The organism is Parabacteroides faecalis (genome assembly GCF_022809355.1).
GTDB classification, from domain to species: domain Bacteria; phylum Bacteroidota; class Bacteroidia; order Bacteroidales; family Tannerellaceae; genus Parabacteroides; species Parabacteroides faecalis.
This window is the reverse complement of the sequence record NZ_JAKZMM010000012.1, coordinates 57,672-100,552: the sequence shown is the minus strand read 5'-3', so window position 1 is coordinate 100,552 and position 42,881 is coordinate 57,672. Positions and strand designations below refer to the sequence as shown.

The window sequence follows — 42,881 nt, the reverse complement described above, 5'->3', positions numbered from 1 at the left end:
TAGAGAATATTTCCATTACTTCTTTGATTTTTATTATTATTATTATCCCTTTGACTCTCTAAAGATAAATACTTTTTAAAAGGTCTGGAAGTTTGTAATGCGTCAGCCCTGTAATGGGATTCTGATTCAGAAGATACGAAACAGGAGTTGCAAACCTGACTGAAAATAGGAGAGAATTGAATGGGAGAGGCATAAAAAAAAGCAAGGCATAGAACCTTTCTCACGAGAGACTCTAGCCTTGCACGGGCGTTTTACATGAAAAACATAAATGATATCAAGAATTATGTCCGGATGTCTGCTTTACTGAAGTGATGATTTTCTGTTCATTGGTATCAAAATCTACCACCATTGTATCACCACCTGTAACAGACGACCGGATGATCAGTTCCGCCATCTCGTCTTCCAAATACTTTTGGATAGCTCTTTTCAGCGGACGGGCACCGAACTGTACATCGTATCCTTTCGAGGCTACAAAGTCTTTGGCTGCATCGGTGATCTCGAGGGAATAACCCAAATCTTTCACACGCTTATACAAACCTTTCAGTTCGATATCAATAATTTTATAAATAGCTTCTTTATCTAATTGATCAAACATAATGATGTCGTCAATACGGTTCAGGAATTCAGGAGCAAAGGCTTTGTTCAAGGCCTTCTGGATCACACCTCTTGAGAAGTCTTTATCCACTTCGCCTGCCATTTGCGTATTGAAACCCACTCCACGTCCGAAGTCCTTCAACTGACGTGTACCGATATTCGACGTCATAATCAGAATTGTATTCTTGAAATCGATCCGACGGCCCAAACTATCCGTCAGACGTCCTTCGTCGAGTACTTGCAACAACAGATTGAATACATCCGGATGTGCCTTTTCTATTTCGTCGAGCAAGACAACCGAATACGGCTTCCGGCGAACTTTTTCCGTTAATTGTCCACCTTCTTCATAGCCGACGTATCCCGGAGGCGCTCCAATCAGACGAGACACGGCAAACTTCTCCAGATATTCGCTCATATCAATCCGGATCAATGCATCCGCCGAATCAAACAGATATTCTGCAAGCTTCTTAGCCAAATGCGTTTTACCTACGCCAGTCGGTCCGAGGAACATAAACGTGCCAATCGGCTTGTTCGGATCCTTCAGTCCGACACGGTTACGCTGGATAGCCTTGACAATCTTATGCACAGCATCGTCTTGTCCGACAACCTTACTTTTTAGAATGTCGCTCATTTCCAGCAATCGGGCATTCTCTGCCTTCGCGATTCGTTGAACCGGCACACCCGACATCATAGCAATCACTTCTGCTACTTTGTCTTCATCTACCGTTTCCCGATGCTCTTGCATTTCCTTTTCCCATTTAGCCTTGGCCGATTCCAATTCCATTAAGTATTGTCTTTCTTTATCGCGGAAACTAGCTGCCAACTCAAAGTTCTGCGATTTCACCGCTGCCAACTTTTCATTCTTCGTTGCCTCTATCTTGGCTTCCAGCTCTTCAATACTTTTCGGAACGATAATATTAGAAATATGTACGCGCGAACCCGCTTCGTCTAAAGCATCAATGGCTTTATCCGGGAAATTCCGGTCGCTGATATAACGTTCTGTCAATTTGACACACGCTTCTAAAGCTTCCGGTGTATAATAAACATTGTGATGTTCTTCGTACCGGTCTTTGATATTGTTCAGAATCTGTAATGTCTCTTCTGCCGTTGTCGGATCCACAATCACTTTCTGGAAACGACGTTCCAGTGCACCGTCTTTCTCGATGTTCTTACGATACTCGTCCAATGTAGTGGCACCAATGCACTGAATTTCACCGCGAGCCAAAGCAGGTTTCAACATATTGGCCGCATCCATCGAACCGGCAGCCGAACCGGCGCCGACAATCGTATGAATCTCATCAATAAACAAAATGATATTCGGATTCTTGGAAAGTTCGTTTAAGATCGCCTTGATACGTTCCTCAAATTGTCCGCGATACTTCGTGCCTGCCACAATAGATGCCATATCCAGGCTAATCACTCGTTTATCAAACAAAATACGAGAAACCTTCCGTTGTACGATACGCATGGCCAAACCTTCTACGATGGCAGATTTACCTACGCCCGGTTCTCCAATCAATACCGGATTATTCTTCTTGCGACGGCTTAAAATCTGTGCCAGTCGTTCGATTTCTTTTTCCCGGCCTACAATCGGATCCAAACGGTTTTCGGCAGCAGCCCGTGTCATATCGGTACCGAAATTATCCAATACCGGTGTATCATTGGGCGATTTTGACGGAGCAGCACCCGCATTTCCCGAAGAAGAGGAGCGAGGATTGTCCCGACGAGAGAAGTTGTCATCTTCATCTTCTTCATCATCGTCTGTATATCCGTCTTCAATTTCCATTAATTCTTCATCTTCAGGTTCATGGTCTGCATGCCTATAATTAGGTTCAGATTCTTCCCGCAACTTTTCAAAGAGAGAAGAATAAGAAATTCCGGCATCCATCAGGATACGGGCAGCAACATTATATTCTTCACGGATAATAGCCAGCAACAAATGCTCGGTATCCGTTTGGTCTTTATGTAAATTACGCGCTTCTGCATCGCTCATCCGCAATACCCGTTCAGTAGTTTTGCTAACGGTTATTTCCTGGGTTGAGTAATCAGAATCGACGGTATTTTTGATTTCCTGTTCAATCAGCCGTTTGATCGTAAACGGATCAACATGAAAATCCTCCAGCAATTGATAAGCTTTTCCTGAACCGTCGCGAATAATGCCCAGCATCAAGTGCTCCGGACCGATATAAGTATTCTGTAAGCGGCCGGCTTCCTCGCGACTGTATTCAATAACGTCAATCAATCTTTCTGAATATTTATTTTTCATCCTTATAATATATATAGGTGTATAATAAGAAATCTCATTCCTTTCAGCAGATCTTATTCCTTAAAATCCACATCAGGATTCGTGAATCCTTCCATCTATAATTGCAAGATGCAAAGATAAACTTTCTTGCGTAAACTTTATCTTTTGTAGCCTTAAAATTTATCCACAATTTGTTTTTAATAGTTTTATCAAATACTGTGCCACCATTCTTTAAATAGATTTAGAATGGGTTAAAATATAATTTTTAAGCCGATTTTCTTTCGTAATCGACAGAAAAGCCTTACTTTAGTGCACTTTTTAATAGATTTAAAATCTAGTGTAATTAATATAAAACTAAATGGTTGATCAAGACAGAATTATAAAGATTAACATTGAGGAAGAAATGAAGTCGGCCTACATAGACTATTCTATGTCGGTGATCGTTTCACGTGCTCTTCCTGATGTACGAGATGGTTTCAAGCCTGTTCATCGCCGTATATTATATGGTATGAACATGATTGGAAACACATCCGACAAAAAACATCTGAAATCTGCAAGAATTGTTGGTGAAGTTTTAGGTAAATACCATCCGCATGGCGATAGTTCCGTTTACGGCGCGCTGGTTCGTATGGCTCAATGGTGGTCCATGCGATATACATTGGTAGATGGCCAGGGAAACTTCGGCTCAATGGACAATGATAGTCCGGCTGCCATGCGTTATACAGAGGCACGCCTCAGCAAACTGGCTGAAGAAATGCTTCGTGATATAGATAAAGATACAGTCGATTTCCAACTGAACTTCGACGACTCTTTAAAGGAACCGACCGTATTGCCAACCCGCATTCCGAATTTGCTGGTGAATGGAGCTTCGGGTATTGCAGTCGGTATGGCTACCAATATGCCGACACACAATTTGTCTGAAGTATTAGACGGTTGTATGGCATATATCGATTCTCGTGGAGAAATAGAGATAGAAGACCTGATGCAATATATTAAAGCACCAGATTTCCCAACGGGAGCTACAATTTATGGTTACGACGGAGTAAAGGAAGCCTTCATGACCGGACGTGGTCGAATCGTTTTACGCGGTAAGGCTGAAATCGAAGTCGAAAACAACCATGAACAAATTATCATTACTGAAATTCCGTATCAGGTTATCAAATCAGATTTGGTAAAGAGTATTGCTGATTTGGTAAATGAAAAACGTATTGATGGCATTTCGGATGTAACAGATGAGTCAAGCCGCGCCGGTTTACGTATCGTTGTTGATGTAAAACGTGATGCGAATGCTCAGGTCGTTCTGAACAAATTATATAAAATGACGGCTTTGCAGTCTTCGTTTAGTGTCAACAATATCGCCTTGGTAAACGGACGTCCGCGTTTGTTGAATCTGAAGGATCTGATCAAAGCGTTTGTTGACCATCGTCATGAAGTCGTAATCCGTCGTACACGGTATGATTTGGCGAAAGCAGAAGAACGTGCCCACATCCTGGAAGGCTTGATCATTGCTTCCGATAATATTGATGAAGTAATCGCAATCATCAAATCGTCAACCAGTCCGCAAGAAGCTATTGAACGATTGATGGAACGCTTCTCTTTATCTGATCGTCAAGCTAGAGCTATCGTTGAAATGCGTTTACGTCAGCTGACAGGACTGGAACAAGACAAACTGCGTGCTGAATACGAAGAACTGGAAAAACAAATTGCCTACTTGAAAGAGATCCTTGAAAACGATGATCTTTGTATGAAGATTATCAAAGATGAATTGCAGGAAATCAAAGACAAGTATGGAGATGAACGTAAGACCGATATCATCTATGCTTCGGAAGATCTGAATCCGGAAGATTTCTATGCTGATGATGAGATGATCATTACTATTTCTCACATGGGTTATATTAAGCGTACTCCGCTGGCAGATTTCAAGGCTCAGGGACGAGGAGGAATAGGAGTGAAGGGTTCGGAAACACGCGATGAAGACTTCATTGAATATATTTATCCGGCATCTATGCATGCAACGATGATGTTCTTCACCTCTAAGGGCCGTTGTTTCTGGTTGCCGGTTTATCAGATTCCGGAAGGAACAAAGAATGCTAAAGGCCGTGCGATCCAGAATCTGTTGAATATTGAGGCAGACGATAAGGTACAAGCCTTTATCCGGGTTAAGAAACTGACTACCGATACAGAGTTTGTCAATTCGCATTATCTGTTATTCTGTACGAAGAAAGGTATTATCAAGAAAACTTGTCTGGAAGCCTATTCTCGTCCACGCCAGAATGGTGTTAATGCCATTACCTTGCGTGAAGATGACGGCTTGATTCAGGTTTGTATGACAAATGGAGATCGGGAAGTATTGATTGCCAACAGAAATGGTCGTGCAATCCGCTTCCATGAAAGTGCCGTTCGTGAGATGGGACGTACTGCTTCAGGTGTTCGAGGTATGACTCTCGATGAAGATGGTATGGATGAAGTAGTCGGTATGGTATGCATCAAAGACAAAGAAAAAGAAACGACATTGGTTGTTTCCGAACAAGGATACGGCAAACGTTCACACATTGATGACTACCGAATCACAAATCGAGGAGGAAAAGGTGTAAAAACTTTGAATATTACAGAGAAAACTGGTAAATTAGTGGCCTTCTTGAACGTGACGGATGAAAATGACTTGATGATCATCAACAAGTCAGGTATTACCATCCGGACGAAAGTATCAGATTTGAGTATTATTGGTCGTGCAACGCAAGGAGTACGCCTAATTAATTTAGGAAAACGAAATGATGAAATCGCTTCTGTTTGTAAAGTATTGACTGATTCGGAAGAACAGGCAGCGGCAGATAAAGCGAGCGGAGAGGCGAGAGAACAGGCTCAGGAAGCAACTAACGAAGAGAATGTAATTCAGCCGACTGATGACAATCAATCTGATGAATAATCATTAAAAACCGATAGATAAACAAATAGAATATTTATTTAAAACTTTTATTTACAATGAAAAAAGTATTATTGACAGCAGCACTTTGTATGGCGTTTTCAGCTTCGTTTGCACAAAAGAAAGCTGTAAGTGAAGCACAGAGTTTAGCAAAGGGTACAACCCCGAATTTTGAAGAAGCCAGATCAGTGATCAAAGGCGCTCTGGAAAATGCAGAAACAAAAGATCAAGCTAAAACTTGGTATGTAGCCGGTTTTATCGAAGATCAGCAGTTCAGCACAGAAAGAACAAAGCAAATGTTAGGCCAGCAGCCGAATGAAGTTGTAATGTATGACGCTTTGGCTAAGATTCTGCCGTATTTTGAAAAGGCTTATGAATTAGATCAGCAGCCGAATGAAAAGGGTAAGATCAAACCGAAGTTCACAAAAGATATTAAGAGTGTTTTGAGTGCTAACCATGTATATTATATCAATGGTGGTGCTTATTATTTCGATCAGAAAGATTATCAGAAAGCATACGACTTCTTCCAGCAGTATCTGGAAATCTCTGATCATCCTATGTTCAAAGATACTCCGACAGCTGCTCGCGACTCTAACTTCATGACTGTTCAGTTCTATGCAGCCGTTGCAGCTACTCAGTTGAAAGATTCTCAGAAAGCTATTGCAGCTCTGGAACGTGCTAAGAATACAGACTATCGTCAGAATGATGTTTATCAGTATCTGTGCTACGAATACGAACAAGCTAAAGATACTGTTAACTTGGAAAAAACCTTGAAAGAAGGTATGGAAAAATTCCCTGATGAAAAGTATTATATGCTGAGCTTGATCAATAACTACATCTATTCAAACAGAAACGAACAAGCTATTGAATACTTGAATTCTGCAATTCAAAAAGAACCGAACAATGCACAGTTGTATGATGTAATGGGTCGTGTTTATGAAACAGGCGTAAAAGATTATGCTAAAGCAGAAGAATACTTCAAGAAAGCTGTAGAATTGGATGGTGAAAATCCAGATATCTTGGCCAACTTGGGTCGTGTATATTACAACCAGGGTGTAAACAAATTGGGTGAAGCTAACTCAATTACTGATAGCCAGAAATATCAGGAAGAATCAGCTAAAGCTAAAGCTTTGTTCGAACAAGCAATGCCGTATTTCGAAAAAGCACATCAGATGAAACCTGATGAAAGAGATTATATGACAGCTTTACGTGGTATCTATTATAACCTGAACATGGGTGACAAGTTCGATGCAATCGAAGCTGAAATGAACAAATAATATTTCTGTAATTCAATAAACATATTAAGCCTGCTCTTCTTTTAAAGAGCGGGCTTTTTCTTTTTATCAATCTTGATCATGAAATAAATAATATCATCCGTATTTTAATCAATTTCTAATTTGTATTAAGTCTTTTCTAATCACCTTTATACCAGTTCTATAAACCACATCATCTATTTTTGTCGAACTTAAAATGAATAAGAGAGCATGAAAAGGATGATGACTTTATCACTGTTTGCTTCACTTTGTATATCAATTTATGCACAAGATGGAAAGCAACAGCTTGTAACGCTTCGGGATGCCGAACAATGCCTGATGACAAACAACTTACAATTATTGGCAGAACACTACGAAATCAACAAAGCCGATGCCGCTATCATTCAGGCAAAATTATTTGATAATCCTGTAATTTCATTTGAGCAGAATGTATATAACCGGATAAACGGAAGGTATTTCGACTTTGGGAAAAATGGACAATCGGCTGTTGAATTAGAACAATTGATTTATATTGCTGGTCAGCATAATAATCGTATAAAACTGGAAAAAGCCAATAAAGAAAAGGCTCAATATCAATTTGAGGAAATAGCAAGAACACTGCGTAGTGAACTCAAACAGGATTTTATCCATTTATTCTATGCTATCCAATCACAACAGGTATATGACGCTGAGATCAATTCTCTTGAAAAGATTATTGAAACCGCAAGTCGTCAACAAGAGCACGGCCATATTTCTCTCTTAGAACAGACACGTTTGGAAGCATTATTGCTTTCACTTCAGAATGAACGAAACGAATTGGCTAACCAGATAATTCATCTGCAAGTAACTGTTAAACTTTTAATGGGAATACCAGCAGACCAGCTTCTGGAACCCATCTTGAACGAATCCATTTTACCATCCATTGACCTGACAAGCATTCCTTTTTCTGACTTATTGGAATATACGCAGGCCAGAGGCGACATTAAACTAGCAAAAGCCCAGACATTAACTTCAGAAGCCTATATGAGACTTCAAAAATCACTCGCTTTTCCCGAAGTAAGTATTAAAGGGATATATGACAAAGCAGGAAACTTTATTAATAACTACTGGGCAATCGGTATCAATGTTTCTATTCCTATTTTCAATCGAAACCAAGGAAATATTAAAGCAGCTCAATACGCCATTAAACAATCCAAGAAACAAGAAGAGCTATCTCAAAGATTGGCAGAAAATGAGTTATTTACGGCTTATGCACGTCTTGATAAAGCTATCCAGCTATATCAAAAAACAAACTGGAATCTTGCCGATAATCTTTTAGAAATAATAGATGGTGTAAATCACAATTTTCTAAAAAGAAATATCAGTCTGTTGGAGTTTATTGATTACTATAATAGCTATAAAGAAATCTACTTACAATTAAATCAGATTAAACAAGATTTATTTTTGGCAATTGAGGACATCAATATCGTTACAGATCACAATGTGTTTGTTTATTAATTTCCATTCTCAACACAGAACAAGATAAATATAGAATTATGAAATATCAGAAATTATGGGTATGTTTATTCGTTTTGCCCTTTGTATTTTCATGTACAAAAAATAAGAAAGAAGAAGATGAAAGTAGCCCTGAGCTATTCTGTCTGACAGATAGCTTAATGCAAGTAGTTAGTTTAGATACGGTTTCGTGTCAGTCTCTTAAACGGGAGCTTTTATTAAACGGACGTGTTGATTTTGATATGGACAAAGTCACTCCAGTCTATTCTATGCTTAGTGGTGATGTAATGACCGTTCATGCAGAAATAGGAGATTATGTAGAAAAAGGGAGTGTGCTGGCATCTATACGAAGCCAAGAAATTGCTAATCTTACTAAGGAACGTCAGGCAGCAGAACAACAAAAACGGATAGCTGAAAGGAACTATCAGGCTGCCGAAGAGATGTTCTCTTCTGGTATGATATCCGAACGTGATAGGATGGAAGCAAGCCGATCATTATCGGACGCAGAAGCTGAACTGCAACGAATCCACAAATTATATGATTTGTATCCGACAGATCAAGATACTTACTATTTACTTAAAGCTCCCGTATCCGGTTTTATTACCGAAAGGAATATTAACGTCAACCGTTCCATCCGTCCGGATCAAGAAGAGAAATTATTCACAATTGCAGGGCTGGAAAAAGTATGGATCACAGCAGATGTTTATGAAAGTGACATTAATAAAGTCAAGGAAAAACAACCGGTCCGGATTACTACTTTAGCCTATAAGGGTATGGAATTTAATGGAGAAATAGATTGTATAAATCATGTATTAGATCAAGAAAGCAAAACGATGCGTATCAGAATCAAGCTTGACAATCCACAAATCCTTTTAAAACCGGGTATGTTTGCCAATGTGTATGTCACGCAACAAGAGGACAAGTTAGAACTGCCTTGTATTCCTGCTTCTTCTGTTATCTTTGAGAATGGCCATCAATATGTAGTTACCGTTTCAAATCAAGGATTATTACAAAAACAGGAAATTAGTATCTATAAACAGGATCAAACAAACTGTTTCGTGGAAAAGGGACTCAAACAAGGAGACATCTTGGTTAATCACAATTCATTATTAGTTTATAATGCCCTAAAATAATTATATTATGCATTCTTTCATTGACAATATAGTCACCTTCTCTCTGAAGAATAAATTCTTTATATTCTTTTGTACCGGTTTGAGTATTCTTATTGGAATAGCCTGTTTCACCCGTACACCTGTTGATGCTTTCCCGGACGTAACAAACACCAAAGTAACCATTATTACTCAATGGCCGGGGAGAAGTGCAGAAGAGGTAGAAAAATTCATAACGATTCCTATTGAAATCGCTATGAACTCTATGCAGAAGAAAACGGATATTCGCAGCTCAACCTTATTTGGTCTATCTGTAGTCAATGTGATGTTTGATGATCATGTAGATGATTTCTTTGCACGCCAACAAGTATATAATCTCTTAAATGATGCAGACTTGCCGGAAGGAATAACACCAGAAGTACAGCCATTATACGGACCAACAGGGGAAATTTTCCGATATACTCTGCAGAGTGACAAACAGACTGTAAGAGAATTAAAAACTTTACAAGACTGGATGATAGACCGAAAGCTGAGAGCTGTCCCAGGAGTGGCAGATATTGTCAGCTTTGGAGGAGAAGTAAAAACGTTTGAAGTCAGTATTAATCCTAATCAGCTGATGAGTTATGGAATTTCTACTCTAGAATTATATGAAGCCATTTCCAACAGTAATCTGAATGTAGGAGGTGATATTATTACAAAAAGTTCACAGGCCTATGTTGTCCGTGGAATCGGATTAATAAACGATATTAAAGAAATCGAGAATATCGTTGTAAAGAACATTGGCGGAACACCAATCCTTGTAAAACATCTGGCAACAGTAAAAGAATCTAATCTACCTCGTTTAGGCCAGGTCGGTTGTATGGACAAAGATGACGTAGTAGAAGGAATTGTCATCATGCGAAAGGGGGAAAATCCAGAGCTGGTCATTAATGCTTTGAAAGATAAAATCAGAGAAATACAATCGGAACTGCCGGAAGATGTCCGTATAGTTCCTTTCTATGACCGGGAAGACCTGGTACATCTCGCTATACATACTGTTACGAAAAATCTGACGGAAGGGCTTGTGTTTGTCATCTTCGTCATTTTGATCTTTATGGCAGACTGGAGAACAACGGTTATTGTAGCAGTTATTATCCCACTGGCATTGTTGTTTGCATTTATCTGTCTGTATATAATGGGGATGAGTGCCAACCTTCTATCAATGGGAGCTATCGACTTTGGTATTATTGTCGATGGGGCTGTAGTTATGACCGAAGGACTTTTCGTCATGTTGGATAAGAAAGCAAAAGAAGTTGGTATGCCAGCTTTTAACTTAATGAGTAAGATGGGTATCATCAGAAAGACAGCCAAAAGACAGGCTAAATCTGTTTTTTTCTCCAAAATGATTATCATCACGGCTCTCTTTCCCATCTTTTCTTTCCAAAAAGTAGAGGGGAAAATGTTTAGTCCGTTGGCATATACTTTAGGGTTTGCTTTATTAGGAGCGCTTCTTTTCACACTTACTTTAGTTCCTGTCTTGTCGTCTATCTTATTAAAGAAAAATGTGAGTGAAAAACATAATCCATTTTTAAATGCAGTTAATCGATATGCATCCAGTATGTTTGATTATTGCCATCGGTTTAAGAAACGAGTCATTGTTTCATCCACAATCATCGCTGTAGCTGGGTTATGGAGCTTTACTTGGCTAGGGACAGAGTTTCTTCCTCAATTAAACGAGGGTTCAATTTATATCCGGGCCACATTACCTCAAAGTATTTCTTTACAGGAATCTGTTAAACTAGCCAATGAAATAAGGGGGAAATTACTTTCGTATGCTGAAGTTAGAAAAGTCTTGTCACAGACAGGTCGTCCGAATGATGGAACTGATGCAACCGGATTTTATAATATTGAATTTCATGTGGATATTTATCCCGAAAAAGAGTGGAAAAGTAAACTGACTAAAAATGAACTGATCGAAAAGTTACAGAACGATATGGAAATATATCCGGGAATAGACTTTAATTTTTCCCAACCGATAACCGACAATGTGGAGGAAGCAGCCAGTGGAGTGAAAGGCTCTATTGCAGTTAAAGTATTTGGTAAAGATCTATACGAATCTGAACAAACAGCTGATAAAATATACAATGTACTGAAAACTGTTGATGGGATTGAAGATTTGGGTGTTATCAGAAATATTGGTCAGCCAGAACTGAGAATTGAACTAAACGAATCCAATTTAGCCAGATACGGTGTCGCTAAAGAAGATATCCAGTCAATCATTGAAATGGCAATAGGAGGGAAGAGCGCTTCTTTATTATATGAAGATGAACGGAAATTCCATATCATGGTTCGTTATGCGGAAGAATTCAGAAGAAATGAGGAAGAAATCGGTAAAATTTTAGTTCCGGCTAAAGATGGAGCCATGATTCCAATCCAAGAACTGGCCGATATCAAAACAATCACCGGACCGCTGATTATATACAGAGATAATCATACCCGTTTTTGTGCTGTGAAATTCTCTGTCAGAGGCCGAGATATGGGAAGTGCAGTAAAAGAAGCACAACAAAAAGTAGCCCGACAGGTATCCTTGCCGGAAGGTTATACCTTAAGATGGACAGGTGATTTTGAAAATCAGCAACGAGCTAGTAAACGGTTGGCACAGGTTGTTCCTATCAGTATAGCGATTATATTTATCATTCTGTTTGTTCTATTCGGTAATTCAAGAGATGCCGGCTTGGTTTTATTAAATGTTCCTTACGCTGCAGTAGGTGGAATAGGAGCTTTATTGATTACAGGATTTAATTTCTCCATTTCTGCCGGTATTGGTTTCATTGCACTTTTCGGTATTTGTATTCAAAACGGCGTCATCATTGTTTCTGATATCAAACAAAACTTATGGAATGGATTGAAACTGGAAGAGTCAATTCACCAAAGTGTGAAAGTCAGGGTTCGCTCTGTTTTAATGACTGCCATGATGGCAACTATCGGTTTGATGCCTGCTGCCGTAAGTACTGGTATCGGATCAGAAAGTCAACGCCCGTTGGCTATTGTTATCATAGGAGGTTTGGTAACAGCCACATTTTTTACCTTATTTATATTTCCATTGATGATTGAATCCGTTTACCGAATCGTTTTATTCGATAAAAATGGGAAATTAAAACAAAGAAAATTGTGAAGATGATTGATATGATTTAATTTTGTATAAATTCAATGTGAGCAATATGGCTAAAATTCTAGTTGCAGAAGATGAGATTAATATCGCCTCTTTCATTAAAAGAGGATTGGAAGAGTTTGGTTATACCGTTTTTATTGCCGGTAATGGGGAAGAAGCATGGGACTTAATCCGGCAGGAATCATTTGATCTATTAATGCTTGACATTATCATGCCTCAGATGGACGGTCTGCAACTTTGCCAGCAATTTCGTCAGATATTCGGATATACAACACCTGTACTTATGGTGACGGCTTTAGGTACAACCGAAGATATTGTTTCCGGTCTAGATGCTGGGGCCGACGACTATATCACCAAACCATTCAGTTTTGCTGAATTGCAGGCACGATTAAGGGCTCTTTTACGTAGGAAAGAAGCACATCCTTCTGCAGCCATTTTAGAGTGCGCTGATTTACAATTAAACACAGCCTCAAGGAGAGCCTACCGGAATGGACTGACAATAGACTTAACGGTGAAAGAATGTAGGTTGTTGGAATTCTTTATGCATAATCAAGGAGCCGCATTAAGTCGAATGCAACTCTTACGTGAAGTCTGGGAAAAGAACTTTGATACCAATACAAACATTGTAGATGTATATGTCAATTACCTTCGCTCTAAAATAGATAAAGGGTTTGATAAGAAATTGATCCATACAGTTGTAGGTGTAGGTTATATGATGGAAGCATGAAGACAGGCAACAAAATAGTATGGGTATATACATGGCTTATCGTAGGATTAGTTGTGTTTGTGGCAGTATTGTTCTATATCCTTACTGCAAGGTCTATTAATAAGGTATATGAATCTTATCTGGCAGAGCGAGCTATCGCTACAGCTGAAAAGTATTGGGAACGAGATGAATTAGATGATGCAAGCTATGATCTGGTACAAAAACGGTATGACCAAGCATTGCCTATTGCCAAAGAGTTAATACTGAACGCTGACTCAGTCATTAAAGTTCGGAAATCGTTATCACGCTATTTGTCAGACGATGAAATTACTGAATTATATACAAAACATATTGTACACTTTGAAGGGAAGGACCATCAATATGGAGTTGCTCTTTATTATCCTGATAATGAAGGAAATTTCATCGTTCTAATACGATCTAATAATCGATACGGAGCAGATATTATTTCTTATATGGGCTGGATGCTGTTGGCGGCTTTTGGAATCACAGCTATTTTAGTTTATGGTGTAGGGAAATTATATGCAGGACGATTAGTCAATCAAATTGACGATGCGTATCAAAACGAAAAATCCTTCATCAGTAATGCTTCCCACGAATTAAACAATCCGTTGACAGCTATTCAAGGGGAATGCGAAATCATGCTTTTAAGAGAACGGACTTCACAAGAATATATTTCTGCGTTAGAGCGTATTAAGTCAGAAAGTCAGCGAATGATAATTTTAATGAAACACTTACTATTTCTTTCTCGTGGAGATAAGGAGATAATAAATAGTGCTATTGAGCCCATTAATTTACAATCATTTATAAAAAACTTTGCTGTTCATCCTGTTAACTTCAGGGCAGAAGGCCCTGAAGTTGTTATAAAAGCTAATCCATATTTATTGGGTATTGCTATTCAGAATATTGTAAATAATGCTTGTAAATATTCGAAAGGAAAGGACGTATTAGTACGCGTCAAAGAATACAATGTATATATTGAAGATCAAGGAATTGGTATTTCTGCGGATGATATAAAACGTATTTTTCAACCGTTTTACAGAGGAAAAAATGCCAGAGGATTTGAGGGTCAAGGTATCGGCTTGACATTATCAATCAGAATATTAGAATCTTTTGGAGCTAAGATTAGAATTAATTCCGAAATGAATAAAGGAACTCAAGTGCATATATGTTTTCTGCCATTATCAAATTTTGCAATGCAAATTTGAAATAATCTCATGCATGTATTTAATAATGACATACAGTAGAAATAGGGTTTGTATATTTCATATTTCTATTTAACATAATCATAATTATAAATCAATAGGGATTTATCAACAGAAATAGGTATATATGAAACTAAAACCAATATGAATCAAAAACGATTCTCGTTGGTTTCGTTTTTGAATCTCGTATATTTTATCGCGAAATCTTTAAATCGCAGTTTTTATAGACATATGAATCTTGTCATAGCCAAGAAAATTTGGCAGTAGATTTATATATCATCTGAAGAAATGTCAGATAATATTCATTTTTGTCTTTGTTAATAACTTTGGTATTCTATTTGTAGATTAATAGATGATTTGTATGATTAAATTGAATGCAAAGAATAAGTTTGATAATAATAAAAAAATATCAATATGAACAAGAATGGTAATATCGGGGTTACAAGCGAAAATATCTTCCCGATCATCAAAAAGTTTCTATACAGCGATCACGAAATTTTCTTGCGTGAATTGGTTTCAAATGCAGTAGATGCTACGCAGAAATTAAAAACATTGTCATCTGTCGGCGAGTTCAAAGGTGAAATGGGCGATTTGACAGTCCGGGTTAAATTTGACGATCAGACTATCACAATCTCCGACCGTGGTATTGGTATGACAGCTGAAGAAATTGATAAATACATCAATCAGATAGCATTTTCTGGAGCTGAAGAATTCGTTGAGAAATATAAGAATGATGCGGCTGCAATTATCGGCCATTTTGGTTTGGGATTTTACTCTTCTTTCATGGTTTCAAAGAAAGTTGAAATTGTAACCAAATCATATAAGGAAGGTGCACAAGCTGTAAAATGGAGTTGCGACGGTACTCCTACTTATACCTTGGAAGAAACCGAAAAAGCAGATCGAGGAACAGATATTATCTTGTATATTGATGATGAAAACAAAGATTTTCTAAATCAGCAGAAGATTGCCGGATTACTGACAAAATATTGCCGTTTCTTGCCTGTTCCAATTGCTTTCGGCAAAAAACAAGAATGGAAAGACGGCAAATATGTGGATACCGACGAAGATAACATCGTGAATGATACAACTCCGGCTTGGGTTCGTAAACCAGCTGAGTTGAAAGATGAAGACTACAAAAAGTTTTATCAGGATTTATACCCTATGTCAGACGAACCGCTTTTCTGGATTCACTTAAATGTGGATTATCCGTTTAATCTGACTGGTATTTTATACTTCCCACGTATCAAGAGTAATATCGACTTACATCGGAACAAAATCCAATTGTATTGCAACCAGGTATTCGTCACAGATTCTGTAGAAGGAATCGTACCTGAATTCCTTACATTGCTTCATGGTGTGATCGATTCGCCGGATATTCCATTGAACGTTTCACGTTCTTATCTGCAAAGTGACCAGAATGTGAAGAAGATTTCTAGTCATATTACAAAAAAGGTAGCTGACCGTTTGGAAGAAATCTTTAAGGCTGACCGGAAACAGTTCGAAGAGAAATGGGATTATCTGAAGCTATTCATTCAGTATGGTATGTTGACGGATGAGAAATTCTATGACCGTGCAGCGAAGTTTGCATTACTGAAAGATATTGATGATAAATACTTTACACTTGATGAGTATAAGACTTTGATCAAAGATAATCAAACAGATAAAGATGGTACACTGGTTTATTTGTACACAACCAATAAAAATGAACAATACAGTTATATCCAAGCTGCCAAAGACAAAGGATATAGTGTATTGGTAATGAATGGACAGTTGGATGTTCATGCTATCGGCCAGTTGGAACAAAAATTGGATAAAGTTCGTTTCGTTCGTGTTGATAGCGATACGATCGATCGTTTGATTCCGAAAGAAGAAGTTGGAAAAGTTTCATTGGAAGAAGAACAACGGGAAGCTTTGCAGGAAATCTTCAAGAGCCAATTGCCAAAACTGGAAAAGACAGAATTTATGGTGACTCTGGAAGCTATGGGTTCAAATTCGAATCCGGTTGTTTTGACACAAGGCGAATATATGCGTCGTATGCGTGAAATGTCGGCTATGCAACCAGGAATGGCTTTCTATGGAGAAATGCCTGACAGCTATAATCTGGTTATCAACACGGATCATGCTCTAGTCAAAGATATTCTGGAGAACGAAGAGTCTGCTTGCAATGAAAAACTGCAACCTATTTTAGCTGATATGAAAGGCTGGAAAGCTCGTCAATCAGACTTACGTGAAACACAGAACAGCAAGAAAGAAGAAGAAATTACTGAAGCTGAAAAAGAAGACATGACGAATACCAATAAAAAGATTGCAGAGTTGCGTGTGGAATGCAATAAAATCATTGCTGAATACGCAGCTGGCAACAAGAAAGTCAGTCAGTTAATCGATTTGGCTCTCTTAAGCAACGGTTTGCTGAAAGGTGAAGCTTTGAGTAATTTCATCAAACGTAGTGTTGACTTGATCCACTAATCAATAAAATGGTGTATATAGTTTATTAAGGCAAAAAGGAAGAGATTGTCTGGAATCCTCTACTGAGATTCTGGATGATCTCTTTTTTATTAATATCATTTGATCACAAGTATGGAACAAGAAATCCAATTAAATGAACATAACAAACAAGAATATCCTCCCATGCATACAGCAGAACATATTCTGAATCAAACCATGGTAAGGATGTTTGGTTGCCCACGCTCGAAGAATGCTCATATCGAACGGAAAAAAAGTAAATGTGATTACGAATTGACAGATGCCCCTACTCCTGAGCAAATGCAAGAAATAGAACGTCGGGTTAACGAGGTTATTGACCAACACCTGCCGGTGACCATAGAATTTATGCCGAAAGAAGAAGCGGCTTCTATTGTCGACTTGAGTAAGCTTCCCGAAGATGCCAGCAACACACTACGTATTGTCCATATCGGAGATTATGATACGTGTGCATGTATCGGTGTGCATGTACAAAATACCTCAGAAATAGGACATTTCAAGTTATTGACCTACGACTATACAGAAGGGCGTTTACGCCTGCGATTCAAACTCATTGAATAAAAAATGCCTGTCAATAGCGAAATAAGAATATTTTTATGTAAGTTTGCAAGTACAAATGACCATATTTTTTAAATAGACAATATTATGACAATTGATCAGTTTAAATTTGCCGGAAAGAAGGCAATTGTTCGCGTGGACTTTAATGTACCTCTCGACGAAAATGGTAAAATTACAGATGATACCCGTATTCGTGGTGCGCTGCCTACATTGAAAAAGATTTTGGCAGACGGTGGTAGCTTAATCATTATGTCTCACATGGGCAAACCAAAAGGAAAGGTAAACGCCAAGTATTCTTTGAGTCAGATTGTAGATGCAGTATCAGCTCATCTGGGTGTTCCTGTACAATTCGCTCCGGACTGCGCAAAAGCTGGTGAAGCTGCTGCAGCATTGAAACCGGGTGAAGTTCTTTTGTTGGAAAACTTACGTTTCTATCCGGAAGAAGAAGGCAAGCCTGTAGGTATCGAAAAAGAAGATCCTGCTTACGAAGATGCTAAGAAAGCAATGAAGGCTTCTCAGAAAGAATTTGCCAAGACTTTGGCTTCTTACGCTGACTGCTACGTAAACGATGCATTCGGTACAGCACACCGTAAACATGCTTCTACAGCTGTTATCGCTGATTATTTCGATGCAGACCACAAGATGTTGGGTTACCTGATGGAAAAAGAAGTACAGGCTGTTGACAATGTATTAAGTAATATCAAACGTCCGTTTACAGCTATCATGGGTGGTTCAAAAGTATCTACTAAGATCGGTATCATCGAAAACTTGATGGATAAGGTAGATAACCTGATCTTGTGTGGTGGTATGACTTATACATTTGCTAAGGCTCAAGGCGGAAAGATTGGTATGTCTATCTGCGAAGACGATAAATTGGATTTGGCATTAGACATCATCGCAAAAGCAAAAGCAAAAGGTGTAAACTTGGTTTTGGGTACAGACTGTGTTGCTGCTGATGCATTTTCTAACGATGCCAATACACAAATCTGTCCGGCTAACGATGTTCCTGAAGGTTGGGAAGGTTTGGATGCTGGTCCTGAAACTCGTAAAGCATTTGCAGATGCAATCAAGGGTGCTAAGACAATCCTTTGGAACGGTCCTGCAGGTGTATTCGAATTCGATAACTTCACTGCTGGTTCTCGTGCTATTGCTGAAGCTATTGCTGAAGCAACTGCTAACGGAGCTTTCTCTTTGATTGGTGGTGGTGATTCTGTTGCTTGTATCAACAAATTCGGTATGGCAGACAAAGTTTCTTACATCTCTACAGGTGGTGGTGCTTTGTTGGAAGCTATCGAAGGTAAGATTTTACCGGGTATCGCAGCTATCAAAGGTGAGTAATTTTTCAATTACACATACATAAAGGAGGAAAATGGGGAAATCTGTTTTCCTCCCTTTTGTTATTATCAAATTAGTATTCATTTATACCGAAAGACACATGATGAAACACTTAATTTCAGCCTTATTCCTTTCCTGTAATTTAGCTTGTTTGGCCGCGCAAGAAATTACGATTATCCCTAAACCAGTTGAAATGCATCAAGGAAAAGGTTATTTCCAATTAAACCCACAAACAATCATAACATATCAAACAACTCTTCGCCCCCAAGCAGAATATTTGCAAGAAGTTATTGCTGCATCTACGGGCTGGGATCTAAAAATAACCGAGGGGAAACCCGTTTCTGGTAGTATCCATTTAGCTCAAAATACATCTTCCGGACAAGCAGAAGCTTATAATCTCGTTGTAAAGCCTGAATGTATTCACATTGAAGGTACAGATGCGGGAGGTGTTTTTTATGGAATTCAGACCCTATTACAACTATTTCCCAGTGAAATATATAGTGCTACCCGACAAAAAAATGTACAATGGGAAGCGCCAGCCATAACGATTTCGGATGCTCCTTCGCATCCTTGGCGTGGTATGATGCTTGATGTAGCCCGGTATTTCTATGATAAAGATTTTGTCAAGAAATACATCGACATGATGGCTATGTATAAAATGAACAAGCTGCAATTCCATTTAATAGATGATTCTGGTTGGCGTTTGGAAATCAAAAAATATCCAAAGTTGACAGAAATAGGTGCTTGGGCAGGTAAAGATCAGAATCGGTTGGGTGGATATTATACACAAGAAGATATCAAAGAAATAATTGCTTATGCAAAAGTACGGAATGTAGAGATCATTCCTGAAATAGAATTTCCGGCCCACATGCTTTCTGCGGTTGCAGCCTATCCCTGGTTGAGTTGTAAAGGTGAGCCCCGTGAAGTTCCAAGCCAACATTTCATCAGTCGCGATCTGCTTTGCGTCGGGAAAGAATCTTCTTATCAGTTCTTGCAAGATGTATTGGATGAGACTGTAAACCTGTTTCCTTCTCATTATATTAATATAGGTGGAGATGAAGCAGTTTATGATAATTGGGAAACATGCCCAAAATGTCAGCAGGTAATGAAGGATAATGGATTGACTAAAGCTTCAGACCTTCAAGGATATTTGACAAATCAAGTCTTACACATGATGAAGGAAAAAGATCGGACTGTCATTGGATGGGAAGAGATTATTCAGCGTGGTAAACTTGATGATCAAGTAGTAGCATTGTTCTGGCATAATGAAAAAGATACCATTCAAGCCGTAGAACACAATCATTTGGCAATTCTTACGCCGGCAACACATGCCTACTTGGATTTTCCGGAAAGTAAAACTCCTGGAGAAGTCAAGGCTGCCACTTGGATGCCTCCGATTTCCGTAGAAAAAAGTTATTCTCTAAATGCAAAAGACTACGCACCGGGTTCACATGTTTTGGGTGTACAAGGCTGTTTCTGGTCTGACCAGTTTATTCATGGAACGATTCTACAAGAGATTACCCCACTCAACGAAAACCGGTCTGAAAATTATGCTGAATACTTAACTTTTCCACGTCTGTTAGCTTTGGCTGAAGTTGGTTGGACAAAACAAAATCTACGGGAATACAATGATTTTGCACAGCGTCTAAAGTACCACTATGCACGTCTGGATCAGAAAGGATGTAATTATCGTGTTCCGGAACCGACTATTGTTTCTATGAAAGAGTCGGATAACGGTGACATAACATTTACTTTGACAGAGAGTGTTGCTGGGGCTCCAATTCGTTACACAACGGATGGAAATTATCCGACAATCCATTCTCCACTTTATACATCACCTGTAAAAGTTGAAAGTAAAAATGATTTTCGGGCAATGACCGTGGTTTCCAATCGGCATTATTCATTGCCGATCTATTTTGCCAATGATTATTCCCAATATAAAGAGTTTGGGCAGTTTACAGATGAATGGAGACCAACCGTCGTTTTAGCCAACCAAATTGCTCCTTGGAAAATAGATGCGACCGGAAAAATAGCAGGAAACGGAACCTATGAAGTGACATTCATCCAAACAAGTGGAGATAATAACCTGCAGATCCAAAGCATGAAAGTGCTCAAACGAGATGAACTTTTGGATAATCAGGAACAAGCACAAACCGTAACACGGGAGAAAAAGGTGACATTCCGTTTCCAGATTAATTCATTTGAGGCAGGAACACCTTTCTATCTAGAACCTCAAATGGCTGGACAAGGGGGAAATGATACCAAAGGTCTTGTATTTATCCGTAAAATTACAGAGTAATACTTTGTTTAAACCTCGTTATCAGGAGTTTTTTGAAGAAAATCCTAACATGAGGAAATAAGGAGATCACCAAAAACAGAAAAACTGAGCTTCTGAAATATGTAGAAACTCAGTTTTTTTGTTTTCTAAGAGTTTGAAGTATTTCGTAAAGAGTTACATTCGCACTAGCAGCTCTTTCTTGAAGAGTTAAATTTTAGACTTCTAATGCTCCAATAATTTCTTTTACGGAACGGAAACCATGGCGATCACAATAGTCATTAATTCCATCTATTACTTTAATAGAGACTGTCGGATCTACAAAGTTATAGGTACCGATTTGAATGGCTGTTGCTCCAGCTAACATAAATTCTACCGCATCCTTCCAATTGGAAATACCACCCAAACCTATGATCGGAATGTTCAAAACTTTAGCAGTCTGCCATACCATTCGCAGGGCAACGGGCTTCACACAAGGACCCGAAAGCCCACCAGTTATTGTAGATAAAACGGGTTTTCGTTTCTCTGCATTGATAGCCATACCCATCATCGTATTGATCATAGAAACAGCATCTGCACCTTCTGCTTCCACAGCCCGGGCGATCTCTGTTATATCCGTTACATTCGGAGAAAGTTTTACAATAAGGGTCTTCGGATAAACTTTGCGAACTGCACGGACGACCTCTGCTGCTCCATGAGCTGTCACTCCAAAAGCCATACCTCCCTGCTTGACATTCGGACAAGAAATATTCAGCTCAATCGCTGGAATCCGATCCAGTTCAGCTATTTTTTCGGCACATTCTACGTAAGTTTCAACCGAAGAACCGCTCACATTCACAATCATATTCGTATCAATATCCTTGATTTCGGGATAGATGTGATCGGCAAAATATTGTGCACCTTTATTCTGTAGTCCGACAGCATTAAGCATTCCCGACGGGGTTTCTGCCATTCTCGGATACAGATTACCCTCACGAGGTTGTATAGTTGTTCCTTTTACAAAAATACCTCCTAAACGGGAAATATCAATAAAATCAGCATATTCAATGCCATATCCAAACGTTCCCGATGCAGTCATTACCGGATTCTTCAACTGCAAATTTCCAATATTTACACTTAGTTCAGCCATGATAATTTCTCGATATTAAAAACAGGTCCTTCTGTACATACACACACATGGTGTTCATCTTTAGTCTTCTCTACACAACAAAGACAAGCACCAATACCACAAGCCATTGTGTTCTCTAAAGAGACTTCACAAGCAATAGATTCCCCTGCTGCATATTTAGCAACTGCCATCATCATAGGCTTAGGTCCACAGGTATAAATCTGGTCAAAATGAACGGATTTCAATATAGAATGATTAGTGACATAGCCTTTTTCACCCATCGAACCATCTTCGGTTGTGACATATACCTGTCCATATTGCTCAAACAAGTCCAGCTGAAGCAAATCATTCTTAGAACGGGCACCCAACAAGAATGTGGGTTCATATCCCATCTCTTTCAGACGAGCTCCCAAATATAACATCGGGGCTGTACCGACACCACCACCTATTAAAAGTAACTTCTTCGATTCTCCAGGATTAGGCATAGAAAATCCATTTCCCAATGGCAGTACAATGTTAATTAAATCACCGGTTTTTGCTTCAGCTAATTTACGAGTTCCATCACCCACCAACTGAATCAGTAGCCATAATTCATTCGTCTGTTTATCAACAAAATTAACTGAAATCGGACGTCTAAGAAAAGTTGTAGCAGAATTAGGCACACGCACTTGGACGAACTGACCAGGATTCATATCTGGCAATGGAAGATCTGCAGTAAGCTTTAGCAGACAATAATTATGATGAAGCCGACAATTGTCCGTCACCTTCATATCAAGCATACATTTCTTCATATATAAATGATTACAAAGTTTTCATGCAAAGATACGAAAGAAACCCATATAATTACAGGATTCACCTATGTGAAGAATAATTATTCAGACTCCTGTTTTTCCGGAACAAACGTATCGTATGTATTGTCCGAATAAAAAACCATGATTTTACTCACTGTTTTGGAAGACTTTTCTACCGAAACAGCCCATGCTTTTTCTGAATTTTCTAATTCTTTTCGAGATTCTTGAAAAGGAAGCTCCTGATGACCCTCTGGTACTACTTGTATCTGAGGGGGATTTTTAGCGATATTATCTGCAGGCTCCATAGCAGGAGTATTATCGCGAAGCATTTCGCCTTTTCCTAACAATAACCAATCCGGATTAATTTGCGGATAACGATGTAAAATCTTCGTCATCACATCCAGACTAGGATTATTCCTTCCTGAAATTATATGTGACATAGCCGCACGCTGAATTCCTATCGCACTTGCAAACTGTGCTTGCCCCATACGTTCGCATTCCATGATTTTTATAATCCGCTCTTTCATATTTGTAGCTTCAGATTCTATATTATCTGCCATTTTGACCTATTTTTTAATTCAAAACGTACTATTTTTTATATGATACAAAGATAAACAATTCTTGTAAACAAACAAATATATATTTATAAATTTATACATATACATTTCTATCATAAATAATACAATTGTATTCAGTATCACTTGTATCCATTTATATACAGATTAAAGTGATTATATAGGAATATTAGATAATAATTTGGTATATAGAGTATTATATTACATAAAACAGCTATAAATATAGAATTGTATCCATAGAATTACACTATCATCCCCATATATTTTATGTATTACTCTAGCTATATTTTGTATAATACTGGATTCTTATTTATTACTTCATACAAATAAGACTCCTACTTCTCTCCTACTTTTCTTTTGTAAACATATAGTATTGTAAACAAAAATATTATTTTATACACGACATATTCAGTGAATAAATATATTATTGTATACTTATTTTGCTCTTTATCTATATTATACATTTGTATATCGTTCCAATTTTGTGTATTATTGTAGAATAACTCTTCCTTTAAAGAAATACACAACTGACAAAATGACATTGCTTATTCAATAATGATTATGTAAAAGATAAATCTTCGAAGCAGAATATTCTTAACCCCTGAATTTGGACGATATTTCCGACCAATAGTAGAGTTTATTTCAAATATTCAAATTTTGAAGGGGATAAAATCGGGATAACAAGTAGAAAATCAAAAGAAAAGGACTATTTTTCTGTTCGTTTGAAATTGAAGAAAACAGAAAAATAGTCCTTATCTGTAAAATAATCTGATCAGAGAATTCTCTTTTAGTGTAAAATTTTGTAGAGAAGAAATTTCATGATTTCACCATCGCTAGCCGATGAATTTGCAACACCTTTTGATTGTGCGTCGGCCGATCTTATGTCAGCAATAATATTGAAAACTTTCATGGCCGAATAATTCTTCAGCCCGAAAGTGTAATCTTTCAGTTGAAAATTGGCTCGTAATCCCAATGCCGTCATCAGCCCGCTTTCCGATCTATCTTTGGTATAATAGCAAATCAGCAGATTTGAGAAATAGTTAAATAATACAGCAAGGGTCACTTGTATCGGATTGTTTTTAGGATTGTCACTGAAGTATTGAATAATCCGATTAGCCTTTAATACATCTTTCGTTGAAACAGCACGCAGAAGCTCGAAGTTATTGTATTCTTTGCTGATTCCTACATGTTGTTCTACTAATTCTGGGGTGGCGCGATTTAAGCCTTTTTCCGCCAAAATAATTCCCAGCTTATCTAATTCCTTATCCAATCGATTTAAATCGTTTCCAAGGCAATCAGAAAGCATTTGGGAGGCTTTTGGATCAATTGCAATAGATCGTGCCTGAAGAATACTTGTGATAAAGGCAGGCATTTTATATTCCGGAATTTTCTTTGACTCAAATAAAAGTCCGTTACTCTCTACTGCCGAAGCCAGCGCTTTCCGTCTGTCGAGTGTTTTATATTTATAATTAATCACCAAGACTGTAGATGCCAAAGGCTTCTTTACATAAGTTGCCAGTAATTCTATGTCGCGCATCTGCTGAGCCTCACGGACAACGATCAACTGGTATTCCGACATCATCGGGAATCTTCGTGCAGCATTAATGACTGAGACTGCATCCGTCTCAGCACCATAAAGCAATAGCTGATTGAAATCCTTTTCCGACTCATCCAGCACAGTAGCCATCAACAAATCCGTCAGCTTGTCTATGAAAAATGGTTCTTCACCCATGAGGACATAAACAGGACTGAAGCGTCTGCTTTTTATAGCACGGCATATTTCATCAAACGTATATTCTTTTTTTGCCATACAAGTTTACCAGCTGAAAAGGATGTGTTGAATAGTTTTCTTCTCGTCGATAATCTGCTTCAAAGACTCCATGCCTAAATGAACATGTTCTTCTACAAAGAGGCGGGTTACTTCTTTATCACTTTCTTCTGTCTTAATTCCATTTTCCTCCATAGGCTTATCTGATATCATAAGTAAAGCACCTGTCGGAATTTTGTTTGCAAAACCGGCTGTCAACAGTGTTGCAGTTTCCATATCAATCCCTGTTGCATGCGTTTTTTTCAAGTAATCTTTAAACTCCGAATCATACTCCCATACCCTTCGATTTGTCGTATAAACCGTACCAGTCCAATAATCCCGACCGTGATCTCGAATGGCTGAAGAAATGGCACGTAACATGGAAAATGCAGGAAGAGAAGGAACTTCGGGCGGCAAATATTCATTGGATGTACCTTCTCCGCGAATAGCAGCAATCGGAAGCAAATAGTCTCCTAAATTATTTACTTTTTTCAAGCCTCCACATTTTCCCAAGAACAAAACAGCATCTGGCTTTATGGCCGAAAGCAAGTCCATAATCGTTGCAGCATTCGAACTTCCCATTCCAAAATTTATGATTGTTATCCCATCTGCGGCCGCATTAGGCATAGAACCTTTTAATCCTAAAATAGGAACATGATAATATTCGGCAAAGATCTCTACATACTTGGTAAAATTGGTCAGCAAGATATGTTTTGTAAAATCTTCCAGTTTTCTCTCCGTATAACGGGGTAACCAATTTTCCACAATTTCCTGTTTCGTCTTCATATCAGCTTTCTCCTTTTAGATTCATGCACTTTCTCTTTTTCACAAAAACAAATGTACAATAAAAATAGAAATCTGATCAATCAAACAGTCAGTAAATATGGTTCATTCCGATTTATTCTTTACATTTGTGTGTATTTAACGGATTTATATGGACAAATTAGCATTACCCGAATTTCAGGTTCGCCTCTCAGAAAAAGACGGGAAAACATTTATTTTTGACAAGGTACGGAAAAAGCATGTAGCACTAACACCCGAAGAATGGGTACGGCAGCACTTCGTGAATTATTTAATAACAGCAAAGCATTACCCCATTGAAACAATCTCAAACGAAGTTGCGATTAAGCTCCATAACACATCCAAGCGTTGTGACACGGTTATTTTTAATACAATGCTCGAGCCATTTATCATCGCAGAATACAAAGCTCCACACATCGAAATAACAGAAGAAGTCTTTCAACAAATTCTCCGTTATAATATGTCACTGCATGCCCGGTATTTGATCGTCAGCAACGGACTAAAACATATCTGTTGTCAAATTGATTATACTCAACAAACATACAAATTTCTTAAAGAAATCCCGACATACGAAGAAGCTATAAAATAAATCAATTTGAATCATTATTTTTCCAACAAAACAAAACTCTCGAGAATTCAATCCGATTCTCGTATGAATCAAAATGGATTCTCGAGAGAATCAAATAAGAAATCTTATATATCAGAAAAAGCAGATCATGAGGATACAAAAAAAGCCAGACATCCAATCAGAGACATCTGGCTTTAAATAAAAAATTTCTTTTATCACCACCCACTAATAAGGCTTATTGTCACTCCACACTCATTGCTCTTTCTTTATTAGAGGAAGCAAGAAAGCTAATCGAATCAGTCGGGTATTGTCCTAAAGCCTCTTTATCAAGATTCATAGAACTATCCAATCCAAACTGATAATCACGTTCTCTTTTTTCATCTTGATCGAAGAATAAAGAGTAAATCAGAATTATTGCAAAAAAAGATAATATCAATGGTTTCATAAGCTATTCTATTTATAATTCTTTATTAGCTTAGATGTAATATAAACGTAAAATGCTGCACGATTATTGTACTTTTATTCAAAAAACGGTTAAATTTAGAGAGTAGCCTATGTCATAAGATAAAAAAGGATGTGGTCTTTGATGATCACATCCTCTTTTAATAAGTTCTGAATCTGTTTACTTATCTGATTAACCACCAAAGTTATCAAAATGCAACATCTCCATCGGAACACCCAGACTGTCAAGCATATTTTCTACAGCTTTTGACATCGGGCCAGGACCACACATGTAGTATTCAATATCTTCAGGAGCTTCATGATCTTTCAGATATGTATTGTAAATTACCTGATGAACGAAACCGGCTGTGTACTTAACGCCAGCTGCATCAGCGGCAGGATCCGGACGGTCAAGCGCCAAGTGGAAAGTAAAGTTCGGGAATTCCTTTTCCAGATCCAAGAAATCCTGCAAATAGAAGACTTCATTCAAAGCACGAGCTCCGTAGAAGTAAGACATCTTACGGTCTGTTGTTTTCAAAGTCTTCATCATATGCATGATCTGAGCACGCAACGGAGCCATACCAGCACCACCACCAATCCACATCATCTCACGCTTAGAATCAAAGATAGGATGGAAATCACCATAAGGACCACTCATCGTAACCTTATCACCCGGCTTCAGCGTAAAGATATAAGAAGAAGCTATACCTGGCATTACATCCTGGAAACCTACCTGAGGTTTCGGTTTGAAAGGAGGTGTTGCAATACGAACCGTCAACATGATACGGTCTCCTTCTGCAGGATAGTTAGCCATAGAATAAGCACGGATTGTAGGTTCATCATTTTTACATTTCAAACCAAACAAGCCGAACTTCTGCCAAGCTGGCAAATATTCATCTCCAATTAAGCTCTTATCAATATCTTTGTCATAGTCCATTGAGTATGCCGGAATCTTAATCTGAGCATAAGATCCAGGAATAAAGTCCATATGCTCGCCCTTAGGCAACTGAACAATAAACTCTTTGATAAAAGTAGCTACATTCTTATTAGAAATAACTTCGCATTCCCATTCCTTAACACCTAATACTTCTTCAGGAACTTTTACCTGCATATCTTCCTTTACCTTACACTGGCAAGCCAAGCGCCAATGTTCTTTCTGCTGTTTGCGAGAGAAAAAGCCTTTTTCAGTAGGCAGAATTTCACCGCCACCTTCAAGTACTTGTGCACGGCACTGGCCACATTTACCACCACCACCACAGGCTGAAGACAGAAAGACACCGCCACTCTGCAAAGCTCCTAACAGAGTTCCTCCAATAGGTGTTTCAATTTCTTTTTCTCCATTTACCTTCAGCTTAACATTTCCTGAAGGAACCAATTTTGCTTTAGCGTACAACAAAGCACCTACCAGTATCATTGTAACAATAAGGAAAACAACTGCACTGGCAATGATTGTAAGTCCGCCCGACATTAATAAAATCATATCTTAATTTATCTTTAATGCGTTAATACTTAAATCTTCAAACCTGAGAAGCACATAAATGCCATACCCATCAAACCAGTAATGATAAAGGTAATACCTAAACCTTTCAATGGTTTTGGAACATCTGAATAAGCAAGTTTCTCGCGAATGGCAGCCATACCCACAATAGCAAGCATCCATCCAATACCTGAACCTAAACCATAGATTGTTGCAACACCCACATTCGGGAATGCCTTTTGCTGCATAAACAAAGAGCCTCCTAAAATAGCACAGTTTACAGCGATCAACGGCAAGAAGATACCCAGAGAAGAATAAAGAGCCGGAGCAAATTTTTCAACGACCATTTCAACCAACTGAGTAAAAGATGCAATAATTGCGATAAAGAGGATGAATGCCAAGAAGCTCAAATTTACATCAGCAAACTGAGGCCCTAACCAAGACAAAGCTCCTTCCTTCAGTACATAATTCTCAAGCATATAATTGATCGGCAGTGTACATACCAACACGAATGTAACTGCGATACCTAATCCCATGGCAGTCTTTACGTTCTTTGATACAGCCAAGAATGAACACATACCCAGATAGTATGCGAAAATCATGTTGTCAACAAAGATCGAGCGGACAAACGTACTTAATAATTCTTCCATTCTTTTCTTAATTTATAATGGTTATCATTAGTTTTCCTGGAGTTCCTTGTTACGAGAACGATGAACCCAAATTATCACAGCTATAACAATCAATGCCATCGGAGGCAAGATCATCAATCCGTTATTGACATAACCGAAATCATAGAATGCCTGCGGAATAACCTGCAATCCGAAAAGTGTTCCTGAACCCAGTAATTCGCGGAAGAAACCTACAATAACAAGAATAACGGCATATCCCAAACCATTACCAATACCATCCAAGAATGATTCCCAAGGTCCATTACCCAATGCGAAGGCTTCCAAACGTCCCATCAAGATACAGTTAGTAATGATCAAACCAACAAATACAGACAATTGCTTATTTACATCATAAGCAAAAGCTTTCAATACTTCACTGGCAATTGTTACCAAAGCAGCAACAACGACTAACTGAACAATAATACGAATCCGGTTCGGGATTGTATTTCTCAACAATGAAATGATTACGTTGGCAAAAGCAACTACTGCAGTAACAGAAATACCCATTACCAATGCAGGTTCTAACTTTGAAGTTACACCTAAAGCAGAACAAATACCCAACATCTGAATAATAACCGGGTTATTTATGCTTAACGGGCCAACTAAAACTTCTTTATTCTTTTTAGATAATAATCCCATTTTCTTCTTACTCTTTTGAAGTTAAAAATTTCTCATAGCCTTTCAGACTATCGAAAAGCATTTTGCTTACGCCTTGGCTGGTAATTGTACCACCTGAAATTCCATCAACGTAATCTTGTCCTTCGGCAGTCTTTCCATGTTTAACGACAGCAATTGATTTGAATGTACTATCTTTAAATATCTGTTTTCCGGCAAACTGACCGCTAAATGCTGGTTTAGTAATTTCAGCACCCAAACCCGGAGTTTCACCTTGGTGGCTGAAGTCCGCACCGTAAACAGTATTCTTGTCGTCATTTACTGAAAGGTATCCCCACAGAGGTCCCCACAATCCTGCACCGTGTAATGCCATAATATACTTTGTCTGGCCATCCACATTGGCAACAAATACAGGGTAAGCATCAGCAACTTCACCAACAAAAGCATCACCCTCTACCTTTTCACCATTAGCATTTACCAAGAAAGCCTCTTTGATCAATTCATTATATTTTGCTTCAGCTTCATTGGCTTTAACAGAGACATTAATTGAACGTAATATCTGCTGGCGCTTGTCATTATCTTCATTTTTCTTTTGATAAGAACGTAATGACTGAGAAGTAAAGGCCAAAACAACTGCTACCAATACAACCATTACGGCAGCATAAACTATTGTATATACATTACTGTCTCTATCCAAACCTTTCTTTGCATTATCCTTTACTTCTTCAAATTCGGAAGCAGGAGCCTGACAAACAGGACATGTAGCCGGAGCCTTATCTCCTTCGTGGACATAGCCACACACTTTACATCTGAATTTCTTTGTAGCCATATTCCTTTTCTTATTTATTCAATTTAACACGGTTAATACGACGGTTAATGTTTGCTTCAACTACATAGTAGTCGATCAGCGGAGCAAATACGTTCATCAACAGAATTGCCAACATCATACCTTCAGGATAACCAGGGTTCAATACGCGAATGATTATTGCCATCGCACCAACCAATAAACCATAAATATATTTACCAGTTTCAGTACGAGCAGAAGTTACCGGGTCTGTTGCCATGAATACTGCACCAAATGCAAATCCTCCAAGGAACAAGTGATCAACCGGAGATACAGTCATTACAACAGTTGTTCCGATCATGTTGAAGATTGCTGTCATAGCAGCACCACCTACAAATACAGAGAACATTGTTTTCCAGCTGGCAATACCTGTTACTAACAAAATAACCGCACCAATCAAAATAGCGATTACTGAAGTTTCACCTATTGATCCCGGTATCAATCCAACGAAGTAATCCCATGTTGAAATCTGATTTCCCAACACATCGACTACATGGAAATTACCGATCATTTCTTTTCCTGCGATAGCAATCTGTCCCAGAGGTGTTGCTCCTGAGAAACCATCTACTACCTGTCCGGCTCCAAGTCCGAAAGTATCAGATGTACGAACGAATACTTGATCACCAGACATAGCTGCCGGATATGCAAAGAACAAGAAAGCACGAGTTACCAATGCTACATTAAATACATTGTAACCGGTACCACCAAATACTTCTTTCGCAAAAATCACAGCAAAAGCTGTAGCGACTGCAATCATCCACAGCGGAGTATCAACCGGAACAATCATCGGGATCAAAATACCTGATACCAGGAATCCTTCCTGAATTTCTTCCTTCTTCCACTGGGCTACCATAAATTCAATACCCAAACCTACTACATAAGAAACGATAATCTTAGGCAGGACAGCCAGGAAACCAAAAATAAATGTCATCCAGAAACCCGGATCTGAACCAACAGCCAGGTTATGCTGATAACCTACGTTATACATACCAAAAAGCAAAGCAGGCAACAAAGCAATGATCACAACGGTCATTGTACGCTTTGAATCGATGCTGTCGTGAATATGCACGCCTGTCTTGGACGTCGTATTCGGAACGAACAAAAATGTTTCGAATCCATCAAATACAGAACGGAACATCGCCAGCTTTCCGCCTTCCTCGAAGTTAGGCTTAATCTTGTCGAGATAATTCCTTAACGCTTTCAATGTTTTATGATTTTAATGTTATTAATTCATTTCTTTATACAGCAAGTTCAAGCCGTTTCTAACGATCTGCTGCAATTCAATCTTGGATGTGTCAACGAACTCACACAATGCAAAATCTTCCGGAGCCACTTCATAAATACCCAAATTCTCCATCTTATCGATATCGAATGTGATGATTGCTTTCAGCAAATATTCCGGCATGATATCCATCGGGAATACTTTATCGTATTCGTTTGACATGATCATGGCACGCTTACCACCCTTAATACGGGCATCGATTACATATTCTTTGCCTTTACCAACCAACCATGTAAAGTATGAGTGACTTGTACTATATTTACCAAAACCAGGAGTTCCCCAACCTAAGAATTCATGTACATCATCACCTTCCGGGATAACAGTAACCTGGCAATCATAAGCGCCTAAATAGCTGTCCATAGAAACTTTTGTTCCTGTCAGCACATTACCGCTGATCAGACGAAGATGTTCACCAGCCTTTACTTTATCACCCAAAATACTTTCAATCGTACAACCGGCGATAACCTTTACATAACCCTGCTGAGTTGTTTCAGAACCTGTAACAGCTACCAGACGAGTGAAATCAGCAACGCCCTTGTTGAAAAGACGTCCCATTAAAATAACGTCTGTTGCATTAACGGTCCATACTACTTCTCCTTTGTTAACCGGCTTGATGTGGTTAATCTGTACGCCAACATTTCCTGCAGGATGCGGACCTTCAAATTCAACTGTTTCAACGCCTGTTACTTTTACGACAGAACCTTTCTTTACTCCCACATAAACTTTACCGTTTGTCAATTTTGACAATGCAGTAAGACCTGCCTGTAAATCTGCTTCCTGTCCTTTTACCAAGAAGTCAAAGTTAGGGGCTAAGGGTGCAGAATTGAATGCAGTAACGAAGATATCCCGTGGAGAATCACTCGGAGAAGCAACGATATCGTACGGACGTTGTTTGATAAACGGCCACATACCTGCGTTCAAAAGTGTTTCTTTCACCTCCTCTGCTTTCAGAGATGCCACATTCTTCTTGCCGAAATCCTCGTACTCAATCTGAGCGTCTGGTGTTACCACAATGCTTAACACTTTACGCTTCTCACCACGGTTTACGGCAGCTACTTCACCACTCACTGGTGAAACGAACTTGATTTCGGGGCGGTTCTTATCAACCATTAATGCAGAACCAGCTTTGACCTTATCGCCCGGGCGAACCAATACTTTCGGAAGAATGCCAGTGTAATAATCCGGAACGATTGCATAAGATGCACTCTTTCCAGCATTTAGCATTGTTTCCGAAGCCTTGCCCTTCAGATTAATGTCTAAACCCTTTTTAATCGTAATCACATTTGCCATGATATAACTAAAATTGTTTAATGTAATTTTCTGCAAAAGTAACCATTTTTTCAGGTTTTTCAGCAGTTATTTCCAAATTATTACTGAAAAAATTCTGTATTAAAAATAGATTTCTCAAGATGAATGATTTATTTCTGTTTCTTCTACCTCACAGGAGGTAAAAAACATTTCTTGTTGAGATTTTTCTTTGGAGAATGTGAAATAAGTACAGACAGCTTCCGTACATATTTCCTTGGCCGAATTATAGATAGTAGCCTTTACGAGTATAATATTACGTTTCTGCTCTTGAATGGATGCTCTTATTTCTAGAAATGTATCATTGGTTGAGATAGACTTACGATAACGTGTTTCCATTTTAGATGTCACTCCGGTTGTCTGTAATTTACGGACAATCACCCAAGCACATATTTCATCCAATAAAACGGCTTGGATTCCTCCATGCAAAGTATCTAACCAACCTTGATATTCCGGCTTCGGTTTCCAAAAACTGACGATTTCATCACCGTCTTCATAAAATTCCATTTTTACTCCCATCGGATTTTCAGGAGAACATCCGAAGCAATAGTAGCCTTTCAAACCTTTCCAGGGGTTGATTATTTTCTTCATAAGCACTCGTTTTTGGCATCAACTGAAATTCAGTGTAAAAATAATAACTTTTTTAATGAAGCCTACTATAACTGTCTATTTTTAACGCAAAAAAGAAGAGACATATTTCTTGTTTTCGGTTTCGGCGAAATATTTATTCAAAACTCACGAGAATCAATCTTGAATCCCGTGAGTTTTGCATCCGATTCTAACGAGAATCAAATTGGAAAATGTACCATCCGATCAGTTGCTCATCTTCCATCAGTATTTCTTGAATACGTATCGTTTTCCTTCGCTTGATAATACCAGCTGTGTATTGCTCACTTTCTCCACCGTAAAATCGCGAGTGGCTTCTGTCCAATCAGTATAAGGTAAAAACTCCTGAACCGGACGAGGATCTGATAATAACTGCAATGTCAACTGATCCCCTTCATAAAAGTTATATCCATACGAATAACGATAGTTGTCCGAACTCCGGTCATAAATCTGATATTGGAACAAAGTTGTCTGAAAGTTATACCATACCGTGTCAACAGTCGCTACATTTCCTTCAGATTCAATCTGATTCAACTGCCACTTCCCTTCCAGATTTGTCGTCATCGTATCGCAAGCACCCAACCCGAGTAAAGCACTTATCGCTATTATCAAGCTTTTCTTCATATTAATTAAATAACTCCTTTTGTACTAGGCAAATTATAATGATAGATATCCCGCCGAACCGCCATTTTGATAGACCGGGCCAATGCCTTGAAAATACCTTCTATCTTGTGATGTTCGTTGGTACCTTCCGCTTTGATGTTTAGGTTCATCCGTGCCGCATCACTCAGACTCTTAAAGAAATGCAGAAACATTTCGGTCGGCATATCTCCTATTTTTTCCCGATGAAATTCAGCATCCCATACCAGCCAGGGACGACCGCCGAAATCCAAAGCCACACTACATAAACAATCATCCATCGGCAATGTATAACCATAACGCTCGATACCTCGTTTGTCTCCGAGTGCTTTTGCCAAAGCTTCACCTAAAGCTATCGCTGTATCTTCAATGGTATGATGTTCATCTACGTTTAAATCGCCTTTCACTTGGACCGTCAAATCCATTCCGGAATGTTTTCCTATCTGGTCTAGCATATGATCGAAAAAGCCTAATCCGGTAGAAATCGACGTTTTTCCCTTTCCATCGAGGTTCAAAGATACAAAAATATCTGTTTCTTTGGTTACCCGTTTGACTTCTGCACATCTTTCGCCCGCAAAAAGGAACTCGGCTATCCGATCCCAATCATTCGTAACAAGCACTGGCTGAATATCTTCATGTCCTGCCAGAATTTCTGCGGTGGAATCGTCATTTTCATGCAGCCAGATACCTTTTGCTCCCAAATTACGGGCTAATTCCATATCCGTCAGCCGATCTCCAATCACATAACTGTTTGCCAAATCATATTCATCCGACAAATATTTCCCCAACATACCGGTCCGAGGTTTCCGGTTCGGTGAATTTTCTTCCGGAAACGAGCGATCAATCAAGATGTCATCAAAAACCACGCCTTCACCGGCCAACGTTTTCAACATCAAATTATGTACCGGCCAAAATGTATCTTCTGGGAAAGAAGATGTTCCCAATCCGTCCTGGTTGGTTACCATCACAAACTCAAAATCCAGTTGTTTCCGGATGAAGAACAAATTCCGCATCACTTTGGGATAGAATTCCAGCTTTTCGAAACTATCCAGCTGGTAATCAACAGGTGGTTCAATAACCAACGTACCATCCCGATCGATAAAAAGGGCTCTTTTCTTCATCTTATATGGATTTAAGGGCATTCAATAAAGCAGTATTCTCATCTTCTGTTCCAACCGTAATACGAAGACAACCCGCACAAAGCGCTACCTTATTCCGGTTTCGAACGATAATACCTTGTTCTACCAACTTTTGATAAACCTGATCGGCATTACCAACATCTGTCAGAATAAAGTTTGCATCCGTCGGATAAATCTTCTTCACCAACGGTATGGCTGATAACTCCTGCTGCATCCGTGTACGTTCGGAAAGGATCAAAGTAAGTTGCGACTTCATCGCTTCCTGATTATCCAGAATCTCCCAAGCCTTCTCTTGAGTCAACTGATTGACATTATAGGGATACTTGATTTTATTCAATACCGAAATAATCTCAGCAGACGCAAAAGCCATACCTAAACGGATTCCGGCAGCGCCCCATGCTTTGGATAAGGTCTGAAACACAACCAGATTGGGGTATTTACTTAAATCTTTAGTAAAAGAAGGAGAAGAAGAGAAATCAATGTAGGCTTCGTCTATCACCACAATGCCTTCGAACGTATCTAATAGCTGATAGATATCTTTCCGATTCAGACTATTACCCGTCGGATTATTGGGAGAGCACAGATAAATTGCTTTCACCGTATCATCAATCTCTGAGAGAAAAGCAGGCATGTCGATTTGGAAATCCGGAGTTAATTTCACTTTTCTACAAGCCACATGATTGATTTCTGCTGCAACCTGGTACATACCATAAGTAGGATCCAGGGTAAGGATTGCATCTTTTCCCGGCTCACAAAAAGCACGCATGATTAAATCAATCGGCTCATCGCTACCGTTTCCTAACAGAATACATTCCTTGGGAACACCTTTTATGGCCGAAACCTTTTCTTTTAACCGCCATTGCATCGGGTCCGGATAGCGGTTATACGGAGCATTGTACGGATTTTCGTTGGCATCCAAAAAGACAGATGCTGTTCCATGAAACTCATCCCGGGCGGATGAATAGGGTTTCATCTCCCGAATATTTGGGCGAACCCAAGCATTTACGTCAAATGTTTTATTTGTATTCATAAGGCATTCAATCTAACGGTTACTGCATTACGGTGAGCTTCCAGTTCCTCATTGGCTGCCATCGTACGGATGGTATCTCCCAATTGGCGGATTCCATCCGCACTGATTTCCTGAAATGTCATCTTCTTGATAAAGCTATCCAAATTTACGCCACTATAAGCATGGGCATATCCATTGGTCGGCAACGTATGATTCGTACCCGAAGCGTAATCGCCTGCACTTTCCGGCGTATAAGGTCCCATAAATACACTTCCCGCATTCCGGATCTTTTCGGCGATTTCACCGTAATCGCGGGTTTGAATAATCAGATGTTCCGGGGCATAATAATTGGTAAAGTCAATCACTTCCTGCGTATTCTTCAATACAATGATACGACTGTGTGCCAAAGCCTTCTCGGTAATTTCCAGACGAGGCAAACGTTTCAACTGTTCTTCGATAGCTTTTACGACAGGTTCTACAATTGCTTCGGTTGTTGTTACCAAAATAGCCTGACTGTCAACTCCATGTTCGGCTTGTGAGAGAAAATCGGCCGCAATAAAGTCAGGATTAGCGAATTCATCGGCAATTACTTCTACTTCCGAAGGACCGGCGGGCATATCGATTGCCACTTCTTTCAGGCTAACCCATTGTTTGGCAGCTGTTACATACTGGTTTCCGGGACCGAATATCTTATACACCTTCGGTATGGATTCCGTCCCGTATGCCATTGCTGCAATGGCCTGGCTACCTCCGACTTTACAAATCTTGTTCACACCGGAAACTTTAGCTGCAAACAGAATGGCCGGATGTATCTTTCCCGTTTTAGAAGGCGGTGTACATAAAACGATCTCCTTGCAACCGGCAATCTGAGCCGGAACTGCCAGCATCAATACGGTAGAAAACAACGGAGCCGTTCCGCCGGGAACATATAAACCAACCTTCTCGATTGGAACAGCTTTTTGCCAACAGACAACACCCGGAGCGGTCTGGATCTTTTTCCCTTCAAAGCGCTGGGAAGCGTGGAAGGTTTCTATATTCTCTTTTGCTGTCCGAATGGCTTGTTTCAAGTCTTCAGAAACCAGACTTTCAGCTTCAGCTATTTCTTCTTCTGATACTAAGAGGTCGGTCAAATCGACTTTATCGAATTGCTTTTCATACTTGCGGATAGCCGCATCACCATTTATGCGGACATCATCCAGTACCTGACGAACGGTGTCAAACAACGTACTGACATCCATCGTCGCACGTTTGGAAATATTTTTCCATTCGGTGTATTCAGGGTATTTTATTATTTCCATACCTATACCTATTATAATATCATTTTCTCGATTGGCAATACCAAGATTCCTTCTGCACCCAAGGATTTCAGTTTCCCAATGATTTCCCAGAAATGTTTCTCAGCTATCACCGACTGAACCGAAACCCATTCGCCGTTTGCCAAAGGTGTTACGGTCGGGCTCTTCATTCCTGGCAATACTTCGATGATTTCGTCTAATTTATCTTTCGGAGCATTCAAAAGTACATATTTTTTTCCTTCTGCCATCTGGATGGCTTCGAAGCGGAACAATAGTTCATTCAGGATTTCCCGTTTCTCGTCGGTCAGGTCTTTATTTCCGATCAACAAGGCTTCGCTTTGCATGACAACTTCAACTTCTTTCAGCTGGTTACTTACCAACGTACTGCCGGAGCTGACAATATCGAAGATTGCATCAGCCAATCCAATGCCCGGAGCAATTTCTACCGATCCGGTAATTACGTGAGTGTTGGCTTTGATTCCTTTCTCCTGCAGGAAAGTCTTCAGGATTCCCGGATAAGAAGTTGCAATCGTTTTACCTTCAAACCAGGTAACTCCATTATAATCTTCGTCTTTGGGAATCGCCAAAGAGAGACGGCACTTACTGAATCCCAAACGTTTGATCAGTTCGGCTTCCGATCCCTTTTCCACATATTCGTTTTCACCGACAATACCGACATCGGCCGTTCCGTTGGCAACCGATTGTGGAATATCATCATCCCGCAAGAAAAGGACTTCAACCGGGAAATCCTTTGCCGAAAGAAGCAATGTTCTTTTGGCTTTGTTCAGTTTGATACCGGCTTCTTCCAGAAGCATCATTGTCTCGTCATACAAGCGTCCTTTCGACTGTACTGCAATTCGTAACATACATTTCCTATTTTAATTGTTATTATTGACTGAACTACGATAAAAAGAAAAAGGCCTACCGAAATCCGGTAAGCCTTCGCCTTTATCTTCTCAAGTATTTACATACCATCAAAACTCACCGAACTATTGCCCGTTGTTGCCATAATGGTGATGATGATGTAAATTACCTGTTCTCATTTTAATTCGCTTTTTATTACGCTTGCAAAGTTACAATAAATATTGAATCTGCAAATATTTCTTACAATTTTATTCTCAAAACCGAGTAATAATTGCGTTTTACTGCTTTCCAAACTCCCTGAGAAAAGTTTTCCGAACAAATTCTTCCTAGTAAGGAAAAGAAATCTCCGACTTACTTCTTCGTATATTCCCGATAAAACTCGGCCACCGATTCGATTCCCTTTAAGAAATAATCAAGGCGGCAGCTCTCATTGGGAGAATGGATAGCATTCTGTTCCAAACCAAATCCCATCAGAACGGTCTTAACGCCCAAAACCTGTTCGAACGTAGAAATAATAGGAATACTTCCGCCCCGACGTACGGCCAAAGGCTTCTTCCCGAAAGCAATACCCACAGCTTTCTCGGCTGCCCGGTAAGCCGGCATATCAATCGGACAAACATATCCTTCTCCGCCATGCTTCGGCGTTACTTTTACTTTTACATAGTCGGGTGCTACCTTATTTATATAGTCCTCAAACAACTTTGAAATCTTCTCGTGTTGCTGGTGAGGAACCAAACGGCAGGAAACTTTGGCATAAGCTTTCGACGGAAGAACTGTTTTGCTTCCTTCTTCGATATAACCGCCCCAGATTCCGCAAACATCGAACGAAGGCCGGCAACTGTTCCGTTCCAGTGTCGAATATCCTTTTTCACCGAAGAGGGCGTTTACGTCAATCGCCTGTTTGTACTTGGTTTCATCAAACGGAACTTGTGCAATCATATCCCGTTCCTCTTGCGATAATTCTTCTACATCGTCATAAAAGCCCGGAATGGTAATACGACCGTCCGCATCGGTGATATCTGCAATTATCTTACACAAGACATTGATCGGATTGGCTACTGCACCACCGAAATGACCGGAATGCAGATCGCGGTTCGGTCCGGTTACTTCCAATTCCCAATATGCCAGTCCTCTCAGACCCGTCGTTAAGGAAGGAACTTCGGCACTTACCATGCTGGTATCCGAGACCAGGATGATATCTGACTTCAGGAGTTCTTTGTGTTCCTGGCAGAAAGCTTCCAGACTAGGCGAACCGATTTCTTCTTCTCCTTCGAAGATAAACTTGACATTACAGTTCAGCAGTCCTTCCTGTAAGGCTGTCTCAAAGCCTTTCACCTGAATCATACCTTGTCCTTTGTCATCGTCCGCACCTCTAGCCCAGATACGGCCGTCACGGATTTCCGGTTCAAACGGATTACTTTTCCACAATTCGAGCGGTTCGGCAGGCATCACATCATAATGCGCATAAACCAATACCGTCGGAGCCGTTGGCGAAATAATCTTTTCCGCATACACAATGGGATTTCCGGTGGTCGGCATCACGACTGCTTTATCTGCTCCTGATAATAACAGGACTTCAGTCCACCGCTGGGCACAAGCCAACATATCCGCTTTATGCTCTTGTTTTGCACTGATTGACGGGATTCGGATCAAGGAAAACAATTCCTCCAGAAACCGATCCTGATTGCTTTCAATATATGATTTAACCGACATCGTATTTAAAATGAAGTTAAGTTTCTAATCTGTTCCATTCCCTGATTAAAATCGGAGATGATTTCTTTCATGACATCTGCCACGGATAATTCTTCGCGGAAAAGAGAAGCGATCTGCCCTATTTCAAGCTCTCCTTCTTCCAGATTTCCTTCGAAGATACCTTTCTTGGCACGTCCTTTACCCAATAATTCCCGCAATTCTTCTACCGTGGCTCCACGCGATTCAGCTTCTTCCACAGCCGTCGTAAAGGTACCTTTTACTAATCGTGTCGGAGAAACCTTCTTCAACAAGAGTTTGGTATCACCTTCATTCAGCGACAAGCACAATTGCTTGAAGGCTTCGTGGGCAGAGCTTTCGGTTGTCAAGGCAAATCTCGTACCAATCTGTACTCCTTCTGCTCCTAAAGCAAAGGCAGCCAGCATCCCGGCTCCTGTTCCGATACCACCGGCAGCAATCAAGGGTAAGCTTGTCTTTCGGCGTACATGCGGAATCAGACACATGGTTGTCGTCTCTTCCCTTCCATTATGACCTCCGGCCTCAAAGCCTTCGGCTACAATCGCATCTACGCCTGCCTCTTCACACTTCCCGGCGAACTTGGAACTGCTCACCACATGTACAACTGTAAACCCATGTTCTTTCAGGAATTTCGTCCAGGTCTTCGGGTTTCCAGCCGAAGTAAATACAATTTTGACACCTTCATCCACGAGGATCTGCATGATCTTTTCGATTTCCGGATACATCAGCGGAACATTTACGCCAAAAGGCTTATCTGTAGCTGCCTGACATTTCCGGATATGTTCCTGCAATACTTCCGGATGCATCGAGCCTGCGCCCAATAAACCCAAACCACCGGCATTACTAACGGCCGAAGCCAGTCGCCAGCCGCTACACCAAACCATTCCTCCCTGGATAACAGGATATTTTATCTTAAACAGATTACAAATTCGATTTTCCATACAATTCTTATATAGTTATAGCTGTTGCTTCCTGATTGTTAATCAAAACATACCAATGGCATTTACCAGCATATTAACGGCAAATGTCAAGGCGATGGATGCATATAGTATTTTAATATTGATCTTCTTGAACAGCTGATAATACACAGTTGCCAGCATTATACATGTCAGTCCAATTAAAGCGCCTGATCGGATATTGATATCGATTGCCGGAACAGGAAGCCAAGGTTGAGGGAAACACATCAAAAGCAGACCTGCCAGCACCGAAGTTGCCAGAAATGCGGCAAACAAACGTGTACACCACATGCGATATTCGGTAATATGGATAGCATATTGTGCCAGGAAGATCGTGATGAACGGATAAACCGGCAACAAATAACTGGCCCGTTTGACCGGCATCAAGGCATAAGCCAGCAATAAAACAATCATGGCAATCAGACTGAATAACTTGACTCCCGTACAATCTACTTTCTTCTTCTCCATTTTGACACCGAAGAGCGAAAAGAAGAAAAAGACAATCCATGGTAAGAAGCCTAACGCCAACAACGGAATGATGTAAAAGAAATTATGAGTATGAGCTTCCAGACTCCAGAAGTAACTGAACTCTGTTTGCATGACATCCAGTAACAGATCCATTCCACCCTGCTTCCAGATACTCACATACCAGAGTACGGGTAAAAACAAAGAAGAGACTGCCACATAAAACATGGCTTTCAGAGACGTTAAAACCGGCTGTTTGCGCGTCACCAGCAGATATACGGTAAATGTAACGACCGGAAGAATCATTCCCATCAAGCCTTTCGTCAGGATCGCTCCGCTTAACAAGGCCGATATTTCAACCGGTATTCCCTTCAATTCATAGTTTTCTTCCCAACGATACAACTGTGTCAAGGCCACGAATATAAAGGTTGCAAACAACAAATCGCCTGAGCTGGCAGCCGAAAGGTTCTGCATACCTGCACAGGTAATCAGAAATAATGTTGAGATAAATGCTTCATGGAATTTCACTCTCCGTCCGAAGAAGATCAACG

General features: G+C 39.5%; 34 protein-coding genes (1 of these 34 only partly in view). 12 read left to right on the top strand and 22 right to left on the bottom strand.

Going from position 1 to position 42,881, the window contains the following annotated elements:
• Positions 1–274 precede the first annotated feature (274 nt).
• Positions 275–2,860 carry an ATP-dependent Clp protease ATP-binding subunit gene (locus MUN53_RS06655; protein WP_243324136.1) on the bottom strand — a complete coding sequence of 862 codons (2,586 nt, stop codon included), beginning with the start codon at positions 2,858–2,860 and terminating at the stop codon, positions 275–277.
• 337 nt (positions 2,861–3,197) lie between these two features.
• Here MUN53_RS06655 and gyrA point away from each other — a divergent pair, with 337 nt between their 5' ends.
• The 11 genes from gyrA (at position 3,198) to MUN53_RS06600 (ending at position 21,371) form a co-directional block, all read left to right on the top strand.
• Positions 3,198–5,765, top strand: a complete 2,568-nt coding sequence (gene gyrA, locus MUN53_RS06650) for a DNA gyrase subunit A (protein WP_022455643.1) — start codon at positions 3,198–3,200, stop codon at positions 5,763–5,765.
• A 56-nt stretch (positions 5,766–5,821) separates the two neighbouring features.
• Positions 5,822–7,039: a tetratricopeptide repeat protein gene (locus MUN53_RS06645; protein ID WP_243324133.1), complete on the top strand. Its 1,218-nt coding sequence runs from the start codon at positions 5,822–5,824 to the stop codon at positions 7,037–7,039.
• 207 nt (positions 7,040–7,246) lie between these two features.
• Positions 7,247–8,512, top strand: coding sequence for a TolC family protein (locus tag MUN53_RS06640; protein ID WP_243324131.1), 1,266 nt, complete (start codon positions 7,247–7,249; stop codon positions 8,510–8,512).
• A 38-nt stretch (positions 8,513–8,550) separates the two neighbouring features.
• Positions 8,551–9,642 (top strand): efflux RND transporter periplasmic adaptor subunit, encoded by a 1,092-nt coding sequence (locus MUN53_RS06635; protein WP_243324130.1) that lies wholly within the window; start codon positions 8,551–8,553, stop codon positions 9,640–9,642.
• 7 nt (positions 9,643–9,649) lie between these two features.
• Entirely contained in the window at positions 9,650–12,772 is a 3,123-nt protein-coding gene (locus MUN53_RS06630) for an efflux RND transporter permease subunit (RefSeq protein WP_243324128.1), read from the top strand.
• A 46-nt stretch (positions 12,773–12,818) separates the two neighbouring features.
• Positions 12,819–13,496 (top strand): response regulator transcription factor, encoded by a 678-nt coding sequence (locus tag MUN53_RS06625; protein WP_243324126.1) that lies wholly within the window; start codon positions 12,819–12,821, stop codon positions 13,494–13,496.
• Positions 13,493–14,701 carry a sensor histidine kinase gene (locus MUN53_RS06620; RefSeq protein WP_243324124.1) on the top strand — a complete coding sequence of 403 codons (1,209 nt, stop codon included), beginning with the start codon at positions 13,493–13,495 and terminating at the stop codon, positions 14,699–14,701. Before MUN53_RS06625 ends, MUN53_RS06620 begins: the two co-directional genes overlap by 4 nt.
• Positions 14,702–15,112: 411 nt before the next feature.
• Positions 15,113–17,164 carry a molecular chaperone HtpG gene (gene htpG, locus MUN53_RS06615; protein WP_243324123.1) on the top strand — a complete coding sequence of 684 codons (2,052 nt, stop codon included), beginning with the start codon at positions 15,113–15,115 and terminating at the stop codon, positions 17,162–17,164.
• Between the two features lie 111 nt (positions 17,165–17,275).
• Positions 17,276–17,740, top strand: coding sequence for an alanyl-tRNA editing protein (locus MUN53_RS06610; protein ID WP_243324122.1), 465 nt, complete (start codon positions 17,276–17,278; stop codon positions 17,738–17,740).
• A gap of 84 nt (positions 17,741–17,824) precedes the next feature.
• The gene (locus MUN53_RS06605; RefSeq protein ID WP_022455648.1) at positions 17,825–19,075 is read left to right on the top strand and encodes a phosphoglycerate kinase; all 1,251 of its coding nucleotides are present in this window, start codon (positions 17,825–17,827) and stop codon (positions 19,073–19,075) included.
• 97 nt (positions 19,076–19,172) lie between these two features.
• A complete protein-coding gene (locus MUN53_RS06600; protein ID WP_243324121.1) occupies positions 19,173–21,371 on the top strand; it encodes a beta-N-acetylhexosaminidase in 2,199 nt (732 codons plus the stop codon).
• Between the two features lie 193 nt (positions 21,372–21,564).
• Here the strand turns inward: MUN53_RS06600 and MUN53_RS06595 are convergent, their stop codons facing one another.
• From MUN53_RS06595 to MUN53_RS06575, 5 genes are all read right to left on the bottom strand, one after another.
• Positions 21,565–22,476 (bottom strand): dihydroorotate dehydrogenase, encoded by a 912-nt coding sequence (locus MUN53_RS06595; protein WP_243324106.1) that lies wholly within the window; start codon positions 22,474–22,476, stop codon positions 21,565–21,567.
• Positions 22,464–23,246 (bottom strand): dihydroorotate dehydrogenase electron transfer subunit, encoded by a 783-nt coding sequence (locus tag MUN53_RS06590; RefSeq protein WP_243324103.1) that lies wholly within the window; start codon positions 23,244–23,246, stop codon positions 22,464–22,466. The genes MUN53_RS06595 and MUN53_RS06590 overlap by 13 nt, the downstream gene beginning before the upstream one ends.
• A gap of 80 nt (positions 23,247–23,326) precedes the next feature.
• On the bottom strand, positions 23,327–23,806 hold the full coding sequence (locus MUN53_RS06585) for a helix-turn-helix transcriptional regulator (protein ID WP_243324099.1): 480 nt from the start codon (positions 23,804–23,806) through the stop codon (positions 23,327–23,329).
• Positions 23,807–24,608: 802 nt separating this feature from the next.
• Positions 24,609–25,631 carry a DNA polymerase III subunit delta gene (gene holA, locus MUN53_RS06580; protein ID WP_243324097.1) on the bottom strand — a complete coding sequence of 341 codons (1,023 nt, stop codon included), beginning with the start codon at positions 25,629–25,631 and terminating at the stop codon, positions 24,609–24,611.
• Positions 25,632–25,637: 6 nt separating this feature from the next.
• Positions 25,638–26,414 carry an AMP nucleosidase gene (locus tag MUN53_RS06575; protein ID WP_022455655.1) on the bottom strand — a complete coding sequence of 259 codons (777 nt, stop codon included), beginning with the start codon at positions 26,412–26,414 and terminating at the stop codon, positions 25,638–25,640.
• 148 nt (positions 26,415–26,562) lie between these two features.
• Here MUN53_RS06575 and MUN53_RS06570 point away from each other — a divergent pair, with 148 nt between their 5' ends.
• Positions 26,563–27,018: a type I restriction enzyme HsdR N-terminal domain-containing protein gene (locus tag MUN53_RS06570; RefSeq protein ID WP_022455656.1), complete on the top strand. Its 456-nt coding sequence runs from the start codon at positions 26,563–26,565 to the stop codon at positions 27,016–27,018.
• Positions 27,019–27,238: 220 nt separating this feature from the next.
• On the opposite strand, the gene MUN53_RS06565 is transcribed toward MUN53_RS06570, so the two are convergent.
• From MUN53_RS06565 to MUN53_RS06490, 16 genes are all read right to left on the bottom strand, one after another.
• Entirely contained in the window at positions 27,239–27,442 is a 204-nt protein-coding gene (locus MUN53_RS06565; protein ID WP_243324095.1) for a hypothetical protein, read from the bottom strand.
• Between the two features lie 189 nt (positions 27,443–27,631).
• Positions 27,632–28,918, bottom strand: a complete 1,287-nt coding sequence (nqrF, locus tag MUN53_RS06560) for an NADH:ubiquinone reductase (Na(+)-transporting) subunit F (protein WP_394803047.1) — start codon at positions 28,916–28,918, stop codon at positions 27,632–27,634.
• Between the two features lie 29 nt (positions 28,919–28,947).
• Positions 28,948–29,565: an NADH:ubiquinone reductase (Na(+)-transporting) subunit E gene (nqrE, locus tag MUN53_RS06555; RefSeq protein ID WP_243324092.1), complete on the bottom strand. Its 618-nt coding sequence runs from the start codon at positions 29,563–29,565 to the stop codon at positions 28,948–28,950.
• Positions 29,566–29,592: 27 nt separating this feature from the next.
• Complete coding sequence (locus tag MUN53_RS06550; RefSeq protein ID WP_243324091.1) at positions 29,593–30,222, bottom strand: NADH:ubiquinone reductase (Na(+)-transporting) subunit D; 630 nt, start codon at positions 30,220–30,222, stop codon at positions 29,593–29,595.
• 7 nt (positions 30,223–30,229) lie between these two features.
• A complete protein-coding gene (nqrC, locus tag MUN53_RS06545; protein ID WP_243324090.1) occupies positions 30,230–31,027 on the bottom strand; it encodes an NADH:ubiquinone reductase (Na(+)-transporting) subunit C in 798 nt (265 codons plus the stop codon).
• 10 nt (positions 31,028–31,037) lie between these two features.
• The gene (locus tag MUN53_RS06540) at positions 31,038–32,246 is read right to left on the bottom strand and encodes an NADH:ubiquinone reductase (Na(+)-transporting) subunit B (protein WP_243324089.1); all 1,209 of its coding nucleotides are present in this window, start codon (positions 32,244–32,246) and stop codon (positions 31,038–31,040) included.
• 21 nt (positions 32,247–32,267) lie between these two features.
• Positions 32,268–33,614 carry a Na(+)-translocating NADH-quinone reductase subunit A gene (locus MUN53_RS06535; RefSeq protein WP_243324087.1) on the bottom strand — a complete coding sequence of 449 codons (1,347 nt, stop codon included), beginning with the start codon at positions 33,612–33,614 and terminating at the stop codon, positions 32,268–32,270.
• 114 nt (positions 33,615–33,728) lie between these two features.
• The gene (locus MUN53_RS06530; protein WP_243324085.1) at positions 33,729–34,220 is read right to left on the bottom strand and encodes a PaaI family thioesterase; all 492 of its coding nucleotides are present in this window, start codon (positions 34,218–34,220) and stop codon (positions 33,729–33,731) included.
• Between the two features lie 240 nt (positions 34,221–34,460).
• Entirely contained in the window at positions 34,461–34,859 is a 399-nt protein-coding gene (locus MUN53_RS06525) for a lipocalin-like domain-containing protein (RefSeq protein WP_243324083.1), read from the bottom strand.
• Positions 34,860–34,864: 5 nt separating this feature from the next.
• Positions 34,865–35,995 carry a bifunctional histidinol-phosphatase/imidazoleglycerol-phosphate dehydratase HisB gene (gene hisB, locus MUN53_RS06520; RefSeq protein WP_243324082.1) on the bottom strand — a complete coding sequence of 377 codons (1,131 nt, stop codon included), beginning with the start codon at positions 35,993–35,995 and terminating at the stop codon, positions 34,865–34,867.
• A 1-nt stretch (position 35,996) separates the two neighbouring features.
• The gene (gene hisC / locus MUN53_RS06515) at positions 35,997–37,043 is read right to left on the bottom strand and encodes a histidinol-phosphate transaminase (RefSeq protein ID WP_243324079.1); all 1,047 of its coding nucleotides are present in this window, start codon (positions 37,041–37,043) and stop codon (positions 35,997–35,999) included.
• Positions 37,040–38,320, bottom strand: coding sequence for a histidinol dehydrogenase (gene hisD, locus MUN53_RS06510; protein WP_022455667.1), 1,281 nt, complete (start codon positions 38,318–38,320; stop codon positions 37,040–37,042). Before hisD ends, hisC begins: the two co-directional genes overlap by 4 nt.
• Positions 38,321–38,331: 11 nt before the next feature.
• Positions 38,332–39,183 (bottom strand): ATP phosphoribosyltransferase, encoded by an 852-nt coding sequence (hisG, locus tag MUN53_RS06505; RefSeq protein WP_022455668.1) that lies wholly within the window; start codon positions 39,181–39,183, stop codon positions 38,332–38,334.
• Between the two features lie 349 nt (positions 39,184–39,532).
• Entirely contained in the window at positions 39,533–40,894 is a 1,362-nt protein-coding gene (locus MUN53_RS06500) for a dipeptidase (RefSeq protein ID WP_243324077.1), read from the bottom strand.
• Between the two features lie 5 nt (positions 40,895–40,899).
• Positions 40,900–41,850 (bottom strand): NAD(P)H-dependent flavin oxidoreductase, encoded by a 951-nt coding sequence (locus MUN53_RS06495; RefSeq protein ID WP_243324075.1) that lies wholly within the window; start codon positions 41,848–41,850, stop codon positions 40,900–40,902.
• A gap of 42 nt (positions 41,851–41,892) precedes the next feature.
• Positions 41,893–42,881 carry the 3' portion of an ArnT family glycosyltransferase gene (locus tag MUN53_RS06490; RefSeq protein WP_022455672.1) on the bottom strand. 319 nt of this gene lie beyond the right edge of the window, so only the last 989 of its 1,308 coding nucleotides appear in the window; the start codon falls outside the window, past its right edge; its stop codon occupies positions 41,893–41,895.

Bases quoted from the DNA above. Each gene is read 5' to 3' on its own strand.
- MUN53_RS06655 (WP_243324136.1), bottom strand. From the start codon at position 2,860: ATGAAAAATAAATATTCAGAAAGATTGATTGACGTTATTGAATACAGT.
- gyrA (WP_022455643.1), top strand. From the start codon at position 3,198: ATGGTTGATCAAGACAGAATTATAAAGATTAACATTGAGGAAGAAATG.
- MUN53_RS06645 (WP_243324133.1), top strand. From the start codon at position 5,822: ATGAAAAAAGTATTATTGACAGCAGCACTTTGTATGGCGTTTTCAGCT.
- MUN53_RS06640 (WP_243324131.1), top strand. From the start codon at position 7,247: ATGAAAAGGATGATGACTTTATCACTGTTTGCTTCACTTTGTATATCA.
- MUN53_RS06635 (WP_243324130.1), top strand. From the start codon at position 8,551: ATGAAATATCAGAAATTATGGGTATGTTTATTCGTTTTGCCCTTTGTA.
- MUN53_RS06630 (WP_243324128.1), top strand. From the start codon at position 9,650: ATGCATTCTTTCATTGACAATATAGTCACCTTCTCTCTGAAGAATAAA.
- MUN53_RS06625 (WP_243324126.1), top strand. From the start codon at position 12,819: ATGGCTAAAATTCTAGTTGCAGAAGATGAGATTAATATCGCCTCTTTC.
- MUN53_RS06620 (WP_243324124.1), top strand. From the start codon at position 13,493: ATGAAGACAGGCAACAAAATAGTATGGGTATATACATGGCTTATCGTA.
- htpG (WP_243324123.1), top strand. From the start codon at position 15,113: ATGAACAAGAATGGTAATATCGGGGTTACAAGCGAAAATATCTTCCCG.
- MUN53_RS06610 (WP_243324122.1), top strand. From the start codon at position 17,276: ATGGAACAAGAAATCCAATTAAATGAACATAACAAACAAGAATATCCT.
- MUN53_RS06605 (WP_022455648.1), top strand. From the start codon at position 17,825: ATGACAATTGATCAGTTTAAATTTGCCGGAAAGAAGGCAATTGTTCGC.
- MUN53_RS06600 (WP_243324121.1), top strand. From the start codon at position 19,173: ATGATGAAACACTTAATTTCAGCCTTATTCCTTTCCTGTAATTTAGCT.
- MUN53_RS06595 (WP_243324106.1), bottom strand. From the start codon at position 22,476: ATGGCTGAACTAAGTGTAAATATTGGAAATTTGCAGTTGAAGAATCCG.
- MUN53_RS06590 (WP_243324103.1), bottom strand. From the start codon at position 23,246: ATGAAGAAATGTATGCTTGATATGAAGGTGACGGACAATTGTCGGCTT.
- MUN53_RS06585 (WP_243324099.1), bottom strand. From the start codon at position 23,806: ATGGCAGATAATATAGAATCTGAAGCTACAAATATGAAAGAGCGGATT.
- holA (WP_243324097.1), bottom strand. From the start codon at position 25,631: ATGGCAAAAAAAGAATATACGTTTGATGAAATATGCCGTGCTATAAAA.
- MUN53_RS06575 (WP_022455655.1), bottom strand. From the start codon at position 26,414: ATGAAGACGAAACAGGAAATTGTGGAAAATTGGTTACCCCGTTATACG.
- MUN53_RS06570 (WP_022455656.1), top strand. From the start codon at position 26,563: ATGGACAAATTAGCATTACCCGAATTTCAGGTTCGCCTCTCAGAAAAA.
- MUN53_RS06565 (WP_243324095.1), bottom strand. From the start codon at position 27,442: ATGAAACCATTGATATTATCTTTTTTTGCAATAATTCTGATTTACTCT.
- nqrF (WP_394803047.1), bottom strand. From the start codon at position 28,918: ATGATTTTATTAATGTCGGGCGGACTTACAATCATTGCCAGTGCAGTT.
- nqrE (WP_243324092.1), bottom strand. From the start codon at position 29,565: ATGGAAGAATTATTAAGTACGTTTGTCCGCTCGATCTTTGTTGACAAC.
- MUN53_RS06550 (WP_243324091.1), bottom strand. From the start codon at position 30,222: ATGGGATTATTATCTAAAAAGAATAAAGAAGTTTTAGTTGGCCCGTTA.
- nqrC (WP_243324090.1), bottom strand. From the start codon at position 31,027: ATGGCTACAAAGAAATTCAGATGTAAAGTGTGTGGCTATGTCCACGAA.
- MUN53_RS06535 (WP_243324087.1), bottom strand. From the start codon at position 33,614: ATGGCAAATGTGATTACGATTAAAAAGGGTTTAGACATTAATCTGAAG.
- MUN53_RS06530 (WP_243324085.1), bottom strand. From the start codon at position 34,220: ATGAAGAAAATAATCAACCCCTGGAAAGGTTTGAAAGGCTACTATTGC.
- MUN53_RS06525 (WP_243324083.1), bottom strand. From the start codon at position 34,859: ATGAAGAAAAGCTTGATAATAGCGATAAGTGCTTTACTCGGGTTGGGT.
- hisB (WP_243324082.1), bottom strand. From the start codon at position 35,995: ATGAAGAAAAGAGCCCTTTTTATCGATCGGGATGGTACGTTGGTTATT.
- hisC (WP_243324079.1), bottom strand. From the start codon at position 37,043: ATGAATACAAATAAAACATTTGACGTAAATGCTTGGGTTCGCCCAAAT.
- hisD (WP_022455667.1), bottom strand. From the start codon at position 38,320: ATGGAAATAATAAAATACCCTGAATACACCGAATGGAAAAATATTTCC.
- hisG (WP_022455668.1), bottom strand. From the start codon at position 39,183: ATGTTACGAATTGCAGTACAGTCGAAAGGACGCTTGTATGACGAGACA.
- MUN53_RS06500 (WP_243324077.1), bottom strand. From the start codon at position 40,894: ATGTCGGTTAAATCATATATTGAAAGCAATCAGGATCGGTTTCTGGAG.
- MUN53_RS06495 (WP_243324075.1), bottom strand. From the start codon at position 41,850: ATGGAAAATCGAATTTGTAATCTGTTTAAGATAAAATATCCTGTTATC.